Genomic DNA, 41,699 nt, shown 5'->3' on the forward strand with positions numbered 1-41,699 from the left:
CACGCCCGGAACATCAATCATGGCAGCCGGATCAGCCATTTCTTGACGAGCAATACCATGCGCAATCTTCAAATCTTCTGCATCTATAGTTGGGGTACGCAATGCCATCGCAATGTCATTGGTAATCTGATCGCCAGCAATCGGAATGACAGCGGTATGTCGAATCGAGCCTTGGCAATAGATGGCGATATCTGTTGTACCACCGCCAATATCAACTAACACAACGCCTAACTCTTTTTCATCTTCAGTTAACACCGCTAGACTAGATGCCAATGGCTGCAAGATGAGATCGTTTACTTCTAAGCCACAGCGGCGCACACACTTCACAATATTTTGCGCTGCACTGACTGCCCCAGTAACAATGTGCACCTTCACTTCTAAACGCAAGCCACTCATACCAATAGGCTCACGCACATCTTCTTGTCCATCAATGATGAATTCTTGAACAAGAATATGTAGAATTTGCTGATCCGTTGGAATGTTGATTGCTTTTGCTGTTTCAAGAACTCGCTCTACATCGCCAGCACTCACTTCCTTATCGCGAATAGCAACCATGCCACTAGAGTTGAAACTCACAATGTGATTACCGGCGATACCCGTGAACACTTGAACGATCTGACGATCAGCCATGATCTCAGCCTCTTCCAAGGCCTTTTGAATGGATTGCACTGTTGCCTCAATATTGACCACAACACCCTTCTTGAGTCCTTTTGAAGCAGTTTGACCTACGCCAACCACATTAAATTGACCATCTGGAGCCAATTCAGCAACTAAGGCAACCACCTTGGAAGTTCCAATATCCAAACCAACCAATAGATCTCGATTGTCTTTACTCATTCCCATTCCTTCATTGCTTCAGATCGCTTTTCTTACTTTCAACATCATTCTTTTTCAGATTTGCAGCTGCTAAATGCACTGCAAAACCATTTGCATACCGTAAATCCACCGCATCGATTCGATTGGCCCATTTTTCTTGCACTTGTGGCCAATATTTGAAAAGCCGAGCTACTCGCTCCTCAGTCAGCGTTTTGTCGGAATTCTCTTCATCACGCCCAAACTCCACTTTCATGCCATTGGAGAGTTTGATATGCCATGCATACCGTTCAGTTAAAGCGAGACTAACGACATGAGCACCCCAAGGCTTAAACCAGTTATTCGCTTTTTCATATAGATTCATCACTTCCTTGCCTGAATCATCTGGGCCATGAAAATCAACCAAACGCACATCATCACCAACCTCTGATACGCGACCAGAAAAAATCTCACCGCGATCATTGATTAAGCTATGGCTGTCAGGCCCACCCCATGTGCCAAAGGGCTTTTGCTCCTCAATGCTCACAATCAGGCCATTAGGCCAAACACGACGCACATTCGCATGACGAACCCAAGGCATGCTTTCAAAGCCTCGTTTAACGTCTTCTAGACGTACGCTGAAAAAATTTCCCTGCACGGTTTCTAAGACCTGTTGCTTCACAATCGATTTCTTGATGTGCTTTAAAGTTTGACCAGCTACAGGCTCCACTTGAATTTGCTTTAAAGCAAAAACCGGGCGTTGACTTAGCCACACTAAAACACCGATCACCAGCATCACGACAAAGCACCGCATTAAAAAACGCGTGAGATTTTTCATCCGCTCTGGATGATTCCAGATTGGTGACATCAGCATAGAAAAAATTTCGCCAAAGCGATCCATGAAATTACTCATGAAATAGCGACCTCTTTTTCAGGTAATGTTTCACTCAGCAACCACAGCACTAAATCGGCATACTCCACTCCAGCAGCTTTTGCGGCCATTGGCACGAGCGAGTGTGATGTCATGCCAGGCGAAGTATTCATCTCCAATAGGTACGGCTTACCAGTTCTTTGATCTAACATCACATCTGCGCGCCCCCAGGTACGGCAACCAAGAGCTTTATATGCGGCCAGCGCGAGATCCTGGACTTGCTGATTCACTTGTGGATCAAGACCGGTTGGACATAAATACTGCGTCTCATCCGAAAAATACTTATTGTGAAAGTCGTAATTTGCTTGTGGAGGAATAATTTTGATCACTGGCAGCGCTTCAGCACTGTCACCATAGCCCACCAATGGGCAAGTTAATTCATCACCCACGATGCACGTTTCAGCAATCACTTTTTTATCAAGTCCAGCCGCAAGCTTATATGCAGCCGGCAACTCTTCAACAGACTTTACTTTTGTAAGACCCAACGAGGAACCCTCATGAGCAGGTTTGACAATGAGAGGCAAACCGAGATGCTGCACTACTGCATCCCAATCACTTTGCGCGGTCAACTCTTCAAACTCTGGGGTTGACAGCCCATTACTAATCCAAACTTGCTTAGTAACAATTTTGTCAATTGATAACGCAGAGGCTAGTACACCACTACCGGTATAAGGCAACTCCAGTAAATCTAATAAGCCTTGAATGGTGCCGTCCTCACCGTAACGACCATGTAATGAAATAAAGACGCGATCGAATTTTTCAGAAACCAATTCGGTTGGATTACGTACACCAGGATCAAAAGGATGGGCATCTACCCCTTTTGATAAAAGGGCTTGTAATACTCCATTACCAGACATTAAGGATATTTCACGCTCACCTGAACGGCCGCCCATCAACACACCGACACGTCCGAAAGCTTTCACGTCAAGATTTGCTAGGCGGAGTTTCACACGCTCCCCCCAATTATCAAATCGATGCTTAGACATGTTTAGCCTCCGACAAAGTGTGTGGCAAGGCAGAAATTGAACCAGCACCCATTGTTATCAATACATCGCCATCTTTTAAGACTTGACTTAACTTCTCAGTCATTTCGTTCACATTGGCAGCAAATGCCACAGCAGTAACATCGAGTGATGCTTTCGATTTTTTGTCTTCGGCGACAGCTGCTTTCATAAGACTCTTACCATCAGCCCCAGGAATCTTTGCTTCCCCAGCCGGATACACATCAGTAAGCACCAATGCATCAAAATTTCGTAGTACATGTACAAATTCACCGAAACAATCGCGCGTTCTGGTGTAGCGGTGGGGCTGAAACGCTAATACCAGGCGACGCCCTGGAAATGCGCCTCGAGCTGCAGCCAAGGTAGCAGCCATTTCAACAGGATGATGACCATAATCATCAATCAAAGTGAAAGCTCCACCTGCAGCAAGAGGGATTTCTCCATAACGCTGAAAGCGACGACCAACGCCACTAAATTCAGCAAGCGCTTTAACAATCGCATCATCACCCACGCCCAATTCAGTAGCAATTCCAATGGCAGCAAGTGCATTTCGAACATTATGTAAGCCAGGCAAATTTAAGGTGATGTTTAGGGGGCCTGGTTTATTGCCATGACGACGAACAGTGCGACGTTCGACCGTAAAGTGCATACGCGTTCCATCGGCGCGGACATTACTTGCGCGAATGTCTGCATCTTCAGAAAGTCCATAACGCAGCACTGGCTGAGAGACAAATGGAATGATGTCTCGTACATTGACATCATCAATACATAACACTGCAACGCCATAGAAAGGCATACGCTGAATAAACTGTACAAATGCCTGCTTCAATCTGGCCATATCGTGCTGATATGTATCCATATGATCAGCATCAATATTGGTCACCACTTCCATAGCAGGAAAGAGCTGCAAGAAAGAAGCATCTGATTCATCTGCTTCCACCACAATAAAGTCACCTTGACCCAAGCGTGCATTTGCGCCAGCAGAATTTAATTTTCCGCCGATGACAAAGGTGGGATCCAACCCCCCTTCAGCCAAAACAGATGCCACCAAACTCGTTGTTGTAGTTTTGCCATGGGTGCCTGCAATCGCGATACCTTGCTTTAATCGCATCAACTCACCCAACATCACTGCGCGTTGAATGACTGGAATTTTTGCTGCTCGAGCAGCAAGCACCTCTGGATTATTGCCTGCTACTGCTGTCGATATCACCACCGCTTCAGCAGTCCCAATATTTTTGGAATCATGACCAATATGAATGGTTGCGCCCAGTTCTCTTAACCGTGAGGTAGAAATGCTCTCCGCCAAGTCAGAACCTGAAACTTGGTACCCGAGGTTTAACAAAACCTCGGCAATCCCACTCATACCAGCACCGCCGATACCAACAAAATGAATTTGCTGAACAATATGCTTCATATCCCCACTCCCGCGCAATCTGCGCAAACCTCTGCCACCCGTTGAGTAGCATGTGGCTTAGCCAATGCATGCGCTCTGATAGCCATATCTTTTAGGTCACTCCGATTGAAGTTCTGAATCAGCGAAGCTAGATCTTGAGGATTTAGATATTGCTGAGGCAACAATATTGCCCCATTAGCATCTGCTAAAAATTTTGCATTTGCTGTTTGATGGTCATCAATAGCATGCGGAAATGGAATGAGGCAAGACGCAACTCCACATGCCGCCAACTCAGAGACAGTCATTGCACCAGATCGACAAATTACTAAATCCGCTTGGGCATAAGCAGCTGGCATATCGTCTATAAATGGACGTATATCGGCCTCAACACCAAGATCCCGATAACGTTTTTGCAAGTCAAGTAAATGTTTATCACCTGCTTGATGAACAACTTTAGGACGCATTTCTTTTGCAATCAAAGCCAATGCCGCAGGAATATTTTCATTTAAAGCTACAGCACCTAAACTACCGCCAACAACCAATAAAGACAGAGGCCCTTGACGCTGCTCATAGCGAAGTTCTGGCTTCTCTATATGATCAAACTCTTCACGGATAGGATTACCGACCCACTCCGCATTTGCCATTGTGTTGGGGAATCCTGTGAGGATACGCATTGCAATTTTTGCTAAAGCTCGATTTGCGCTACCCGCTACTGAATTTGATTCATGCAGAACCAAAGGACGTTTCAAGAGCTTAGTCACCAATCCCCCAGGGAAAGTGATGTATCCACCCATGCCTAAAACCACACTAGGCTTTAAGCGACGCATGATTCTCCAGCTTTGAAAGCATGCACGTAGCAAATTGACAGGAAGCAACAATTTGGCTTTAAAACCTTTGCCACGCAAACCACCAAAATCTACCGACTCAAAAGGAAAATCGCAGGACTTCACTAAGCGATATTCCATACCACTTTGGTTTCCTAGCCATGCAACATTCCAACCGCAAATACGCAAATATTCTGCGACCGCTAGGCCTGGGAAAATATGACCGCCCGTGCCTCCAGCCATCACCAATATGGATGGTTTAGTCATAGCTTTCCTCCGCGCATCAAAATACGATTCTCGTAATCAATGCGTAGCAACATTGCAATAGCTACTACATTCATCAGAATGCCAGAGCCACCATAACTTACTAAAGGCAAAGTCAAACCTTTCGTAGGCAATAAACCTAAATTCACACCCATATTGATAAAGGCTTGCCAACCAATCCAGATTGCCACCCCTTTCGCAGCCAAGCCCGCAAAACTCCGATCCAATTGCAAGGCAGTACGGCCGATCATGAATGCGCGTCGCACAATCCAATAGAACAAGAAGATCATCACAACGACGCCCACAAAACCGAGCTCTTCACCAATAACCGCCATGATGAAATCAGTATGCGCTTCGGGTAGATAATGCAACTTTTCAACACTACCCCCAAGACCCGTGCCAAACCATTCACCGCGTCCAAATGCCATGAGCGAATGAGTTAATTGATAACCTTTATTTGCAGCATTCTCTGCTTGCCATGGGTCCATAAACGCTAACATCCGACCACGGCGAAATGGTGAGAGCGCAATCATTGCAGCACCGCTAAGCATTCCAACCACAATCAAGCCACCAAACAGTTTGGCATTGATGCCGCCTAAAAATAAAATACCAAACGCAATTAACGCCACCACCACAAATGCGCCCATATCAGGCTCTTTCATCAAGAGACCACCTACCAATGCAACTGCAATACCCATAGGTAGCATGCCCTTGGAGAAAGAATGCAAGTACTCTTGTCGTTGCACGGTATAACTTGCAGCAAAAATAACAGCGGCAAATTTCATCAGCTCTGACGGTTGAAAATTCATTACCCCCAATGGAATCCATCGTCTTGCTCCATTAACTCCCTTGCCGATTCCAGGAATTAACACTAAGACAAGCAATAAAACCGTAAAGCCAAAAATAACGGGCGAATATCGATCCCACACTTTAGTTGGAATCTTGAAAGCCCAAATGCCCACAACAATGGCAATAACCAAAGAAATTAGATGTCGAATCAAAAAGTAGTTGCTGCTGTAGTTTGCGTACTTAGGGCCATCTGCCAGAGTGATAGAGGCGGAGTAGACCATCACCAATCCGATGAGCATGAGCGAGAGGACAGCCCAAACTAGTAGTTGGTCATATTCCATCATGCGCGAACGCGTTTGTTCGACGCCGGATACTGCATCGCGTAAACCCGTGCGGAAGTTGACAATGCCGCCTCTAGAAAAATTCCAGAATCGATCCAATCCTAAGCGATTTTCTGAATTTGACTTGTCGTTTAAGTTCACGCTTGAACCCCTTCAAAACGCATACCCAACTCTTCAACCTCTGAAATAAATACTTGTGCGCGCTCTTTATAATCACGGAATTGATCCAAACTTGCACACGCTGGGGACAACAAAACTAAATCTCCGGAGACGGCCTGATCCGCCGCAGCTCTTACCGCTACAGATAAATCACCACAATTCTGACAAGCAATGTCATCACCAATTGCTGCAGCAATCTTTGTGCCATCTTTTCCTATGAGGAAAATTCCTTTAACAAAACGAAGAGCGGGTTCACGCAAAGGGCTAAAGTCTTGGCCTTTACCATCTCCACCAGCAATAAGCCAGATTCGTTTGCCAGCCTCATTACTGCCTAAGCCATTCAGAGCAGCGACCGTTGCTCCAACATTAGTACCTTTACTATCATCCACATATTCCACATCGTTCACTACTGCGATACTTTGCACGCGATGAGGTTCGCCATGATAGTCGCGTAAGCCATGCAGTAAAACGTTCAGAGGTAAATTGGCAGCACGAGCTAATGCAAGCGCAGCTAAGGCATTTAAGGCGTTATGACGCCCACGAATGCGGAGTGCATCAGCTGGAATCAATCGCTTTAAGCGCAAAGGCTCATCTTCTTCACTGATAGCGGACTTCCGTCGACGCTTAGGCTTAGGCTCAAGATCTTCGTCTACTTCAGCCCAAACCAACCAATCAATACCACCGGCGCGTAAATCATGCTCAATACCAAATGCGCCTTGCTCATCGGGACGATTGGAGCCAAAAGTAACAATCGATTTCTCTAATTTTTGCTCTTGAGAAAGCAAACCCATTACTGTTGGATCATCGCGATTCAAAATACAAACAGTATCTTCTCCGAATATTTTGGACTTTGCTTGCGCATAGGCAGCCATATCACCATGCCAATCGAGATGATCTTGCGTGATATTGAGAACGGTTGCCGCAGTAGCATTAAGAGAATAAGTAAATACCAACTGAAAGCTGGAAAGTTCCAATACCCATACATCTGGCATATCCTCTAGTTGATCTGCTCCATCTAAACAAGTCATCAACTTTTCGAGTGCCGCAGGACTAATATTGCCTGCAACAGCTACTTTTTTTCCAGCCCTCTCGCATAACTGTCCAGTTAATGCAGTCGTAGTGGTTTTTCCATTGGTACCCGTTACAGCTAGCACTACCGATGCATAACTTGACTGTCTTGTGTGAGCCATGCGGGACATTGCCGCAATAGCACGAGCAAAAAATTCAATCTCACTCCATACATCCACTCTTGCTTTGCGCGCCTTCACCAAGAAGGATTCTGTTGGCTCTTGAAGTGGAGATAATCCGGGGCTAATACCGATCACATCAATATCCAATAACAAATCATCGTGTATTGGCCCAAAGTGTGTGTCTGTTAGCCCTGCAAATTCCAGTTCTGCCAACCACGCTAATTGACGTTCAGAAAAATTCGCGCGCTCGCGTGTGTCGACTAGTCTTACAGTTGCGCCATTACGCAGGCACCACTTAGCCATTGCAACACCTGACTCGCCCAAACCCAAAATCAGATAACGCTCTGGAGCTTGATACTGAACATCAGCAACTGAAGCGGGATTGGCAAAGGTATTTTCTAAGATCAACATATTTACTTTTGGCTCACCGTAATTTCAAGCTAGATAAACCAATTAATACTAAAAGGATGGTGATGATCCAGAAACGAACAACCACTTGGGTTTCTTTCCAACCACCTAATTCAAAGTGATGATGCAAGGGTGCCATCCGAAAAATGCGTCGACCTTCACCAAAATGCTTTTTTGTCACCTTGAACCAAAATACTTGCAACATCACTGATACGGTTTCAGCAACAAAAATCCCGCCCATCACAAAGAGAACAATCTCTTGGCGAACAATCACTGCGATCGTTCCAAGCGCACCACCCAAAGCGAGAGCGCCTACATCGCCCATAAATACCTGCGCGGGATGTGTGTTGTACCAAAGAAAGGCAAGACCAGCGCCACCCATAGCGCCACAAAAAATCATTAATTCACCAGCGCCAGGAATGTATGGAAAGAGAAGATATTTAGCGTAGATCGCATTACCCATTACATAAGCAAATGCGCCTAAAGCTGCACCAACCAAAATCACCGGCATGATGACCAATCCATCTAAGCCATCAGTCAAATTGACAGCATTGCTACTTCCGACAATGACTAAATAACTCAAGATAATGAAGCCCATCATGCCCAATGGATAGCTCACTTCCTTCATAAATGGAATGAGTAAGTTAGTTTTTGCCGGCAAATCAAGTGCAAAGCCACTCTTCAGCCATTCATAGAACAGTTGCAAGACCTTTAAGTTATTCACCTCGGATACTGAGAATGCTAAGTAAATCGCTGCGAATAAACCAATTAAGGTTTGCCAAAAGAACTTTTCTCTAGATGCCATCCCTTTTGGATCCTTACGCGCCACTTTGCGGTAGTCATCTACCCACCCCACAGCACCAAACCCAAAGGTCACGATCATCACAATCCAAATAAAACGATTACTGAGATCTGCCCAAAGCATGCAAGAGACAAAAATGCCGATCAGAATTAATACACCACCCATTGTTGGTGTACCTGATTTCACTAAATGGGTTTGTGGGCCATCTGTACGTACGGCTTGCCCCATCTTTAGGGCAGTCAGCTTACGAATGACCCAAGGTCCTGCTGCCAAGCCAATCAATAGCGCTGTGACAGTAGCCATCACCGCTCTAAAAGTGATGTAATTAAATACCCGCAAAAAACCGAAATCATCTTGCAGCCATTGGGACAAAATTAAGAGCATGTTTTAGCCTCCTCTAACAAGGCTTGCACTACACGCTCCATACGCATAAATCGTGAACCCTTCACCAATATTGTTAATTGCGTTTTACTATCAGCATTCTTTGCATGTATTTCAGCGCTAAGATGTTTAATTAAGGCATCTATATCTTTGTAATACAGCGCCTGAGCACTTGCATTACCTTTTGCAACTTGATCGAATCCTTCAATTGCAAACTGACATAAATCGCCAAGTGCAAAAAGCTTTGTAATACCTTGTTGAGCTGCATAAGCTCCAACTTCTTGATGAAATTCAGGGCCTTGGTTACCTACCTCGCCCATATCACCCAGAATCAACCAAGCTTGAGTTCCTGATTTCTTTAAGGCATCAATAGCAGCTCGAACAGAATCCGGATTAGCGTTGTAGCTGTCATCAATTAATGTGTAGTTAGCATTAATTTGTCTAACTTGCATACGTCCATTGACTGGCGCAAACAGTTCGAGTCCCTGCTGTATCTTTTCAAAGGGAATTCCTGCGGCAATAGCCACTGCACTTGCTGCTAAGGCATTACGTGCATTATGGTCGCCCAGAGTATTGAGACGTACTTGTATTGCCTGATTTTTGGTAATGACCTCTAATAGACCATTACTTAATAACCGTCCTGTAACAAATGCCTCTGAATTTGCTTGGGTAGTCAGCAATTCAAAATCAATGACTTTTCTTTTTCCAGCTGCTTCAAGCCATACAGAAGTGAACTCGGAGTCTGCTGGAAATACTGCAATGCCATTCTCAGGCAAGGATCGAATGACATCTGCATGCTCTTGCGCCACTGCAGCAACAGTTGCCATAAATTCTTGATGTTCACGTTGCGCATTATTGATTAAAGCAATATTCGCTTGTGCAATAGCTGCCAACTGTGCGGTTTCACCAGGATGATTCATTCCCAGCTCTATTACTGCAAGAGAATCAGTTGAGCGTAACTTTAATAATGTCAACGGCAGTCCAATCTCATTATTTAGATTGCCCTTGGTTACTAGTGTTTTTTCCTCGCCAACAGTCGCTTTAAAAATTGAAGCGATCATTTCTTTAACAGTAGTCTTGCCATTGCTTCCAGTTACTAAAGCTAGAGGAATGTCATGATTAGCGCGCCATGCTTTAGCCAAATCACCTAAACCAACGCGCGTGTCACTTACGCAAATCGCAGGTAAGCTCACCGGGCATTTTTCTACGCTACTGATCATCGCCGCACTCGCACCATGACTCACAACTTCATTTAAAAAGTCATGCGCATCAAAACGCTCACCAGACAAGGCTACAAATAATTCACCATGATCTATTTGTCGGCTATCGGTTCCTACCCTGGCAAGCAAAATGGAGTTGGCTGCTTCTGGCGTCGCATTTAATAAGCCACTTCCGGGCAACATTGCATGTGCTTGAGCAAGAGTCATCATTGACATTAAATCAATCCCCTTGCTGCTAAGCGAATGTGTTCTTGATCAGAAAACTCAAAACTCTTGCCATTAATCTCTTGGACTGTTTCGTGACCCTTACCTGCTACTAACACGACATCGCGTTTATCTGCATGTCGAATGGCGGCCATGATTGCAGCTGCGCGATCAGCCACTTTTTGAATGGTTATAAATGATGCTGGAATGCCCTTGCCGATCATTTCTATGATTGCATGGGGATCTTCAGAACGAGGGTTATCGCTTGTAACGATAATTTCATCCGCAAACTTGGCAGCGACAGCACCCATTTGAGGACGTTTCCCTATATCCCGATCGCCACCACAACCAAAAACGCACCAGAGCTTTCCACCACGTTCATTTGCTATTGGGCGTAACGCCTCTAAGGCTTTTTGCAAAGCATCAGCTGTATGCGCGTAATCCACCACAGCCAAAGGTCCATCGAATTTTGTACTCTTTCCGTTTGCGATCAGCTCCATGCGCCCAACAACGGGCTGTAACTGACTAATCAGTTTGCTAGCTTCTTCACCATTTAAGCCTTGCGTTAGCAGGGTTGTCCAAACTGCCAATGCATTACTTAAATTGAATTTTCCAAGCAAAGGAATATGAAGAGGGGTTTTATTAACGCCTTCATGTATGAATTCGGCATCGTATCCTGCATGTTGAAATGCAACATTTTCCGCATAGATTCGTTGTAAACGATTGCCAAATTTCTCGAAGCCATTAAATGCCGAGCGATCCAAAGCATATGCCCATACTTGTAAATCATTTCTTGCTAATAGATTCATCACTAATTCACGACCAAAGGCATCTTCTAAGTTCACGACAGCATGCTCTAGGCCCTGCTGACTAAATAACTTTGCCTTCGTCTGGGCATAGTTGGCCATGGTCTCGTGATAATCCAAATGATCTTGGGTTAAGTTCGTAAATACTGCGCAGTTAAACCATGTGCCAGCAATTCTCTCCTGATCAAGAGCATGCGAAGAAACTTCCATTGCCACTTGTTTTGCCCCAGCCACTAATAATTCTTTTAACTGAGTCTGTAATTTGGGAGCATCTGGAGTGGTGTATCCCGTTTTCTCTAACTCACCAGGAAAACCAGTACCCAATGTGCCTAATACAGCGGTTCGATGCCCAGGTGTATTTAATGCGTGAGCCAACCATTGGGTAATACTTGTCTTCCCGTTGGTTCCGGTCACACCAATTATCTTGAGTTGCTTACTAGGATTGCCATACCAATCAGCACAATACTGACCCGCTCTTTCAGCCAAGTTTTCTATTGCATAGCATTGCGGATGCTCTAAATAAGCATCTCCCATTTCATTGGGATCAAAGACCACTGCTGCTGCTCCATTTTGCAAGGCCGCATCAATAAATGGACGTCCGTCACGCCGTGCTTTTCCATGGCCAACTGGATAAGCAAAGAAAACATCTCCTGCACAGATTTGACGACTGTCAGCACTCACTTTGGCAGACGAATCCACTAAGGTACGAAGGCGCTCAATCAAGTGATTGGGATCAATATTCAATGTCACCCTCATCTTTTCAGAGCCACAGGTTGTGCGTGGTTTGTTGCAGTACGAATTTCCGCAGGCTTCTTATCATCAAACGCCATTTGCTTTACTTTGTTATCTGGAAGCACATTTAGAGTTCGTAATGTCTCACCAACAATAGTTGAAAAGACTGGGGCAGCAACATCTCCGCCATAGTGACTACCACCAGTAGGTTCATCAATCATGACTGCCACAACGATTCTTGGCGCGCTTATGGGAGCCAATCCCGCAAAATATGCGCGATATTTATTTCCATAGCCTTTGCCAACTAATTTATGCGCGGTTCCCGTTTTTCCACCAACCCGATATCCCTCGGCTTGCGCTTTCACTGCGGTTCCACCGGGTTCCGTTACTGTCTCTAACATTGTCCGCATCTCAATAGCAGTCTTGGGAGACAGCACCCTAGTGCCCGGTTTAATTTCTGGACTGCGCTCAATCGTTAATGGCACTAATTCACCATCGCGTGCAAACACTGTGTAGGCTCTCGCCACTTGGAAAAGAGAGGCAGAAATGCCATAGCCAAAAGCGATGCGCGCTTGATCAGTTGGCATCCACTTTTTATACGGATGCACTGTTCCAGCTACAGCACCAGGGAAGCCAATTTTTGGTGCTTGACCCATTCCAACAGCGGTATAAAAGTCCCACATCTCTTCAGACGAAAGATGGTTCATTGCAATCTTTGCAGTACCAATATTGCTCGACTTTTGAATGATCTGAGCAACTGTTAAATTGCCGTAAGGATGTGTATCGGTAATTGGTTTAGGGCCAACAAGATAACTTGAGCCAATTGCCATATTTTGATTTGGGGTAACAGAACCCTTCTCTAGTGCAATTGCCACGGTCAAAGGCTTCATAGTGGAGCCTGGCTCAAATGTATCGGTTAATACTCGGTTGCGTAATTGCTCACCTGTCAAATATTTACGATCATTCGGGTTGTAGCTTGGGTAATTTGCTAGCGCCAAAATTTCCCCAGTCTGAACATCTAACACCACAGCACCTCCAGCTTTGGCATGATGCTGCTCTACTGCACTTTTAAGTGCGTTGTAAGCTAGAAATTGAATTTTGCTATCAATTGAAAGTTGCAAATCCTTGCCATTTTGCGGTAACTGCACAATGGCAATATCTTCAACAACACGACCAAGACGATCAATCACAACGCGTCTTTGACCAGGTTGAGCTGCAAGATCTTTCTCCCTCGAAAGCTCCATGCCTTCCTGACCTTTGTCATTCACATTGGTAAAGCCGACTACGTGAGCCATCGCTTCACCCTCAGGATAGAAGCGACGATATTCATTATTCTGCCCAATCCCTGGAATTTCTAGTTGCTTAATTTGCTGGGCTACTTGTGGATCCACTTGTCGTTTCAAAAATATCTGTTTACGTTCATCTTTTAATTTTTTGCGTAACTCAGACTCGCTAATTTGCAATAAGTTAGCTAATTTTTGAATCTTCTCTGCGGGCAAATCATCTGGAACAGTATCGTTATAGGCAATGATGGACTTTGCCTCCAGACTGGTAGCAATAACCTGACCATTACGGTCCAAAATTTTTCCACGACTTGCTGGTAACTCCAATTCACGCTGAGTACCACGCACTCCCTTTGCTTCATAAAACGCATTTCCAGGACCCTGAATCCAGAAAGCTCTGAGCAATAACAGCATGAAGACAAAAAATAAAAGGAATAGCATCAAACGCGACCGCCACATTGGCAGGCGCAAGACTAAATTTGGAGTTGTCGAGAACCCAACCGGTCTCATTGCGACTCCTTCAAGTACAAGGTACGTTCAGGAGAAATGGGAACCATGCGTAATTGATTACGGGCAACGTCCCGAATTCGTGCAGACTTCGACAAGTTGCGTTGCTCATACTCCAAACGCAACCATTCTTGATTTAATTTGCGCTCTTCTATTTGCGCACGCTCTTGAGCAATAAATAACTTTCTAGCCCTTTGTTGAGCGGCAACCAATGACAATGCGCAAATTAATAGCAATGCTAATAAGGTTAGAGTGGCGCGATTCATGCCGACACCTCCATGCGCTTTTCTGCCACCCTCATAATGGCTGAGCGCGCACGAGGATTTTCTGAAATCTCTAATTCACTGGGTTTTACACGACCGATAATTTCCAGAGCGCTTTGCGGCAAATCTTTTTCGCGCACTGGCAATCCGCGAGGAATTTCTACTCTTGCATGGGCCTGATAAAATTGCTTAACAATTCTGTCTTCTAATGAATGAAAGCTAATCACGGCAAGTCTTGCGCCGGGCTTTAACAACTTCAAGGCTGCTTTAAGGCCTAACTCCAAATCTTCTAACTCACGGTTGATAAATATGCGTAGGGCTTGGAATGTTCTAGTTGCAGGATCTTGACCAGCTTCACGCGTACGCACTACATTCGCAACCAAAGTAGCCAATTGGGTTGTAGTCTTTGGAGACAAACCTTCCTCTCGCTTGGCCACTATGGCCTTTGCGATTTGAAATGCAAAACGCTCCTCTCCGTAAGTCTTAATCACGTGCGTGATTTCCTCTACCGGTGCTTGCTCTAACCATTCCGCAACCGTGAAACCGTGTTTGGTATTCATTCGCATATCGAGCGGACCTTCGCGACGAAAGGAAAATCCTCGATGTGCTTCGTCCACCTGTGGAGAGCTGATCCCCAAATCCAACAAAATTCCATCGACGGATTCTGCCGAAGCATATTGATCCATCTGCGCAAAACTGTCGTGCACTATCGTAAAGCGCGGATCGTTGATTTGCTTTGCTACAGCAATTGCGTCCAAATCTTTGTCGAACGAAATGATGCGTGCTGCTGGTGGTAAATTTTTGAGAAGAGCTTGCGTGTGTCCGCCGCGCCCAAATGTTCCATCGATGACAACAATGTTGGATTTGGTGTTTTGATCTGAAATGAGCGGGCCATTGATCAGCGCCGTCACCGCCTCGGCCAGTAACACTGGGCGATGAGTATTGTTCATAGCACCCTGTCATCAAAAATTAAATTGCTTGAGTGCTTCAGGCATACCTTGTGCGATAGCAGCCTGTTCTTTTGCAGCATATGTTGCCGCATCCCACAACTCCAAGTGACTGCCCATACCTAGCAAGATCACTTCTTTCTCAATTCCTGCAGCATGACGCAACTCTGGACTGACCAAAATACGACCTGCGCTATCAAGATCTATTTCTGCAGCATTACCGAGAAAAATTCTTCGCCACCAGTGAGCATCCATTGGAAGCTGCGCCACTCTGGCGCGAAAACTCTCCCACTCGGGTCTTGGAAATAACAAAAGGCATCCATCAGGGTGCTTAGTGAGCGTGACACGGCCTTCACCCTGAACTAACAGGGCGTCACGATGCTTTGCCGGAATCGACATCCTGCCTTTTGCATCTAAATTAAGAGCTGACGCACCTTGAAACACCAATTACCCCACTTTTTCACACTTCCTCCCACTTTAGAGGATCGCCATAAGAGGGTCAAGTGTTTTTGGGTATTTTTTTAGGAATTTCTCTAATGTTTACAAACACTTAGCGTCGTATGTTGATAAAAAGTTGGCAATAAAATAGCTACTTAAAACAATGGCTTGGAAAATATACTTAAGATGACATCTTAGATATACATCCTAATAATCTAAAAAATACTGTATTTATGTCCAGTATTTAATAAATTAATTAAAAAGTTTCTAAAAAAAATAAATCTATTTAAATCTAAATTAGATTTTGTAAGCAGTGGTGGTCATGATTTTTGAAACTGTTTGCATGATTTTCTGAATGGGCTCTGGAAGAGTAGCGCCGCCAGCATGCAAAGCAGCTTGTCCATGCTCAATCTCATCGATACGCATTTGATCAACGATTGCTCGCGAGCGTTGATCTTCTAAAGGCAATTTCTCAAGATGATTTTCAAGATGTGCTTCAACTTGTTTTTCTGTTTCAACAACAAAACCTAAACTCCATTTATCGCCTGCTAAACCAGCAGCCAAACCAATCGCAAAGGATCCTACATACCAAAATGGATTTAAAACACTTGTGTGCGAATCTAATTCTTTAAGACGAGTTTCACACCACGCTAAGTGATCTATTTCTTCTTGCGCTGAATGCTCCAACATTTTTTTTATTTGAGGATCGCGTGCCACCAATTTTTGCGATTGATAGAGAGCTTGTGCACACACTTCTCCAACATGATTTACACGCATTAATCCTGCAGCATGTTTACGCTCAGCTGCGTCAAGAGAATGCTTAATGTTTGACTGAGACCCCGGAGTAGGACGACCTGCATTCGCGCCTCCAACAACAGACCGCAGCGCGGTATCAAACTCAAGAATTAGTCGATCGATCGGGGAAAGCATGGGGCAAAAAACTTAGACAAGAACCTCAGCTTTGCAGCTTTGCTTGGTCTTGAGACCCAACTCCGCCAAGAGTTCACGGTCTTGTTCTGCCTCGGGATTACCGGTAGTGAGTAGTTGCTCACCATAAAAAATAGAATTAGCGCCAGCCAAGAAACACATAGCCTGAACAGCTCTTCCGAGCTCTTGTCGACCAGCCGATAAACGCACTCGTGCTTTAGGCATTGTGATGCGCGCAACAGCGATTGTTCTCACAAATTCTAGGGGATCTAAAGGCTTTTGTTCTGCTAAAGGTGTGCCAGCAACAGGAACTAAATGATTGATAGGAACCGACTCTGGATACGGACTCAAATTTGCTAAACGCGTTAAGAATGCTGCACGCTGTTCACGTGATTCACCCATACCAACAATGCCGCCACAACAAACAGACATACCTGCTGAACGTACATGAGAAATCGTATCTAATCGATCTTGATAACCACGAGTAGAAATCACTGAACGATAAAAATCTTCACTTGTATCGAGATTGTGATTGTAAAAATCTAAACCTGCATCAGAAAGAGCCTGCGCTTGATCAGCTTCTAACATTCCTAAGGTGGCACAAGTTTCAAGACCCAATGCTTTGACACCCTTGATCATGGCAGTCACTTTCTCAATGTCACGATCCTTTGGTTCACGCCAAGCTGCGCCCATGCAAAAGCGATTAGAGCCCGCAGCTTTAGCAGCTTTAGCAGCCTCTAAAACTTCCTCGAGACCCATCAGTTTTTCTGCCTTCACATCGGTGTCGTAGCGAGCCGCTTGAGGGCAATAGCCGCAATCTTCGGGACAACCACCAGTCTTAATCGATAGCAAAGTGGCCAATTCCACATCTCCTTCAGGGAAATAGGCCTTATGAGTCTCCTGGGCTCGGTGCATTAACTCATTAAAAGGGAGGTCAAATAAGGCTTCCACCTGGGCAACAGTCCATCCACCAGCCGCATCAAGCTCTTTGCGTAAATCGGCCTTTGATTTCACTTGTGTGAGGGGTTTTTCGACGGTTTGGGTGTCCAGCATGAGCAAATTCCAGAAAATGGGTCAATCCAAGGCATAAACATAACAGATACAGGGCTTAACTTGTGAAAACTAGTGGTCAAATATCAAATATGAAGGTTATTCCTGATTTCAATCAAACCAGCCTCGTCGATCGCAGCTTAAAAGCCGTTTGGCACCCCTGCACGCAAATGAAGCATCACGAGTCCTTTCCTTTGGTTGCCATTTCCAAAGGAAAAGGTCCTTGGCTTTACGATGAACAAGGTAATGCGCTGTTAGATTGCATCAGCTCATGGTGGACAAATCTTTTTGGACATTCAAACCCACGCATCAATCAAGCCATTACCAAGCAACTCGACAAAATTGAGCACGTCATGCTTGCGGGCTTTACCCATCAACCAGTAGTCGAGCTATCTGAGAAGCTGGCTGCACTGAGTAAGGGCAATTTAGGTCACGTCTTTTACGCATCGGACGGCGCCTCTGCAATTGAAATTGCTCTCAAAATGAGTCACCACTATTGGCAACTAAACGGCAAACCACAAAAGAAAAAATTTGTTTGCCTTGAGAATGGTTATCACGGGGAAACTTTAGGGGCACTTGCGGTGACTGATGTCGCCATTTTCCGAGAGGCCTATGGATCCCTTTTACAAGATGTTTACACAGTGACTTCACCAGATGCTCGTAAAGCAAAAGCTAGCGAGAGTGCAGAGGATGTTGCTAACAATGCAGCAAAAGAAGTTGAGCAACTTTTTGCAAAAGAGCATGAACATATTGCCGCGATTGTAGTAGAGCCACTCGTGCAATGTGCAGGTCAAATGGCCATGCATTCACCGCAATATTTACGCTTAATAAAAGAGCTTTGTGAACGCTACCAAGTTCATTTGATTGCTGATGAAATCGCGGTGGGATGCGGGCGCAGCGGTAAATTTTTTGCTTGTGAACATGCCAATATTTGGCCTGACTTTCTAACGCTTTCCAAAGGAATCAGCGGCGGTTATTTACCATTGTCATTGTGTATGACAACAGAAAAAATTTATCGAGCTTTTTATCAAGATCAAATTCGTCATGGATTTTTACATTCACATTCATACACAGGTAACCCACTAGCTTGTGCTGCTGCATTAGCCTGCCTAGAGATATTTGAAACAGAAAAAGTCATTGAAAAAAATATTGCTCGCTCACAAGAACTGGCCGATGCGTTTGCATGGGCTAAAACTGATCCACGCATTGAGCACTGGCGTCAACAAGGCATGATTTTGGCATTTGATGTAAAGCCATCTGCAATAAAAAATATCAGCACTTTTCCACGTGAAGTGTTCGCCAAGTGCTTAACTACAGGCACATTAGTTCGCCCTATTGGCAATACGATTTACGTTATGCCACCTTACGTTCTCACTCAACAAGAAACTGTGCAAATGGGGCAATCTATACAACGCGCATTAAATCAGGTTTTAGATGTCTAAAGCGATTTCGACATTTGGCGCCCTCAAACTTGCACAAGATCAAATTGCCGATCTAGATCAGCAATTGCTAAAACGCAAATTACGCACGACATCCTCTGCATGCAATCCCAATATATTGGTTAGCGGTCGAGAACTAAAAGCTTTTTGCAGCAACGATTATTTGGGTCTTGCCAATCACCCAGAAATTGCCAAAGCACTGACCGAAGGCGTTGAAAAATATGGGGTGGGCAGCGGCGCTTCACATCTCATTAGCGGTCACAACATTGCACATGAGCAACTAGAAAAAAAGTTGGCATCACTGCAAACGCCTTACATTCCGCAAGCGCAAGCTTTATTTTTTAGCACGGGCTATTTAGCGAATATCACTGCCATTACAAGTCTTGCCAGACTAGCTCCCCAAGGCAATACCAGCATTTACTCTGCAAAACTAAACCATGCCTCACTCATTGATGGAATTCGCTTAGCCAGTGCGCAAACCAATGCAGCTGTAACTTTATTTGATCACACAGAGTTGCAAACATTCATTGAATCAATAAAGAACGATCAAAGACCTCAAAAAATTATTGTGACAGATGGTGTTTTTAGCATGGATGGCGACCTCGCACCAATCAAAAAACTGCTGGAAATTGCCGAGCAATATGATGCCCTTTTATTGGTAGATGATGCGCATGGCTTTGGTGTTCTTGGTAAACAAGGTCACGGTATCTTGCAACAAGAAAATATTTACTCCGATCGAATCATTTACGTCGGCACTCTTGGTAAAGCGGCCGGTGTGAGCGGTGCGTTCATATGTGCTCATAATCCCTTTGTTGAGTGGATGATTCAAAAGGGGCGCCCCTATATTTACAGCACCGCCACCCCTCCAGCCATTGCTCATGCCCTTCTCAAGAGTATTGAGATCATTGACTCAGATGAGGGTAAGCAACGCCGCGCGCACTTACATCGCTTAATTGATATTTGGCAAAAGGAAATGCATTTCTCAACCTGGGAAAAGATATCCTCATGCACCCCCATACAACCACTAATACTGGGAAGCAATGCAAGTGCATTATTGGCGGCAAAATTACTTGATGACGCAGGATATTGGATTCCAGCAATTCGACCACCGACCGTTCCAATTGGTAGTTCTCGCTTGAGAGTGACCTTTTCCGCAAGTCACAGCGAAGACGAGTTGCGAGCCTTGATACAGACATTGCAATCTATTGAACGTCATATTCTTGAGAAAAAACTGTAATGACGTTGAAAACAGGGTATTTCGTTACAGGCACTGATACTGAAGTTGGCAAAACTTTAGTATCTGGCGCTTTAATTCTGAAATTGCGAGAGCTGGGTCGAAATGCATTCGGCTTCAAACCCGTAGTTGCTGGTACATACCAGGGACAAAATGGGGAATACATCAACGAAGATATTGAAACTTTACGAGCTGCTTCAAATTTGCCTCAAACACAATCAATCTGTCCCTTTGTATTGGATGCACCTGCAGCACCTCACATAGTTGCAAAGGCAAATGGCATTGAACTGAACGTTAATAAATTACTTGAGTCCTTTACAGGCATTCAAAATGAGAATGATTTTGTGGTTGTTGAGGGTGCGGGTGGATTTATCGTCCCATTAAATGATCATGAAAGCTTGGCAGATTTTGCGCAAAAGATCGATTTGCCCATCATTGTGGTTGTAGGTATGAAATTGGGTTGCCTTAACCATGCACTACTCACTATAGAAGCAATCAAAACTCGCAAAATGAAAATTGCAGGCTGGGTTGCTAACGCTCTTGCTCAAGAAATGAGTCTATTGAACGAGAACATTCAATCCTTGCAAGATCGTATTGACGCTCCATTTTTGGGAATGATCCCAACCCTACCGTTGGCTTTGCAAAAACAAAGTAACAGCCCCTATTCTCTTGCAGCACTTCAATTTGCTGCACAGCACATTCAATTACCAAAATAAGAAAAGTATTGTTATTGCTCGTTTATATGAGGTCAATAGATTGCAAGTGAGCGTACTCGGTCACTTTGGGCTAAGATGAAGGTATGCATTTACTTCCTGAAATAGTAGATTCCGCAGAAGCAATTCAAGAAATCCGTCGCAATCTACACGCACACCCCGAATTACGTTTCGAAGAAACTCGTACCTCAGATCTAGTGGCAGAGGCGTTATCGTGTTGGGGTATCTCCGTTTTTAGGGGCATGGGTAAAACAGGTGTGGTTGGGAAATTAGATGGTGAGCTCGGTCCAGGCAAAATGATTGGGTTGCGAGCTGATATGGATGCGCTTCCACTACAAGAACACAATAACTTTGCCCATACTTCACGCAATCCCGGAAAAATGCACGCCTGCGGTCATGATGGTCATACCGCGATGCTTCTGGGCGCCGCTCAATATCTCTCAAATCATCGAGACTTTAAAGGCTCTGTTATTTTCATTTTCCAACCTGCAGAAGAAGGTGGTGCGGGTGCACGCGAGATGATCAAGGATGGCTTATTTGAGCAATTTCCTTGTGATGCGGTCTTCGGACTACACAACTGGCCTGGGTTATCGGAGGGTCATTTTGGCGTTACCGCTGGCCCAATGATGGCTTCAAGCAACACTTTTGAAATCACAGTCACCGGGAGAGGCGGACATGCCGCCCTTCCCCACAATAGCGCTGATCCGGTGCTCGCAGGCGCCCAGGTTGTCACAGCGCTACAGAGCATCATCACACGCAATAAAAGACCTGTAGATGCTGCCGTGCTCTCTGTTACACAATTTCATGCAGGCGAAACCAGTAACGTGATTCCAGATAGTGCTTTTATTGGCGGCACTGTTCGCACCTTTACCCTAGATGTTTTAGATTTAATTGAGCAACGTTTGCGTGAGATTGCCCATAACGTTGCATGCGCATTTGATTGTCAGGTTGATATTCGATTTGATCGCAACTATCCACCCTTAATCAATCATGAAAAAGAGGTGGAGTTTGCCAGCGAAGTGATGAGTGAGTTGGTGGGCAAACAAAATGTGAATACCTCGATTGATCCAACCATGGGCGCTGAAGATTTTGCATTTATGTTGCTAGATAAGCCTGGTTGCTACGTCTTCTTGGGCAATGGCGATGGAGATCATCGCTCTGTAGGACATGGCATGGGCCCATGCCACCTCCATAACCCCTCTTACGACTTTAATGATGCACTCATCCCAGTAGGCGTGAGCTATTGGGTCAAACTAGCTCAACGCTATCTGGCACAAAACTAATCAAGAAATTAAGAATTGGTAAATTGGGCTGGGCGTTTTTCGATAAACGCTGCCATACCTTCTTTTTGATCATTGGTTCCAAAGCAAGCATGGAACAAGCGTCGCTCAAAATGAATGCCTTGTGACAATGTCGTTTCATAAGCAGTGTTCACCGCCTCCTTCACCATCATCGTTGTCAATAAAGGCATATCAGCGATGTCTTTCGCAATGGCTTTGACTTCTTTGAGCAAATCCGCTTTTGGAAATATCCGTGACACTAAGCCAGAGCGCTCTGCCTCAGCAGCATCCATCATGCGCCCTGTTAAGGCAAGATCCATCGCCTTTGCTTTAGATATGGCGCGTGGCAAGCGTTGCGTGCCTCCCGCACCAGGAATAATGCCTAATTTGATTTCTGGTTGAGCAAATTTGGCATTGTCTGCTGCCATGATGGTGTCGCACATCATCGCCAATTCACAACCGCCACCCAATGCATAACCAGATACGGCAGCTATCACAGGCTTACGCACTTTTAGTAAGTGCTCCCAGTTGCTGGAAATAAAATTATTGCGATAAACATCTTGAAGATTTTGTTTGGCCATAGATGCAATATCTGCACCAGCAGCGAAAGCTTTTTCACTGCCCGTAATAATGATGCAGCCAATATTGTCATCCGTATCAAATCCTAATAAAGCCTCACCGAGTTCATCCATCAACTGGTTATTCAATGCATTTAGTACTTCAGGGCGATGTAATGTAATAGTGGCAACCTTACCCTCTACCTCAGTCAAAATGGTTTTATAACTCATCGTTTTTTCTTTCAAGTTCATCGTTTATTAACGCGGCAACAATAACCACATCTTGCCATTTTGTTTCATCCGACCCGCCAACTCTCCAGCAGATTCGCCCGAACCCCAATAGTAATCAGCTCTGACCCCACCCACAATAGCTTTACCAGTATCTTGCGCAACCACTAGTTTTTGCAGAGCCTGACTGCTTAGCGGCCTGGTGGTTGCTAAAAATACTGGCGCCCCCAGTGGTAGCGCCTGAAGATCAACGGCAATACTACGCTCAGCAGTTAATGGAACGCCAAGCGCACCTATAGGACCCAAATCTGGATCTACGTTACCAGGCAACTCTTTAAAAAATACAAAGCGCGGGTTAGCGTTGAGCATCTCATTCACGCGATCAGGATTGCGCTTAGCCCATTGCGAGATACCCTGCATAGTAGCTTCGCTGCGCGTAATTTCTTTGCGATCAAGGAGCCATTGTGCAAAAGATTTAAACGGCTGGTCATTAGTGCCTGCATATCCAAGACGCACTACACGACCATCATCTAAACGAATTTTTCCAGATCCCTGGATTTGCATAAAAGCAGCTGCAACAGGATCTTGAACCCAAGCAATTTCAGAGCCCTTGAGCATTCCTGAGCTCATTAGTTCCGCCCGAGCTGGGCCGGGATTGGGTTTATTTTTTTTCCACACATTTGGATAGGCATACAGTGGAATGTTGTAAATAGAAGTTCTTGTCAGCGAGCCATTCATCACTGGCTCGTAATAACCAGTGATTAAACCCACTTCACTTCCAGAGCTATTACGAACTTCATACGCTTGAAAATAATTTTCAAAATAGCGGCGTATCGCTTGGGCATCGCGGCTAGAAACACTATTTGCTTGTGTGCAAGCCTGCCGCCAATTGATTTCGCTTGTACGTCTGCGAAGAGCGTCACAACTCTTAAGCCAAGCTGACCATACCGCAGTCAAATCATCGTCTTGCCAACCAGGTAATGCCTGCCAAGAAACTGCACTAAAACTGGCAATTGATGAACTGTAGGAGGATGGGGAAGCTCCCAAAGAACCTGGCCGATATCCTGAGCCACGAGTTGATGGCGTTGAACATCCTGCGATCAAGCCAGCTATCACAATAGCGAATACACTTATTAAAAACCATCTAATTTGAGAAATCATGATCGCTAATTTACTAGATGAGTACCCAATGCTTCTGTTTGTCATCGAAGGCGCTATTGCCTTGGGACTTTTGCTGTTTATTGTCCTTTGGACTGGCAAAGGCAAAAAATAATCTTTTGCTTATTAATGCAGGGTCCTGGGCATCACGAGAGCAAACTCCGGGATGGGCGCTTGGAAAAACTGGGCGTCCTCTGTGACGCAAAAATACTCTCCACGCATGGTTCCAGCAGGCGTTGGCAAGGTAGCCCAACTGGTGTACTCAAAATGCTCGCCAGAACGCAATAATGGCTGCTGACCAACCACTCCAAGCCCACGAACCTCCTGAACATCATTGTCACCATCGGTGATAAACCAATGACGAGCAATCAACTGGATACTGGCAGACCCGGTATTACGGATCGTGACGGTATAAGCGAAGGCAAATTGGCGATTATCGGGGTCTGATTGGTCCGGAAGATACTGAGTCTTGACGGTAATGCTGATTTCATGGGGATTCATGCACGAATTCTGCTCCATCCCAAGGCCAACTGCAAGCTAGAATCTAGGGATGGAAAGCAAAAATACCTTGTCCGAGCATCAATATTTGATAGCCCCTTCAATTTTGTCGGCCGACTTTGCCTGTCTGGGCAAAGAAGTACAAGAGGTCTTGACCGCCGGGGCTGACTGGATTCACTTTGATGTGATGGATAACCATTACGTTCCCAACCTCACCATTGGCCCTTTGGTCTGTGAGGCCATTCGCCCCTATACCCAAAAGAATGGGGCACCCGCCGTCATTGATGTGCATTTGATGATTGAACCGGTAGATCGTATCGTTCCCGATTTTGCTAAAGCAGGCGCCAATCTCATTAGCTTTCACCCTGAAGCTAGTCCACACGTCAATCGCACATTAAATTTAATTCGTGATCAAGGTTGTCAATCTGGTCTGGTGTTCAATCCTGCGACACCGCTTGATCATCTAGATCACACACTTGATCTCATTGACTTGGTTTTACTCATGTCAGTGAATCCTGGTTTTGGCGGGCAATCTTTCATACCAAGCACGCTCCAAAAAATTACCCAAGTACGCACACGCCTAGATCGCTATGCTGCCGAAACCGGTAGAAAAATTCGTTTAGAAGTCGACGGTGGCATCAAGGTCGACAACATCGCGCAAGTGGCAAAAGCAGGCGCTGATACTTTTGTAGCTGGCTCCGCTATTTTTGGACAAGACAATTACGCTCAAGTCATTAGCGCAATGCGAACAGAATTAGGCGCCTTAGGAAATTCAGGAAAAGCCTAATGCAACAACAAGAATTTGATGCTTTAGCTAAGCAAGGTTTTAACCGCATACCTCTTGTCAAGGAGGTGTTAGCAGACCTTGAAACTCCACTCTCTTTATATGTCAAACTGACTCAATCATTTGGCAAGCAAAATACTTACCTTCTGGAATCTGTACTTGGTGGTGAGCGTTTTGGGCGTTTCTCGTTTATTGGCTTGCCAGCCAAAACGATTATTCGCACTGTAGGTACCCCATCCAAACCCATTAACGAAGTGGTAACGGATGGCAAAGTGGTTGAAACCAACACCGATAATCCCCTTGAATTCGTAGACTCCTATTTCAAAAGATTTAGAGTAGCCGTACAACCTGGCCTTCCACGTTTTTGTGGTGGTCTGGCGGGTTACTTTGGTTATGACACCGTTCGCTATATTGAATCTCGTCTGGCCAAGCATGATTTGCCTGATGAACTAGGCGTTCCTGACATTCAACTCATGTTGACTGAAGAGTTAGCAGTCATTGATAACGTAGCAGGAAAAATTTATTTCATCGTCTATGCAGATCCAGGAAATGCTAATAGCTTTGAAAGAGGTCAGGCTCGCCTAAAAGAATTGCTTGCCTGTCTTCATAAACAAGTCAGCGTGCCTCCCTCATTGGCAAGCACAAAAACAGAGTTAATTCGTAAATTTAAGTCGGCTGACTTTGAAGACGCAGTGCGCAAAACCAAAGAATATATTTTGGCTGGCGATTGCATGCAGGTTGTTATTGGTCAGCGTATTAGCAAGCCTTTTACCGATTCACCACTGGCCCTTTACAGGGCATTGCGCTCCTTAAATCCATCGCCTTATATGTATTTTTATGATTTTGGCGATATGCAAATTGTCGGATCCTCTCCAGAAATTCTTGTTCGCCAAGAAAAGCGAGGGGCAGAAAAGATTGTGACCATCAGACCCCTGGCAGGCACTCGGCCTCGTGGCGCAAATCCAGAAGAAGATGAGCGCTTAGCAAAAGAACTGCTGGCCGACCCAAAAGAAATTGCAGAACATGTCATGTTGATTGATCTTGCTCGCAATGATGTTGGTCGTATTGCTAAGACTGGCTCTGTCAAAGTGACCGACTCCATGTCGATCGAGAAATATTCTCATGTCCAACACATTGTTAGCTCAGTTGAAGGCGACCTTTTAGACAATATGAGCAATATGGATGTACTGCGCGCTACATTTCCGGCCGGTACATTATCTGGCGCACCCAAAATTCGCGCCATGGAAATCATTGATGAGATGGAAATTGTGAAGCGTGGTGTTTATGGTGGCGCTGTTGGTTACCTTTCTTTTTCGGGAGATATGGACGTCGCAATTGCCATTCGTACTGGTGTCATTCGCAATGGGATGCTCCACTCTCAGGCTGGCGCCGGCGTAGTTGCTGACTCAGATCCAACTGCAGAGTGGAAAGAAACTGAGGCAAAAGCCCGTGCTGTCTTAACGGCGGCTGATTTGGTGCAAGGAGGTCTTGATGCTTCTCATGATTGATAACTATGACTCATTCACTTACAACCTAGTGCAATATTTTGCTGAACTAGGAGAAGAAGTAAAAGTATTTCGTAACGATGAGATTGCTGTTGGTGAGATTGCAAAACTTAACCCTGCACGCATCTGTATTTCTCCTGGACCATGTAGTCCTGCTGAGGCAGGAATTTCTGTTGAGACTATCAAACAATATGCGGGAAAAATTCCTATTTTGGGCGTGTGCCTAGGACATCAAGCGATTGGTGAGGCTTTTGGTGGCAAGATCATCCGTGCTCAAAAAGTCATGCACGGCAAGACCGACAACATCCATCACACTGGTGTTGGGGTATTTAAAAACCTACCAGACCCTTTTAAAGTCACCCGCTACCATTCTTTGGCAATAGAGAAAAGTTCGCTACCTGCATGCCTAGAAATAACAGCAACTTCTTCGGATGGAGAAATCATGGGCGTGCGCCACAAAGAACTTGCTGTAGAAGGCGTTCAGTTTCATCCGGAATCTATTTTGTCCGAGCATGGTCATGCACTACTGAAAAACTTTTTACAAAACAAATAACCAAGCCACAGCATCATGTCAATCACCCCACAAGAAGCACTACAACGTTGCATTGAACATCGCGAACTTTTTCATGATGAAATGACCGAAATGATGCGCCTCATCATGAGCGGCGAAATGTCGCCTGAACTCGTAGCAGGCTTGCTAGTTGCTCTGCGCACCAAAAAAGAAACTGTTGGTGAAATTGCGGCCGCAGCTCAGGTCATGCGTGAGTTTGCTACCTCAGTAACTGTGAATGACCGCAGTCACTTGGTTGATGTAGTGGGCACCGGCGGTGATGGCGCTCACACATTTAACATTTCTACGGCAGCGATGTTTGTTGCAGCCGCTGCTGGTGCAAAAATTGCCAAACATGGCAATCGTAGCGTGAGTAGCAAATCAGGAAGCGCAGACGTACTTGAGGCTTTAGGCGTAAATCTCGCCCTCTCAGCTGAACAGGTAGCAGCCTGCATCTCTAATGTGGGCGCAGGCTTCATGTTCGCCCCAAATCACCATCCGGCCATGAAAAATGTAGTGCCTATTCGCAAGCAATTAGGCGTACGCACCATTTTTAATATCTTAGGGCCGCTCACCAATCCTGCGGATGCCAAACGTATTCTGATGGGCGTATTTCACCCTGATCTTGTAGGCATTCAAGCACGGGTCTTACAAGCACTGGGCATGGAACATGCGTTGGTGGTGTATGGTCGCGATGGTCTTGATGAAATTTCCCTTGAGGGACCCACTCTTGTTGGCGAACTTAAAGATGGCGCCGTGCGTGAATACGAAATTCATCCAAGTGATTTTGGTTTGAATACAGCCCCTACAGTTGGATTCAAGGTTGCTAATGCAGAAGAGTCCAAGAAAATTGTGCTCGATGTCATCAATAACATACCTGGTCCAGCAAGTGATATTGTGTGCCTCAATGCAGGCGCAACTCTATATGTTGCAGGCATTACGCCCGACATCGGTAGCGGAATCAGCAAAGCAAAATCTGCTATTGCAACTGGTGCCGCCCGTCAAAAATTAGATGCCTTTGTTGCCGCAACCCAAGCAAAATAAATATTGATTTATGAGTGATATTCTCGAAAAAATTGTTGCAACAAAAAAGCTTGAAGTGGCTAACTGCCTGCGAAAAGTATCACTCGCTAATCAGCGTGAACAGGCTGAAGCAAACAATCGAGATGCGCTGCTGCAGCCTAGAGGTTTTATTCAGTCTATTAATGAAAAAATTGCTGCTGGCAAACCCGGCGTCATCACAGAGATCAAAAAAGCAAGTCCAAGTAAAGGCGTCTTGCGTGAGAACTTTTTACCAGCAGAAATTGCTCAGTCTTATGAAAAACATGGTGCCGCCTGCTTATCTGTACTAACCGATGTAGATTACTTTCAAGGACATAACGACTATCTGCAACAGGCCAGAGCAGCATGTAGCATTCCCGTGCTACGCAAAGACTTTACGATAGACCCCTACCAAGTTTATGAAGCCCGCGCAATTGGCGCAGATGCGATTTTGCTCATCGTGGCATGTCTGCAATTAAATCAAATGAAAGAATTAGAGGCCTGTGCCCATGAATTGGGACTAGATGTATTGGTAGAAGTACATGATGGCGCAGAACTAGAGCAAGCGCTTGAACTGAATACACCTTTGCTTGGGATAAATAATCGCAATCTAAAAACCTTTGAGGTAACCCTACAAACAACACTCTCTCTTTTATCTGCCGTACCTAAAAATAAAACTTTGGTGACTGAATCAGGAATCTTGACTCGTGCAGATGTCCAACTAATGAGAGAGAACGCTGTTAATGCGTTTTTGGTTGGTGAGGCCTTTATGCGCTCTGCTGACCCTGGCGTCGCATTAAGCGAATTATTTTCTTAAGCTAACTCAGTCTGCCCAAGCGGCCAGTTCGGCGTAAAAAATCTAAGCTCGCCTTAATAAGAGAGATGAGCAAGAGAGAACCTAAAACATCACCTACAAACATCACAGCAAAGTGATTCAAACTTCCGCTATCCTCCAGCCCCATTAGCCTATACCAAGCTTGATGGAGTCCCGCACATAGCAGTGCATACAAGAAAATACAAACTAATAAATTCGGTAGGCTAAGATTGCTTAAATCAGGCTCTAGCTTGATATTGCTAAAAATAATGAGCCTTGCTAGATATGGCGCAAATCCCGAAATGACGCCAGTTCCTATACACAGAACCAAGTCATGTGGCAGTGCTCCAGCATAGCTAATTAAAAATGAGGCAACCCCAATACCAATAGCGCCCGGCAAACCAAATATCAGGGTTAAAAATAATCGTAGCCCAGCTGGCAAGTAAATCCAATTGACTCCCGAGCTAAATACCAACTCACTAGTCAGCCATGCGTTCGAGTAAAAGAGAAGGGCATAAGCAAATGCACTGATTAAGCAGCCTACGATCCCAGTCCGGATAAGTGAAAATATTGTCATCAAATTCAATGTGGATATCTCATTCATTGACTCTCATCAATTGCCTGATGGTTGCAATAGGAATACACTGCATCTATTCATAGCAACCATAGCATTCATATCAATCATTACCAGTATGTCAAACCCTAAGCAGTCCCCTTATATTCGCTTTCTTAATCTGATTGATGCGCTTGATCGAATGAATCCTGGCAAAAAACTCGACTGCACAGAAGAAAGTTTGTTGGACAAAATTGTGAGTTCAGCCTTCGAAAAAAAACCTGTTTTAGTGGGCGATCTCATCTCTCTATCCAATCTTGGATCCCAGGCAACCCTTCATGGACGCTTGAAAAATCTCAGCGCAATGGGCTATATCAAAATGGCTGCCAATGAAGATGGGCGTAAAAAGGAAGTGCTACCAACCAAGCTTGCGATCAAGAGATACGAAGAGATTTCTAAATGCTTAGAGAAAGCAGCAAAATCAACCTAAGTCAGTTTCTCTAACTTCATTAAGAAAAAAGCCTTGAACTCAAGGCTTTTTCATTTGGTAAAGCAGTTTTAAGGTGATTTAAACGTTAAACAAGAAGTTCAAAACATCGCCATCCTTGACAACATACTCTTTGCCTTCGGCGCGCATTTTGCCAGCCTCTTTTGCTCCAGATTCACCTTGATACTGGATAAAGTCATCATAAGAAATCGTTTGCGCACGAATAAACCCGCGTTCAAAATCGGTATGAATCACTCCAGCAGCTTGTGGCGCTGTATCACCTTGGTGAATAGTCCATGCACGCACCTCTTTCACACCAGCGGTAAAGTAAGTATGCAATCCTAGCAATGCATATCCTGCGCGAATCACGCGATCCAATCCTGGCTCACTCATTCCAAGATCCGCTAAAAATTCTGCTTTGTCAGCATCATCAAGATCGGCAATTTCTGCTTCAATCGCAGCGCAAACCGCAACGACAGGGGCTTTTTCTTTAGCAGCATGCTGCTTGACTGCTTCTAGATGCGGATTATTTTCAAACCCGTCTTCCTTCACATTGGCCACATACATAGCCGGCTTGGCGGTAATTAGGCAAAGAGGTTTAATGAGGACTTTTTCTTCATCCGTGAGCTCTAAGCTTCGAACTGGTTGCGCGGAATCGAGATGCGCCTGAACTTTAGTCAGTACTGCAACTAAAGCGGCTGCCTCTTTATCATTGCCCGACTTAGCCGCCTTGCTAGAGCGAGCCAGCGTCTTTTCTACTGTTGCCAAATCTGAAAGCGCCAATTCGGTATCAATGACCCCGATGTCAGCGATAGGATCAATCTTGCCCGCTACGTGAACCACATTGGGATCCTCAAAACAGCGCACCACATGGGTAATGGCATCTGTTTCTCGAATATTGGCTAGGAACTGATTTCCCAAGCCTTCGCCTTTTGAGGCGCCAGCCACTAAACCTGCAATGTCGACAAACTCGACTGCGGCTGGCAGTATGCGCTCAGGCTTTACGATCTGCGCCAGAGCAGCTAGACGGGGGTCAGGAACCTCCACGACACCAACATTGGGCTCAATCGTGCAGAAAGGGTAGTTTTCCGCAGCGATTCCAGCCTTGGTAAGCGCGTTAAAGAGGGTAGATTTGCCGACATTAGGCAGGCCGACGATGCCACATTTCAAAGACATGGCTTTATTGTAAAGGGGCTGGTTTCGATATCATCGAGTTATGTCAGAAGTTCACCAAAAACAAATACCCCCAAAAGCCGTCAATTCATCGCAAACGCGTTCTGTTGACGTTGCGGTGATAGGGGGCGGCATCGCTGGAAAGGCCTGCGCCCTGGGAATGGCACAACTTGGGCTTCAAACAGCAGAAATTGCCCCCGATCTCAATCAAGCCACCCCAAACCCTCAGGGCACCCAATGGGGTCAAAGAATTTACGCCTTTTCACCAAGCACGCAAAAACTGCTTGCCTCTCTTCAGGTATGGGATGCGCTCGATCACCATCGCCTTCAAGTGGTCAGAGACATGCGTATATACGGTGATCGTGGTGAAAAAAATGATCAGCTACACCTTTCTGCATTTGAAGCAGGCACTCCGCAACTTGCTTGGATAGGTGAATCCAATCTCATAGAACACACACTCGATCAAGCTGCTCGCTTTCAGAATAAATTGGATCGCATCGCCGATGTTGTAGAAAAAATAGATGTAGAAAATAGTGGTAGCACCCTCCATTTAAAAAGTGGTGCCACCATTTGCGCCCAACTGGTTATTGCTGCAGATGGAGCGAATTCACCACTTCGCTCTGAAATCGGCATTAGCGCTAGCGAAGAAAGTTACCAACAAAGTGCTGTTGTTGCCAACTGGATATGCACATACCCTCACCTTGAAACTGCCTTTCAGTGGTTTCTTCCCGGTGGAGATATTGTGGCAATGCTACCTTTGCCCAACAAGCAAGTTTCCATGGTCTGGTCGACTTCGCCTGTGCATGCATCCGAATTATTACAACTCACTCAAGAGCAGTGGCTTGAGCGTTTTTCTTCGATCGCCAATGGTGCCATCTCCAAACAGCTTGGAGAGCTTACCCTACATTCAACCCCTGCAGCATTTCCATTGAGAAAGATTCGCGCCTCACGGTTTATCGGCCCTGAGTCTAATCCTAAAGTTGCCCTTATCGGGGATGCCGCACACGTGATGCATCCTTTGGCCGGACAAGGCTTAAACCTAGGCTTGCGTGATGTTGCTGTACTTCTCAATATTTACAAAAAGCGTGAATCATTTCGTGCGCTTTCTGATCTCACATTACTGCGTCGTTACGAGCGACAAAGACAGGGAGATACCAGCGCCCTCCTGTGGGTAACCGACAAGCTCAAAAAGCTGTTTTCCGGAAATAGTGCAACAGAGAAACAATTGCGCAACTGGGGATTAGGTCTTGTCAATCAAAGTCACTTTATCAAACAGCGCCTCATTGAACGCGCACTTGGAGAAATTCATTTTGACTAGATATTTATATTTATTGATCTCGACCTGCACATTAATGTGTTTTGGCTTGCTATTTTCCACCCCTGCCTGCGCACAAGCAGAGCAGCAAATTAAAACAGAGATTCAGAAAAAATTAGGTACAAATGCCAAAGTAAGAAGTGTGAGCCCTAGCCCAGTTTCTGGGATTTACGAGGTACTCGTCGGCAACGATATTTTTTATACCGATGTCTCCGGCAAATATTTAATTCAGGGTGAAATCATTGAAATTGCGTCAGGCAAGAATATTACGGAGCAACGACAGGCTGATTTAAATCGCATTAAATGGACCGACTTAAACCAAGCGAATGCCTTTAAGGTCGTTCGAGGCAATGGCGCTCGACAATTAGCAATTTTTTCTGACCCCAATTGCGGCTACTGCAAGCGTCTCGAAAAATCACTACAGCAATTGGACAATGTCACGATTTATACCTACCTCATCCCGATTCTTTCTGCCGATTCACTGCAAAAGTCAAAGCAGATATGGTGCGCTACCGACCCCAATAAAGCCTACACAGACTGGATGATCAACGGCGTCACACCAAACGGTAAATCTGATTGCGCAAATCCTTTAGATAAGAACATGACCTTTGCCAAAACCTATGGCATTACTGGCACTCCAACCATTTTCTTTACCGATGGCAGCCGCTTTCCAGGAGCAGTACAGATTAGCGACATTGAAAAGAAATTTGCCACTTTGAAATAACCTATACCCATGATTAATACCAACGATCTGCCAGCAATTCAGTACACCGTTTGGCCAGCAGACCTCCATGGTCATCGCTTTCAGGTAAAACTCCACATTGCGCATCCCGACCCCAATGGGCAAGTTATCCAAATGCCTGCTTGGATCCCTGGTAGTTATCTCATTCGAGACTTCTCAAAACAGATTGAAACAATCGCAGCATATAGCGTCGCTCCCACAAAAAAAGAAATTGCCTTAGAGCGTATTGATAACAATCAATGGCGCCTTCCCCCGCTTGATAGTGCTGTAGAAGTCATGACAACTATCTATGCATTTGATAACTCTGTACGGGCAGCCTACCTTGATACTGAGCGTGCGTTTTTTAATGCCACTAGTCTTTGTCTTGAGGTCAAAGGTCAATCGAATACTCCCTGCTCTCTCGCCATCATTTGTCCACAAGAAGCCTACGCCGAACATTGGACGGTACAAACAAGCTTAGCGGTCGCCAAAACTGATCAGCGTGGCTTTGGATTCTATCTAGCCAAAAATTATGATGATCTGATTGATCACCCTGTTGCTATGGGTGAGTTTCAGATGCTGCGCTGGGCCGCCAATGGCACGCCACACTATATGGCTGTTCAGGGTTGCGTGCATCCGCTTGATGCCGATCGTCTTGTTAAGGACTTACAAGCGATTTGTACTGCGACAATCGATCTTTTTGAACCAAAATCCCGCAAAGCCCCTTTTAAGCATTTTCTATTCCTAGTCAATGCTGTCTTAAATGGTTATGGTGGTTTAGAACACCGCAATAGCACAGCGCTCCTGTGTCGACGCGACCAAATTCCACAAAAAAATGCTCCGCTTGATGAAGTAAGTTATCGAGAATTCTTAGGCTTATGCAGTCATGAATATTTTCATGCTTGGCTGGTAAAACGCATACAACCAAAAGCATTTCAACCCTACGATCTTGGCAATCGAAATCTCACATGTCTACTTTGGTTATTTGAGGGATTCACCAGTTATTACGATGATTTACAACTCTTTCGCAGTAAGCGAATCGATTTATCAACCTACCTTAAGCTGGTTGCCGATAACTGGAATAATGTCTTGCGCGGCCCAGGACGAAATAAACAAAGCATCGCTGACAGCTCTTTTGATGCTTGGACTAAGTACTATCAGGCCGACGAAAACACACCTAATGCTGTTGTAAGTTATTACGGTAAGGGTGCGCTCTTGGCATTAGGCCTGGATTTACAAATCAGAGCATTCACAAGTAATAAAAAATCACTGGATGATTTGATGCGTCTGATATGGCAACAACATGGTCTCACTCTTCATGGCATTTCCGAAGATGGCCTAGATACACTGATTCATGAATTATTGGGAGATGGCTTTACAAAAGTCTGGAAAGATATCAAAGTCCGCTATATCTTTGGTACACAAGACATTCCCTTGCAAAAATGGATAGCTTCATCGACTGTTTCGGTCAAACCCAAATCATTAACGAAACTGGAAAAAGTAAAGTTGCGATTAGGTATGCGACACACCGATAGCCAGGGTTGGTTAAAGGTCACTCATATCCTAGATGGGGGAGCTGCACAGGCAGCAGGCCTAGCTCCTGGAGATTTGCTGGCGAGCATCAATGGTCAGCGTGTTACCAGCGCGAGATGGGATAAGTTATTAGGCAGTCTTGCAGAAAATGAAGGTGCCACTCTATTGTTTTATCGCGATGATCTGGAGTATGAGCGTAGCCTGATCCTTCAATCAACACATGCACCTTTACAGTACGAACTTCTCCCTGCAAAACCGCACTCAAATCGCTAATGCCTTCTTTCTCTAAAGACGATATTCCACCAGACTGGCGTGAGTTACTAGGCGAATATTTAGAATCCGACTCGTGGAAGCAGCTTAAAAAAAATGTTCAGGCACTTCTTGAACAAAACTATTCCAGCGTCAGACCGGAGCCACAACACTTTTTTAAAGCCTTAAGCCTCACTCCTGTTGATCAAGTAAAGGTGGTCATTATTGGTCAAGATCCCTATCACTCTCCAGGTTTAGCGCAAGGTTTGGCATTTTCAATACCCAGATCGATTTCAATACATTCTCGGGAGTTTCCAAGCTCACTTCGCAACATTAGTAAAGCACTTACGATTGAGGGGTTTGGCACGCTTACCCATGGTGATCTTCATGATTGGGCTAGGCAAGGTGTGCTTCTATTAAACACTGCGTTGAGCGTTCAATTGGGGGAAGCGGGCAGCCATACCAATTTAGGATGGAAGGATCTAGTGGATCATCTCATTCGAGCGCTAGCATTAAAAAAGCCCTCTCTCGTATGGTTACTGTGGGGTGGTCATGCACAATCTAAATTACCCCTCATTTCATCCGAGAGCACTCATTGCCAGAAGGCGCTGATCTTGCAATCCTCCCACCCATCTGGACTAGGCGTCTATAAAACCAAGACGCCATTTCTTGAGCCGGGAGATAAGGGTAGCTGCCAACATTTCAAGAAAACAAATGAATGGCTTATAAAACAGGGTTTGGAGCCTATCCAGTGGGTTACCACCACTTCACAGAACCCTACCCAGGGCACTCAAGAAGACTTATTTAGCTAAGGCGGTAAAACAGATCCCTGTAAAGCAGGCCGCGACAATCGCGCTTGCCCACTCTAGCATTTGTCCAGATTGAAAATAGCCGCCGTATTGACCTAGCAGCGAGCTCGCCATCGCAGCTATGAATCCCAGAACGATGACCATTAAAAAACGAATGGCGTTCGCATTTTTGGATCGCCCAGGGTAAAAAATCCAGGCAGCAGCCCCAGATCCACCCCCAATCAGCAGAAAAGCCAAAAACCCCATTCTTACCCCCATTAATTGAGCCATCAAATCTATAATCACGATTATGAAGTTGTTGACACTCGGCATCAATCATCACACAGCGCCGGTCGCCATTCGGGAAAAGGTTGCCTTTGACCCTGAATTTCTTCAAGAAGCGTTGCATGATCTCCGCCAACATTTGCTGGGGGCGAATCAATCTGGGCTGCCCGAAGCCACTATTTTGTCGACCTGCAACCGCACTGAAGTCTATTGCGCCGCAAATGATGCGAGCGCTGCTAGCCTCCTTCATGAGGCCACATTTGATTGGTTAGCGAAAACACAACAATTGGCGCCAAGTAGTTTAGAACCACATATCTATTCCCTACCTCAATCTGATGCTGTGCGCCATGCTTTTAGAGTGGCCTGTGGATTAGATTCAATGGTTATTGGTGAAACCCAGATTCTTGGTCAAATGAAAGATGCCGTTCGCACTGCTAATGATGCAGGCGTCTTGGGTACCTATCTCAATCAGTTATTTCAGAAAACATTTGCAGTTGCCAAAGAGGTTCGAGGCTCAACTGAAATTGGTGCGCACTCTATTTCTATGGCAGCAGCCTCGGTTCGCCTATCTGAGCGCATCTTTGAAAAAATTTCTGAGCAAAAAATTCTATTTATCGGTGCAGGTGAAATGATCTCCTTATGCGCCACACATTTTGTTGCTCGCAAACCTAAAAATGTGGCTATTGCCAATCGCACCATTGAACGCGGTCAAGAGTTGGCTGATGCGATCGCCACACAAAATATTGAAGCTGAATCCTTTAAGTTATCTGAGCTCCCGGGTCGTTTGCATGAATTTGACATTATTGTTTCTAGCACTGCATCTTCCTTGCCAATCATAGGTCTTGGAATGGTGGAAAGCGCTCTTAAGCAGCGTCGTCATAAGCCAATGGTGATGATTGATCTGGCTGTGCCAAGAGATTTTGAACCAGAGATTGCAAGATTAGATGACGTTTACTTGTATACCGTAGATGACCTGGGCGTCATGATTCAAACGGGTACGAGTTTGCGACAGGCAGCAGTAAGTCAAGCTGAGGCAATTATTGAGGATCGGGTTGGTAACTTCATGCATTGGATGCAAGGACGCAATGCGGTACCACTCATTCAAGATATTCAGCAACAAGGTGAGAGACTGAGACAGTTAGAGTTAGAGCGCGCTATGAAACGCTTAATGCGCGGGGATGATCCTCAAGAAGTACTGAGTGCTATGGCCCAGGGTCTCACCAATAAATTTTTACATGGCTCACTTCACGCGCTACAACATTCCAATGGGGCAGAGCGTGATGCCTTAATTAAATTATTACCAAAACTATTTACCTCCCACTCCAAGCCAGAAGATCATTAGATGAAACCTAGCATGCGGGCTAAGCTAGAACATCTAGACACGCGCTTAGCTGAACTCAATTCTCTTTTAACCTCCGAAGAGGCAACCAAGGATATGGATGCTTATCGCAAGCTTACGCGCGAGCATTCCGATATTGCCACTGTGGTGGAACAATTTGGCCTCTATAAGCAAGCGGAGGCTGATGCTCAGGCGGCAGAAGAAATGCGCAAAGATCCCGAAATGAAGGATTTTGCCGATGAGGAACAAAAAGAAGCGTTGGCAAGAATGGAGGAGCTTGAGGTTTCTCTCCAAAAACTGTTGCTGCCCAAAGATGAAAACGATGAGCGCAATGTGTTTCTAGAGATTCGTGCCGGAACAGGTGGAGATGAAAGCGCTCTATTTGCTGGAGATCTGCTGCGTATGTATACCCGCTTTGCCGAACGTCAAGGCTGGAAAATTGAAGTGGTGAGCGCGACCGAGTCCGATCTAGGGGGCTACAAAGAAGTAGTCTTACGCCTAGTTGGACAGTCGGTGTATTCAAGACTCAAGTTTGAATCTGGCGGTCATCGTGTGCAACGTGTTCCTCAAACAGAAACTCAAGGACGCATACATACTTCTGCATGCACCGTAGCAGTAATGCCTGAGGCGGACGAGCTTGAGGCAGTCAAAATTAATCCAGCAGAGTTGCGCATCGACACCTTCAGGGCTTCGGGCGCAGGTGGTCAGCATATTAATAAAACAGATTCGGCAGTGCGTATTACCCATCTTCCCACAGGCACGGTAGTGGAGTGCCAAGATGACCGGAGTCAACACCGTAATCGTGAGCAAGCGATGAAGGTATTAGTTTCTAGAATCATGGACGCTCGCGAAAGAGAAAAGCATCAACTTGAAGCGCAAACCAGAAAATCGCTCATTGGCTCTGGTGATCGTAGTGACCGTATCCGTACTTACAACTTTCCACAAGGTCGGATTACTGATCACCGCATCAATCTCACTCTCTATAAGATCGATGCCATGATGGATGGCGATATTGATGATCTATGCAACGCGCTTGCTGCAGAACATCAAGCCGAGTTACTCGCTGCGTTAGGCGATAACTAAACAAGATGACTGCTGAGCTGAGTTTGCGCTCCATTTTGAGCCAAACACGCCTACCGCTAAATGAAGCACGTATTTTGCTGGCGCACGTTCTTGATAAGCACTATCAGCTTCCGCGTTCAGCATTACATTCAAAAGATGATCTTGAAATAAATGGCGATGCCTTTTCAGAGTGGCAAGAGCTTGAATCAAAAAGGCTAGCCGGCCATCCCATCGCCTACTTAGTCGGTAAAAAAGGATTTCATAACATTGAACTCGCAGTAGGTCCCGGGGTATTAATACCCCGCCCTGAAACCGAGTTACTCGTTGAGATCGGCTTACGCCAAATTGAACAACTTAAGAAAGCCGGCTCCATTCCTAAAATATTAGATTTAGGCACTGGCTCTGGAGCAATTGCGCTAGCAATCGCAAACGCTGACTCTGAAGTGGGTGTCACGGCAACCGATCAGTCGCTTGAGGCGCTAGCAATCGCACAAAAAAATGCCGAGCTATTGGATCTAACAGCTCGGATACGTTTTGCACAAGGTAATTGGTATGAAGCCTTAAACCCAGAGGAGCGCTTTGACATCATCCTAAGCAATCCGCCGTATATCACCAAGCAAGATCCCCATCTTTTACAGGGAGATCTGCGATTTGAGCCTCTAACCGCCTTGACTGATCAGGCTGATGGCCTCAGTTGCCTACAAAGGATTATTGAAGGGGCAAGCTCTTTTCTTGCTCCCAATGGGTTTATTGCAGTTGAGCATGGATTTGATCAATCGAATGCTGTGATCAAAATGATGAAGTCAGCGGGCTTTTCTGAGATCCAAGCCCACCAAGATCTCTCAGGACATCAGCGGGTGGTTTCGGCCCGAAAATAAGCTGTAGAGCAACCTCTTTTGGTCTAAAGCCTTAAAATCCCAAGTAAGAAGTTGCAAATTATTTTTACCGCTTTATTGCATTAGAGGAAGAATCTATGGATACCCAAGCACAAATTAAAGAAATAGTTACCAGTCATCCTGTCGTATTGTTCATGAAAGGAACTGCTCAATTTCCTCAATGCGGATTTTCTGGAAACGCAGTCAATATCTTGCGCGCTAGCGGTGTTGAAAAATTACACACGGTAAATGTACTGGAGGATCCAGCTATCAGACAGGGAATTAAAGAGTACGCCAATTGGCCCACCATCCCACAGCTCTACATTAATGGTGAGTTCATTGGTGGGTCTGACATCATGACGGAAATGTTTCAGTCTGGCGAATTGCAAAAGCTAGTTAAAGCATAGTTGCACATAGTACTGCTCAGTCCGTGACTTTTGATTTAGGATCGCTTCTCTTATTTGGCCTACCTCTTGGGGCATGTGCTGGCCTGTTGGTTTACGCCCTTAGCCTACGGAATGCCCTCAAAAACGGGGAAGCGCAAGCACAGACGAATGAAGTTTTATGCGCAAGCTTGCGTAATGAACGCGATCTGGCCATACAAAATGCAATTCGCCTTGAAGCAGAGTTAGATGCTGAACGCAAACAAGGACTCGGACGAATTGAGGCACTCAATGAAGCCAAAGAGGCCCTTACCAGCCAGTTTAAAAATTTAGCAAACGATATTCTGGAAGACAAATCGAAACGCTTTACTGAGCAAAATGCCGCCAATCTTGATGCGCTATTAAAGCCGCTACAAACCAAGCTGACTGAATTTAAAGAGCAGGTCAACAATTCTTACGGCAATGAAGCGCGTGAACGCTTTGCGCTAAAAAGCGAAATCGAACGCTTGGCTAACCTCAATTTGCGCATGTCTGATGAGGCACGCTCTCTTACGCAAGCCTTAAAAGGTGATGCAAAGATTCAGGGTAATTGGGGTGAGTTAGTTCTCGAATCCATTCTGGAATCCTCGGGCCTACGCAAAGGTGAAGAATATGTAGTGCAAGATAGTCACACGCAAAGTGACGGTTCACGCCTGCAGCCCGACGTCGTCATTAAACTTCCTGAGGGTCGTAGCCTAGTAGTAGATAGCAAAGTATCCATTACTGCTTATGCACGGCATACAGAAGCAACAGATTCCGTGGCCGCAGAACAAGAATTGGCTGCCCATATTCAGTCACTAAGACAACATATCCAAGGGCTTTCTGGAAAAAACTACAGCGCTCTTTATGGAGCAGGTTCAGTAGATTTCGTTTTGATGTTTGTACCCATTGAACCTGCATTTTTATTGGCCCTAAAGACTGCGCCAAATCTCTATCAAGAAGCCCTATCAAAAAATATTGTGCTTGTTTGCCCGAGCACATTAATGGCGACATTGCGGACTGTTGCGCATTTGTGGAGACAAGATCACCAAAATCGAAATGCCCTAGAAATTGCTAAGCAATGTGGCACTCTTTACGATAAATTTGTGGGCTTTGTCGATGATCTAGAAAAACTGGGGCAGCGTTTAGATCAAGCTCAATCGAGTTATCACGATGCTTTCAATAAACTAAAAACTGGCAAAGGCAATCTCATCCGCGCCGCAGAAAAAGTCCGCGAGCTTGGTGTAAAGCCCAACAAAAATTTATCTGCGCCTCTAATTGAATCGTCTTCAGATTCTGAATAAATTGAATACCCCAACTGAGATTGCAGGCGCTAACGCTCCACCCAATTTTCGTAAAACCGCTATCGCCGCCTGCTTTGGGACTTTTTTAGAGTGGTATGACTTCCTCACCTTTGCCCCCCTAGCAGTTGTCCTGGCGCCATTATTTTTTCCAGCCACAGACC

At 45.3% G+C, this 41,699-nt stretch carries 41 protein-coding genes; 19 read left to right on the plus strand and 22 right to left on the minus strand.

What is annotated here, in order from left to right; translation table 11 throughout:
* The 16 genes from ftsA to bioB form a co-directional block, all read right to left on the minus strand.
* The coding region (gene ftsA / locus KIH43_RS03940) for a cell division protein FtsA (protein ID WP_297717968.1) at nucleotides 1-837 on the minus strand (837 nt) is incomplete at its 3' end.
* 10 nt (nucleotides 838-847) lie between these two features.
* Nucleotides 848-1,705, minus strand: coding sequence for a cell division protein FtsQ/DivIB (locus KIH43_RS03945; RefSeq protein ID WP_297717971.1), 858 nt, complete (start codon nucleotides 1,703-1,705; stop codon nucleotides 848-850).
* Nucleotides 1,702-2,709: a D-alanine--D-alanine ligase gene (locus KIH43_RS03950; RefSeq protein WP_297717973.1), complete on the minus strand. Its 1,008-nt coding sequence runs from the start codon at nucleotides 2,707-2,709 to the stop codon at nucleotides 1,702-1,704. The genes KIH43_RS03945 and KIH43_RS03950 overlap by 4 nt, the downstream gene beginning before the upstream one ends.
* Nucleotides 2,702-4,138, minus strand: a complete 1,437-nt coding sequence (murC, locus tag KIH43_RS03955; protein ID WP_297717976.1) for a UDP-N-acetylmuramate--L-alanine ligase — start codon at nucleotides 4,136-4,138, stop codon at nucleotides 2,702-2,704. The genes KIH43_RS03950 and murC overlap by 8 nt, the downstream gene beginning before the upstream one ends.
* A complete protein-coding gene (gene murG / locus KIH43_RS03960; RefSeq protein ID WP_297717979.1) occupies nucleotides 4,135-5,208 on the minus strand; it encodes an undecaprenyldiphospho-muramoylpentapeptide beta-N-acetylglucosaminyltransferase in 1,074 nt (357 codons plus the stop codon). Before murG ends, murC begins: the two co-directional genes overlap by 4 nt.
* Nucleotides 5,205-6,434, minus strand: coding sequence for a putative lipid II flippase FtsW (gene ftsW / locus KIH43_RS03965; protein WP_296967249.1), 1,230 nt, complete (start codon nucleotides 6,432-6,434; stop codon nucleotides 5,205-5,207). Before ftsW ends, murG begins: the two co-directional genes overlap by 4 nt.
* Before the next feature lie 38 nt (nucleotides 6,435-6,472).
* Nucleotides 6,473-8,095 carry a UDP-N-acetylmuramoyl-L-alanine--D-glutamate ligase gene (murD, locus tag KIH43_RS03970; RefSeq protein WP_297717982.1) on the minus strand — a complete coding sequence of 541 codons (1,623 nt, stop codon included), beginning with the start codon at nucleotides 8,093-8,095 and terminating at the stop codon, nucleotides 6,473-6,475.
* Nucleotides 8,096-8,108: 13 nt separating this feature from the next.
* Nucleotides 8,109-9,278 carry a phospho-N-acetylmuramoyl-pentapeptide-transferase gene (mraY, locus tag KIH43_RS03975; RefSeq protein WP_296967087.1) on the minus strand — a complete coding sequence of 390 codons (1,170 nt, stop codon included), beginning with the start codon at nucleotides 9,276-9,278 and terminating at the stop codon, nucleotides 8,109-8,111.
* Nucleotides 9,269-10,711: a UDP-N-acetylmuramoyl-tripeptide--D-alanyl-D-alanine ligase gene (gene murF, locus KIH43_RS03980; protein ID WP_297717985.1), complete on the minus strand. Its 1,443-nt coding sequence runs from the start codon at nucleotides 10,709-10,711 to the stop codon at nucleotides 9,269-9,271. Before murF ends, mraY begins: the two co-directional genes overlap by 10 nt.
* On the minus strand, nucleotides 10,711-12,261 hold the full coding sequence (locus tag KIH43_RS03985) for a UDP-N-acetylmuramoyl-L-alanyl-D-glutamate--2,6-diaminopimelate ligase (RefSeq protein ID WP_297717988.1): 1,551 nt from the start codon (nucleotides 12,259-12,261) through the stop codon (nucleotides 10,711-10,713). The genes murF and KIH43_RS03985 overlap by 1 nt, the downstream gene beginning before the upstream one ends.
* Nucleotides 12,258-14,030 (minus strand): penicillin-binding protein 2, encoded by a 1,773-nt coding sequence (locus KIH43_RS03990; protein ID WP_296967093.1) that lies wholly within the window; start codon nucleotides 14,028-14,030, stop codon nucleotides 12,258-12,260. Before KIH43_RS03990 ends, KIH43_RS03985 begins: the two co-directional genes overlap by 4 nt.
* Nucleotides 14,027-14,293, minus strand: coding sequence for a cell division protein FtsL (gene ftsL, locus KIH43_RS03995; RefSeq protein WP_296967095.1), 267 nt, complete (start codon nucleotides 14,291-14,293; stop codon nucleotides 14,027-14,029). The genes KIH43_RS03990 and ftsL overlap by 4 nt, the downstream gene beginning before the upstream one ends.
* Nucleotides 14,290-15,240, minus strand: coding sequence for a 16S rRNA (cytosine(1402)-N(4))-methyltransferase RsmH (gene rsmH / locus KIH43_RS04000; protein ID WP_297717992.1), 951 nt, complete (start codon nucleotides 15,238-15,240; stop codon nucleotides 14,290-14,292). The genes ftsL and rsmH overlap by 4 nt, the downstream gene beginning before the upstream one ends.
* A 12-nt stretch (nucleotides 15,241-15,252) precedes the next feature.
* A complete protein-coding gene (gene mraZ, locus KIH43_RS04005; protein ID WP_296967100.1) occupies nucleotides 15,253-15,681 on the minus strand; it encodes a division/cell wall cluster transcriptional repressor MraZ in 429 nt (142 codons plus the stop codon).
* A gap of 291 nt (nucleotides 15,682-15,972) precedes the next feature.
* A complete protein-coding gene (coq7, locus tag KIH43_RS04010) occupies nucleotides 15,973-16,605 on the minus strand; it encodes a 2-polyprenyl-3-methyl-6-methoxy-1,4-benzoquinone monooxygenase (protein WP_296967102.1) in 633 nt (210 codons plus the stop codon).
* 12 nt (nucleotides 16,606-16,617) lie between these two features.
* On the minus strand, nucleotides 16,618-17,616 hold the full coding sequence (gene bioB / locus KIH43_RS04015) for a biotin synthase BioB (RefSeq protein WP_366069220.1): 999 nt from the start codon (nucleotides 17,614-17,616) through the stop codon (nucleotides 16,618-16,620).
* Nucleotides 17,617-17,744: 128 nt separating this feature from the next.
* Between bioB and bioA the strand changes: the two genes are divergently transcribed.
* The 4 genes from bioA to KIH43_RS04035 all read left to right on the plus strand — a co-directional run bounded on the left by bioA (nucleotide 17,745) and on the right by KIH43_RS04035 (nucleotide 22,321).
* Nucleotides 17,745-19,094 (plus strand): adenosylmethionine--8-amino-7-oxononanoate transaminase, encoded by a 1,350-nt coding sequence (gene bioA, locus KIH43_RS04020; RefSeq protein ID WP_297717996.1) that lies wholly within the window; start codon nucleotides 17,745-17,747, stop codon nucleotides 19,092-19,094.
* Nucleotides 19,087-20,328 carry an 8-amino-7-oxononanoate synthase gene (locus KIH43_RS04025; protein WP_297717999.1) on the plus strand — a complete coding sequence of 414 codons (1,242 nt, stop codon included), beginning with the start codon at nucleotides 19,087-19,089 and terminating at the stop codon, nucleotides 20,326-20,328. Before bioA ends, KIH43_RS04025 begins: the two co-directional genes overlap by 8 nt.
* Nucleotides 20,328-21,041 (plus strand): dethiobiotin synthase, encoded by a 714-nt coding sequence (bioD, locus tag KIH43_RS04030; RefSeq protein ID WP_297718002.1) that lies wholly within the window; start codon nucleotides 20,328-20,330, stop codon nucleotides 21,039-21,041. The genes KIH43_RS04025 and bioD overlap by 1 nt, the downstream gene beginning before the upstream one ends.
* 83 nt (nucleotides 21,042-21,124) lie before the next feature.
* Nucleotides 21,125-22,321, plus strand: a complete 1,197-nt coding sequence (locus KIH43_RS04035) for a M20 aminoacylase family protein (protein ID WP_297718005.1) — start codon at nucleotides 21,125-21,127, stop codon at nucleotides 22,319-22,321.
* An 8-nt stretch (nucleotides 22,322-22,329) separates the two neighbouring features.
* Here the strand turns inward: KIH43_RS04035 and KIH43_RS04040 are convergent, their stop codons facing one another.
* The 3 genes from KIH43_RS04040 to apaG all read right to left on the minus strand — a co-directional run bounded on the left by KIH43_RS04040 (nucleotide 22,330) and on the right by apaG (nucleotide 24,762).
* Nucleotides 22,330-23,106, minus strand: a complete 777-nt coding sequence (locus tag KIH43_RS04040; RefSeq protein WP_297718008.1) for an enoyl-CoA hydratase — start codon at nucleotides 23,104-23,106, stop codon at nucleotides 22,330-22,332.
* Nucleotides 23,107-23,133: 27 nt separating this feature from the next.
* Nucleotides 23,134-24,264 carry an MltA domain-containing protein gene (locus KIH43_RS04045; protein WP_297718011.1) on the minus strand — a complete coding sequence of 377 codons (1,131 nt, stop codon included), beginning with the start codon at nucleotides 24,262-24,264 and terminating at the stop codon, nucleotides 23,134-23,136.
* 123 nt (nucleotides 24,265-24,387) lie between these two features.
* Entirely contained in the window at nucleotides 24,388-24,762 is a 375-nt protein-coding gene (gene apaG, locus KIH43_RS04050) for a Co2+/Mg2+ efflux protein ApaG (protein WP_215366703.1), read from the minus strand.
* Between the two features lie 49 nt (nucleotides 24,763-24,811).
* Here apaG and rpe point away from each other — a divergent pair, with 49 nt between their 5' ends.
* Genes rpe through trpC form a run of 5 tightly spaced genes read left to right on the plus strand, consistent with a single transcriptional unit; the run spans nucleotide 24,812 to nucleotide 29,456 of the window.
* Nucleotides 24,812-25,546 carry a ribulose-phosphate 3-epimerase gene (rpe, locus tag KIH43_RS04055; RefSeq protein ID WP_297718014.1) on the plus strand — a complete coding sequence of 245 codons (735 nt, stop codon included), beginning with the start codon at nucleotides 24,812-24,814 and terminating at the stop codon, nucleotides 25,544-25,546.
* Nucleotides 25,546-27,051, plus strand: a complete 1,506-nt coding sequence (trpE, locus tag KIH43_RS04060; RefSeq protein WP_297718017.1) for an anthranilate synthase component I — start codon at nucleotides 25,546-25,548, stop codon at nucleotides 27,049-27,051. Before rpe ends, trpE begins: the two co-directional genes overlap by 1 nt.
* On the plus strand, nucleotides 27,035-27,601 hold the full coding sequence (locus KIH43_RS04065) for an aminodeoxychorismate/anthranilate synthase component II (protein ID WP_297718020.1): 567 nt from the start codon (nucleotides 27,035-27,037) through the stop codon (nucleotides 27,599-27,601). Before trpE ends, KIH43_RS04065 begins: the two co-directional genes overlap by 17 nt.
* A gap of 15 nt (nucleotides 27,602-27,616) precedes the next feature.
* Nucleotides 27,617-28,642: an anthranilate phosphoribosyltransferase gene (trpD, locus tag KIH43_RS04070; protein ID WP_297718024.1), complete on the plus strand. Its 1,026-nt coding sequence runs from the start codon at nucleotides 27,617-27,619 to the stop codon at nucleotides 28,640-28,642.
* 10 nt (nucleotides 28,643-28,652) lie between these two features.
* Complete coding sequence (gene trpC / locus KIH43_RS04075) at nucleotides 28,653-29,456, plus strand: indole-3-glycerol phosphate synthase TrpC (protein ID WP_296967127.1); 804 nt, start codon at nucleotides 28,653-28,655, stop codon at nucleotides 29,454-29,456.
* 1 nt (nucleotide 29,457) lies between these two features.
* Here trpC and KIH43_RS04080 read toward each other — a convergent pair whose 3' ends face one another.
* Entirely contained in the window at nucleotides 29,458-30,030 is a 573-nt protein-coding gene (locus tag KIH43_RS04080) for a hypothetical protein (protein ID WP_297718027.1), read from the minus strand.
* 115 nt (nucleotides 30,031-30,145) lie between these two features.
* On the opposite strand from KIH43_RS04080, the gene KIH43_RS04085 reads away from it, so the two are divergent.
* Entirely contained in the window at nucleotides 30,146-30,496 is a 351-nt protein-coding gene (locus KIH43_RS04085; RefSeq protein WP_296967131.1) for a hypothetical protein, read from the plus strand.
* Nucleotides 30,497-30,574: 78 nt separating this feature from the next.
* Here KIH43_RS04085 and ychF read toward each other — a convergent pair whose 3' ends face one another.
* Entirely contained in the window at nucleotides 30,575-31,669 is a 1,095-nt protein-coding gene (gene ychF, locus KIH43_RS04090) for a redox-regulated ATPase YchF (RefSeq protein WP_296967133.1), read from the minus strand.
* 40 nt (nucleotides 31,670-31,709) lie between these two features.
* Here ychF and KIH43_RS04095 point away from each other — a divergent pair, with 40 nt between their 5' ends.
* The 4 genes from KIH43_RS04095 to KIH43_RS04110 are packed head-to-tail and all read left to right on the plus strand — an operon-like array spanning nucleotide 31,710 to nucleotide 36,296.
* Nucleotides 31,710-32,984, plus strand: coding sequence for an FAD-dependent monooxygenase (locus KIH43_RS04095; RefSeq protein ID WP_297718031.1), 1,275 nt, complete (start codon nucleotides 31,710-31,712; stop codon nucleotides 32,982-32,984).
* Nucleotides 32,977-33,705 carry a DsbC family protein gene (locus KIH43_RS04100; RefSeq protein ID WP_297718035.1) on the plus strand — a complete coding sequence of 243 codons (729 nt, stop codon included), beginning with the start codon at nucleotides 32,977-32,979 and terminating at the stop codon, nucleotides 33,703-33,705. Before KIH43_RS04095 ends, KIH43_RS04100 begins: the two co-directional genes overlap by 8 nt.
* A 9-nt stretch (nucleotides 33,706-33,714) precedes the next feature.
* On the plus strand, nucleotides 33,715-35,508 hold the full coding sequence (locus tag KIH43_RS04105; RefSeq protein WP_297718038.1) for a PDZ domain-containing protein: 1,794 nt from the start codon (nucleotides 33,715-33,717) through the stop codon (nucleotides 35,506-35,508).
* On the plus strand, nucleotides 35,508-36,296 hold the full coding sequence (locus KIH43_RS04110) for a uracil-DNA glycosylase (protein WP_297718040.1): 789 nt from the start codon (nucleotides 35,508-35,510) through the stop codon (nucleotides 36,294-36,296). Before KIH43_RS04105 ends, KIH43_RS04110 begins: the two co-directional genes overlap by 1 nt.
* Here KIH43_RS04110 and KIH43_RS04115 read toward each other — a convergent pair.
* A complete protein-coding gene (locus KIH43_RS04115; RefSeq protein ID WP_296967141.1) occupies nucleotides 36,285-36,563 on the minus strand; it encodes a hypothetical protein in 279 nt (92 codons plus the stop codon). The two genes, KIH43_RS04110 and KIH43_RS04115, sit on opposite strands and share 12 nt — an antisense overlap.
* A 19-nt stretch (nucleotides 36,564-36,582) precedes the next feature.
* Between KIH43_RS04115 and hemA the strand changes: the two genes are divergently transcribed.
* From hemA to rmuC, 5 genes are all read left to right on the plus strand, one after another.
* Nucleotides 36,583-37,899 (plus strand): glutamyl-tRNA reductase, encoded by a 1,317-nt coding sequence (gene hemA / locus KIH43_RS04120; protein WP_296967143.1) that lies wholly within the window; start codon nucleotides 36,583-36,585, stop codon nucleotides 37,897-37,899.
* Nucleotides 37,900-38,979 (plus strand): peptide chain release factor 1, encoded by a 1,080-nt coding sequence (gene prfA, locus KIH43_RS04125; protein ID WP_297718044.1) that lies wholly within the window; start codon nucleotides 37,900-37,902, stop codon nucleotides 38,977-38,979.
* Between the two features lie 5 nt (nucleotides 38,980-38,984).
* A complete protein-coding gene (prmC, locus tag KIH43_RS04130) occupies nucleotides 38,985-39,836 on the plus strand; it encodes a peptide chain release factor N(5)-glutamine methyltransferase (protein ID WP_297718048.1) in 852 nt (283 codons plus the stop codon).
* Nucleotides 39,837-39,931: 95 nt separating this feature from the next.
* A complete protein-coding gene (grxD, locus tag KIH43_RS04135; protein WP_296967148.1) occupies nucleotides 39,932-40,240 on the plus strand; it encodes a Grx4 family monothiol glutaredoxin in 309 nt (102 codons plus the stop codon).
* Between the two features lie 23 nt (nucleotides 40,241-40,263).
* Complete coding sequence (gene rmuC, locus KIH43_RS04140) at nucleotides 40,264-41,538, plus strand: DNA recombination protein RmuC (protein WP_297718051.1); 1,275 nt, start codon at nucleotides 40,264-40,266, stop codon at nucleotides 41,536-41,538.
* Nucleotides 41,539-41,699 lie beyond the last annotated feature (161 nt).

The sequence above is a fragment of the Polynucleobacter sp. genome (assembly GCF_018500155.2).
Taxonomy (GTDB): Bacteria; Pseudomonadota; Gammaproteobacteria; order Burkholderiales; family Burkholderiaceae; genus Polynucleobacter.

Excerpts from the sequence above, each read along its gene's own strand:
- KIH43_RS03945 (WP_297717971.1), bottom strand. The coding sequence starts at position 1,705 with ATGAGTAATTTCATGGATCGCTTTGGCGAAATTTTTTCTATGCTGATG.
- KIH43_RS03950 (WP_297717973.1), bottom strand. The coding sequence starts at position 2,709 with ATGTCTAAGCATCGATTTGATAATTGGGGGGAGCGTGTGAAACTCCGC.
- murC (WP_297717976.1), bottom strand. The coding sequence starts at position 4,138 with ATGAAGCATATTGTTCAGCAAATTCATTTTGTTGGTATCGGCGGTGCT.
- murG (WP_297717979.1), bottom strand. The coding sequence starts at position 5,208 with ATGACTAAACCATCCATATTGGTGATGGCTGGAGGCACGGGCGGTCAT.
- murD (WP_297717982.1), bottom strand. The coding sequence starts at position 8,095 with ATGTTGATCTTAGAAAATACCTTTGCCAATCCCGCTTCAGTTGCTGAT.
- mraY (WP_296967087.1), bottom strand. The coding sequence starts at position 9,278 with ATGCTCTTAATTTTGTCCCAATGGCTGCAAGATGATTTCGGTTTTTTG.
- murF (WP_297717985.1), bottom strand. The coding sequence starts at position 10,711 with ATGTCAATGATGACTCTTGCTCAAGCACATGCAATGTTGCCCGGAAGT.
- KIH43_RS03985 (WP_297717988.1), bottom strand. The coding sequence starts at position 12,261 with ATGAGGGTGACATTGAATATTGATCCCAATCACTTGATTGAGCGCCTT.
- KIH43_RS03990 (WP_296967093.1), bottom strand. The coding sequence starts at position 14,030 with ATGAGACCGGTTGGGTTCTCGACAACTCCAAATTTAGTCTTGCGCCTG.
- ftsL (WP_296967095.1), bottom strand. The coding sequence starts at position 14,293 with ATGAATCGCGCCACTCTAACCTTATTAGCATTGCTATTAATTTGCGCA.
- rsmH (WP_297717992.1), bottom strand. The coding sequence starts at position 15,240 with ATGAACAATACTCATCGCCCAGTGTTACTGGCCGAGGCGGTGACGGCG.
- coq7 (WP_296967102.1), bottom strand. The coding sequence starts at position 16,605 with ATGCTTTCCCCGATCGATCGACTAATTCTTGAGTTTGATACCGCGCTG.
- bioA (WP_297717996.1), top strand. The coding sequence starts at position 17,745 with ATGAAGGTTATTCCTGATTTCAATCAAACCAGCCTCGTCGATCGCAGC.
- KIH43_RS04025 (WP_297717999.1), top strand. The coding sequence starts at position 19,087 with ATGTCTAAAGCGATTTCGACATTTGGCGCCCTCAAACTTGCACAAGAT.
- bioD (WP_297718002.1), top strand. The coding sequence starts at position 20,328 with ATGACGTTGAAAACAGGGTATTTCGTTACAGGCACTGATACTGAAGTT.
- KIH43_RS04035 (WP_297718005.1), top strand. The coding sequence starts at position 21,125 with ATGCATTTACTTCCTGAAATAGTAGATTCCGCAGAAGCAATTCAAGAA.
- KIH43_RS04040 (WP_297718008.1), bottom strand. The coding sequence starts at position 23,106 with ATGAGTTATAAAACCATTTTGACTGAGGTAGAGGGTAAGGTTGCCACT.
- KIH43_RS04045 (WP_297718011.1), bottom strand. The coding sequence starts at position 24,264 with ATGATTTCTCAAATTAGATGGTTTTTAATAAGTGTATTCGCTATTGTG.
- apaG (WP_215366703.1), bottom strand. The coding sequence starts at position 24,762 with ATGAATCCCCATGAAATCAGCATTACCGTCAAGACTCAGTATCTTCCG.
- rpe (WP_297718014.1), top strand. The coding sequence starts at position 24,812 with ATGGAAAGCAAAAATACCTTGTCCGAGCATCAATATTTGATAGCCCCT.
- trpE (WP_297718017.1), top strand. The coding sequence starts at position 25,546 with ATGCAACAACAAGAATTTGATGCTTTAGCTAAGCAAGGTTTTAACCGC.
- KIH43_RS04065 (WP_297718020.1), top strand. The coding sequence starts at position 27,035 with ATGCTTCTCATGATTGATAACTATGACTCATTCACTTACAACCTAGTG.
- trpD (WP_297718024.1), top strand. The coding sequence starts at position 27,617 with ATGTCAATCACCCCACAAGAAGCACTACAACGTTGCATTGAACATCGC.
- trpC (WP_296967127.1), top strand. The coding sequence starts at position 28,653 with ATGAGTGATATTCTCGAAAAAATTGTTGCAACAAAAAAGCTTGAAGTG.
- KIH43_RS04080 (WP_297718027.1), bottom strand. The coding sequence starts at position 30,030 with ATGACAATATTTTCACTTATCCGGACTGGGATCGTAGGCTGCTTAATC.
- KIH43_RS04085 (WP_296967131.1), top strand. The coding sequence starts at position 30,146 with ATGTCAAACCCTAAGCAGTCCCCTTATATTCGCTTTCTTAATCTGATT.
- ychF (WP_296967133.1), bottom strand. The coding sequence starts at position 31,669 with ATGTCTTTGAAATGTGGCATCGTCGGCCTGCCTAATGTCGGCAAATCT.
- KIH43_RS04095 (WP_297718031.1), top strand. The coding sequence starts at position 31,710 with ATGTCAGAAGTTCACCAAAAACAAATACCCCCAAAAGCCGTCAATTCA.
- KIH43_RS04105 (WP_297718038.1), top strand. The coding sequence starts at position 33,715 with ATGATTAATACCAACGATCTGCCAGCAATTCAGTACACCGTTTGGCCA.
- KIH43_RS04110 (WP_297718040.1), top strand. The coding sequence starts at position 35,508 with ATGCCTTCTTTCTCTAAAGACGATATTCCACCAGACTGGCGTGAGTTA.
- KIH43_RS04115 (WP_296967141.1), bottom strand. The coding sequence starts at position 36,563 with ATGGCTCAATTAATGGGGGTAAGAATGGGGTTTTTGGCTTTTCTGCTG.
- hemA (WP_296967143.1), top strand. The coding sequence starts at position 36,583 with ATGAAGTTGTTGACACTCGGCATCAATCATCACACAGCGCCGGTCGCC.
- prfA (WP_297718044.1), top strand. The coding sequence starts at position 37,900 with ATGAAACCTAGCATGCGGGCTAAGCTAGAACATCTAGACACGCGCTTA.
- prmC (WP_297718048.1), top strand. The coding sequence starts at position 38,985 with ATGACTGCTGAGCTGAGTTTGCGCTCCATTTTGAGCCAAACACGCCTA.
- grxD (WP_296967148.1), top strand. The coding sequence starts at position 39,932 with ATGGATACCCAAGCACAAATTAAAGAAATAGTTACCAGTCATCCTGTC.